This window comes from Amedibacillus sp. YH-ame10, assembly GCF_053848885.1.
On record NZ_JBSPFA010000001.1, the window covers coordinates 57,672 to 115,342 of the forward strand.

Genomic DNA, 57,671 nt, shown 5'->3' on the forward strand with positions numbered 1-57,671 from the left:
CTAAGATTAGCATCTAGCTGTTCTCGTTGTTTTACCTTTAAACTATTCCTAGACCCTATTTCTATTTACATAACTACCATCGTTTCGTTATGCACATTGTGCTTTCTTCTAGTAACTAGATAATAAGTGATAGCCTGTAACATAAGCTATTATGAAATCGCTACACTATTAGACGCAACTTGTGCTTCAATCATAAATTATTCTATATCTTTTCCCAACCACTAAACTATATTAGCAATATCTTTTACAGAATCTACCATATTCACAAAATTTACTTCTATAGTTTTCAATTCATTCATAGTTTTTCATCGTATTACCGATAAAGATAACCAGCCATTTCATCTCTTTCTTCTTTGATTTTGCTTGTAGATTCACCTGCACTTATACTAGACTCAATTAATTCAGCACTCATTATAACATTTGATGTTATATGTCTATCCTCTTCTTCAAATTCATCTACCAAACTACTGATTGCCCTAGAAGTTTCTGAACCAGATTTTTTTCCTTCTAAATAATCATCCACAATATTTAAAATCTCTTCACCAGTCGCATAATCGTGAGCATTCATTCCAGGATTTCCTTCACATCCAATTAGAAAAAGACTTATAATACAAACAAAGAAAATCATAGTAACTTTTTTCATATCTTCCTCCTCATTATTATATGTTCACCATATCTATAATTATAACACATCTTTAACATTCACTAAGCTAAAAAAGAGACAAAACTATCTCCCTTCATCTTGTCATATTCTAAATATTAATCCTAAGAAATATATTTATCAAAATCAAAAACTACATCTCTTAAATATGAATTGATTTCTTCAAAACGCCTGTTATCTTCATACATTACAAAAAAATCAAATAGTAAATCAGCATCGCTTATTGGAATACAATTCAAGATAACTCCTCCTCTTTCTTGAATGCACTGCAAAGCTTCATTGATTTTATCATTTCTCAAGTCCCTACCTGTTTTTCTTATATTTGGCTTTTTTAAGTAAGCTACTGCCCTATAAACTCGAACCATATAATACCCTCCTATTTAACTCTATGATAACACACACAAATACTCTATTTAATTAGATATATTTATAGATATGGCTTCAAATGGATAATCTTAAATCTACATGATCCTTTTTTCCTCCTCATAATCTTTATCTCATCAGCAGTCAATATAAAATAAACTTATAAGGATTTCAATAGATAAGATAATCTTGTTTCCAGACTTTGTTTATCTTGCAATGGAACAAACTGATTTCAAAGTTATCGCAAGTGGTTCTAGTGATAATTATGATTTAGACTTCACTGATTTTGAATTCAATGTTACAGTAAAATAACATAGAGGCATTACTTCTTCATGGAGTAATGCTTTTATATTCCTCCGCCACGCTTGTAGAGCATCCTTGGATTCTCATCCTTTCCCCACATTACGCAAAGGACAGAAAAAAACCTGTCATTTGACAGGTTGTTTTGTAAATGGTGGTTCCACCAGGAATTGAACCAGGGACACAAGGATTTTCAGTCCTTTGCTCTACCAACTGAGCTATGGAACCATTTGGTTGCGGGGGAAGGATTTGAACCAACGACCTCCGGGTTATGAGCCCGACGAGCTACCAGACTGCTCTACCCCGCGATGTTTGAGAAATTCGATTTTTTAAAGAATGGCGGAGGAACTGGGATTCGAACCCAGGCGCCAGTTTCCCGACCTACCGGTTTTCAAGACCGGACCCTTCAACCACTTGGGTATTCCTCCATATTGATTCATAAATGGTGGACCCTGTAGGACTCGAACCTACGACCCACCGGTTATGAGCCGGATGCTCTAACCAACTGAGCTAAGGGTCCAACTTGCGCAAAATTGGTGGCGGGGGCGAGACTCGAACTCGCGACCTTCCGGGTATGAACCGGATGCTCTAGCCAACTAAGCTACCCAGCCGAATGTAAATTTTTTAAATAATAATGGTCGGGATGACAGGATTTGAACCTGCGACCCCTTGATCCCAAATCAAGTGCACTACCAAGCTGTGCTACATCCCGATTTATTATTTCCATGAAACTATAATATGGCGCGCCCAGTAGGAATCGAACCCGCAACCTTTTGATCCGTAGTCAAACGCTCTATCCAGTTGAGCTATGGGCGCATTTACATGCGTTGCACGTTTCATCAGTGCCTTAATATAATACCAAATAATTGTATCTTATGCAAGCCTTTTTTTCTATTTTTTTTAAATAACTTTAATCTTCTTGTTTTTGCTTTATTTCTGCCCTAAAAAGAGTCAAAGAGACAGGAACGCTACCTGCGTTCCTGTGCTGTCTGTCGGTCTTTATTTGTCTTAATAACCTTCTGACGTGAGAATTCTTCTCTCTCTTTTTCTTCTAATGCATCAGTAATAAATTTAATGTTGTGTTCAAAATCAGGAATTACGATATTCTTTAAGGCATTTGCACGTTTCTGTGCTTTTCGTATAGCATTTGCCAAACGATACACACTATTCTCTACTTCAGCCAAAATAATTGTCATTTCCTTTACCTTGTAAAAACAACGATACGCATAGTCAAGCTTTGAATTTGCATGTTCTAAACCATACGTTAGTTTTAGTTCTGGTTTATCATAATGAAGTTTTGGTATTTCTACTCCCATAACACTACGATAGCTAATATGAACCCCTGTATCAATAGGAACAGCCTCTACCAAGTCACTTACTACTCCTAAGGACATATTTGCCTGTTGTAAGGCATAATACGCTCTTTCATAAGTATGTGTTATTTCATCACGAAGTAATTTGACATCATCTAATAAGCTCATCATTTCGCGTGTTAAGATGTTGCGCTTACGATCCATCAACTCATATCCCATACGGGCTAAATCATTGGACTTCTTTGTCGCAATCAAATTCCCCTTTGTAGGAAACACTTGTTTGTTAGCCATACTTATTTACCTTCTAGGGATAATTCTTTGATAATTGGTCCTGTTTTTAATTGAAAGCGTTCGACTGCTTTTTCATGATCATAGTAAATATTCAACACTTCATCATCCACACGGTCCAACTCACCCTTTGGTAGTACTGATAATAAGTTCCATCCTAAATCCAATGTCTCTTCAATACTTCTATTCACATCCATACCTTGATTTAGGTAATGTTGTTCAAATAAAGAACCAAAAGACATGTATTTCTTATCAATATCACTTAATTCATCTTCCCCAATAACAGAAGCTAAACTTCTTGCGTCTTGTACTTTCGCATAAGCCGCAAACAACTGGTTGGATACATCGTTGTGATCTTTTCTTGTATACCCTTCCCCAATTCCATCTTTCATCAAACGTGATAAGGAAGGAAGAATACCAACTGGAGGATACACCCCCATTTGATTTAAATTACGATCCAATACAATCTGTCCTTCTGTAATATATCCAGTTAAGTCAGGAATTGGATGTGTAATATCATCATTGGGCATCGTTAAGATAGGAATCTGTGTAACAGAACCCTGTGCACTCTTAATAATTCCTGCTCTTTCGTACAAAGAAGCCAAGTCAGAGTACAAATATCCTGGATATCCTTTACGTCCTGGAATCTCTCCCTTACTACTAGAGAACTCACGAAGAGCCTCACAATAGGAAGTAATATCGGTTAAAATAACCAATACGTGCATATCATGTTCATATGCTAGATATTCTGCTGCAGTAAGTGCACAACGTGGTGTTAATGTACGTTCGATAATTGGGTCATTGGAAAGATTTACAAACATCACAACCTTTTCCATAACACCTGCTTCTTCAAAAGAACGCTTGAAGTAATCCGCAACGTCATTTTTAACACCCATAGCCGCAAATACAATACAGAAGTTCTTACCATCTCCATCAGAGATTTTCGCTTGTTTTACAAGTTGTACAGCCAATTCGTTATGAGGCATCCCACTACCAGAGAAAATTGGAAGTTTCTGTCCACGAATCAACGTAGTTAAGGCATCAATACTAGATACCCCAGTATTGATATAGTTTCTTGGATATACACGAGAAACAGGATTCAATGGTTGCCCATTGATATCCGCACTCTTTTCTGCATAAATTTGTCCCAATCCATCGATTGGTTTTCCGCTACCATTAAAGGTACGTCCTAACAATTCTTTGGATAAAGGAAGTTCCATTGGTTTCCCAGTGAATTTTGTTTTCGTATTTTTTAATGAAATACCATTGGTACCTTCAAACACCTGAATGGCAGCTTTATTTCCTTCAAGCTGTACAACTCTACCTAAGCGAGTTGTCCCATCACCGCATTTGATTTCCACCATTTCTTCATAGCTAGCGTTTTCGACGTTATCAAGAAATACTAGAGGTCCATTGATTTCACTCAATCCTAAATATTGAAGACTCATATGTCTACCTCCTTATTCTATCCTGTTAACGGCTTCATCAATCATTGCATAATACGTATCTAGTATTTCTACATGATCGTTTGGCACATCATATTTCATCTTAGTAATTTTATCGAACAATCCCAATTGACTTACTTGGCTCAAAGGTTTCCCCTGTGCCACTAATTCTTTACAACGTTTGTATAGATATAAGATAACATCCATCATCTTCAGTTGCTTATCAAGTGGAACATACGTATCTTCCGCATGGAAAGCATTTTGTTGAAGATATCCAACACGAATGACTTTACTCACTTCAATGACCAATTTTTGATCTTCAGGAAGTACATCACTACCAATCAGTTTTACAATCTCCATTAATTTTGCTTCTTCTGCTAAAAGACTCATAATTTCTTGACGATTGCGAAGGAATCGCATATCGACATTCTTGTTGTACCATTTTGTTAAATCCGTAACATATTCTGAATAACTCTCTGTCCAGTTAATCGCGAAGTAATGTCTTGCATACGCAAGAGATTTATCCAACGCCCAAAAACAACGTACGAAACGTTTTGTGTTTTGTGTAACTGGTTCGGAGAAGTCAGATCCCTGTGGCGATACCGCCCCAATGATCGTTACAGATCCAATTTGATCATTTAATGTCTTCATATATCCCGCACGTTCATAGAACTGTGAAATACGAGAAGGCAAATATGCTGGGAACCCTTCTTCCGCTGGCATTTCTTCTAGTCGTCCACTAATTTCACGAAGTGCTTCTGCCCAACGTGAAGTAGAGTCCGCCATAATAGCTACGTTATATCCCATATCACGATAATACTCCGCAAGTGTAAGCCCAGTATAGATACTAGCTTCACGTGCCGCAACTGGCATATTTGAGGTATTGGCAATCAATACCGTACGATCTGTCAAAGGACGATTAGACTTCGGGTCAATCAGTTCTGAAAATTCTTCAAGAACTTGTGTCATCTCATTCCCACGTTCTCCACATCCTACGTATACAATAATATCCGCATCACACCATTTTGCTAACTGGTGCTGTGTCATTGTTTTTCCAGTACCAAATCCTCCTGGAATTGCGGCAGTACCACCCTTTGCGATTGGAAATAGTGTATCGAAGATACGCTGTCCAGTAATCAAAGGTACGCTAATTGGTAAACGTTGTGCAACTGGACGTGCCTGCTTAATTGGCCACTTTTGTGTTAGCGTCAATTCATGCACTTCCTCATTGGCATCTTTTACTTTTATAATGCATTGGTTGATATTGTATGTCCCATCTTCTACAACTTCCACTACAACACCTGTTAGCGTTGGTGGAATCATACAACGATGTTCAATCAAATCTGTTTCTGGAAGTGTCGCAAATATCTGTCCTGGAACCACTTCATCTCCAAGGGATACTTTAACACTCACATTCCATAATACTTCTTCATCTAAAGGCGCAACATCACTTCCGGTCGCAATAAATGCTCCAGAGTGTTTTGCGATTTCTTTTAATGGACGTTCAATTCCATCAAATATATTTCTTAATATTCCTGGCCCTAATGTTACAGAAATCGGTTTTCCTGTAGGTTCTACAGGTTCACCTGGTTTCAATCCTGTCGTAGATTCATATACCTGAATGGTAGTTGCCTCTTTACTAATGGAAATTACTTCCCCCATCAGTCTTTGTTTTCCAACGAACACTTTCTCTAACATCGAAAAGTCTACTGCATGTTTGACTTTCACAACCGGACCGTTAATGGAATAGATTACATTTTCACTCACATTATCACCTCTTGTCATGTGTTCTTATAGAACCACATGCTTTGTTGTTATTTAATAAATAATCCGGAGTTCGTATAGAACCACTCGCTTTGTTCATCGATACCAGTATCAAATGTCTCATCCACAACGATGCCTTTTTCCATACATTCCATACGTAAGCCACCAATGGTGATGGTAGGATCTACTTCCCCACTACATTTTCCATAAGCCTTACAAATGTCACTTAGAAATTTTTCATCCGTTTTGGATACATAGAAGACAACTTCTCCATAGCCTTTATCAGCCAAATCTTTTGTCTTTTTGATCAGATAGTCTTTGTATTTTTCATTCTGCGTAAATGCTTTTACTTTCGCAACTGCCTCTTCAAATACTTGATCGGCTAACTCACGGCGTTTTGCCATGAGTAGTCGATTGGTCTCTTCATGAAGTTTGCTTAAAGCAATCGCATGATCACTTAGCATTTCTTTCAACAGTTGTTCACGTTCCATACCCGCTTCATGTTGTGCTTCACTTTCCATTCCTTGAATAGAACGTTCACGCACTTCTTCAATTTCATTTTCTATCTGTTTGATTTCGATGTTGCTAACCCGGTCAATTTCATCCTTAAAATAATCTTCAAGTTTTATTTTTTCATCTAGCATCGCAAACACCTCATAGTTTCACGCCAATTGCTTCAGATACATAACGGTCAATGGTTTCTCCTATTTTAGCAGAACCATGACGATCTGGTATCTCTACAATCAGTGGCTTTTTCTGTTTTAGTTTTAATTCTGAGATAACATCTGGACAAGTTTCAATCAACTTTGTAGTAATCAAAACAATGCCAACATCTTCCATATGCATAGCCTTTTCGAGTGATTCTAGTACTTCGTGGCGTTCATGAACGACCACCCCTTCAATACCCGCAAGACGCATCCCCATTTTTGTATCAATGTTATCACTCAGCAGGAAAAATTTCATAAGAAATCTCCTTTCTTTCTTTTTATAATTTCATCAATACGATAATAATAGAAATCAATAGACCATAGATAGCAACACCTTCACCCATGGCAACGAAAATCATAGACTTACCAAAGTTTTTCTCATTTTCAGAGAATGCACCAATTGCTGCAGGAGCAGCAGCCGCAACGGCAATACCTGCACCCAAAGCTGATAAGCCAGTAGCTAAAGCCGCAGCGATATAACCAAGACCAGCACCTAATGAAATTTCAGTACCAGCATCACTTGCCGCATATGCTTTTTGAGCAGTAAACAATACAGTTCCTAATACAATCGCAAAGAAGAAACAAACATGTGTAATCATACGACGTTTCGCAACACTTACGCTCTTCTTTCCTCTAAAGACATTCACTAATGGTAATGAAATTAATACAATAAGCACCATTGGCAATAATATTTCAAATACGTTTAACATAAATTTCCTCCTCAATCTTTCATTGCACTAAAGGCAATTCCTCTTCCCTCGAAATAGCGAGAGAACATTTCATAGAATTCAAGACGCAATACCTGAATTCCTACAATCAAACCTTCCAAACACATAACAAATATATTTCCAAAGATGGCTACAATAATACCGGCATTGCCTGCCATACTCATCAACAGAGTAACTGCCATCATCATTCCTGCATGGGACAATACAAAGCCTCCAACACGCAAATAAGAAATAGAATTGGTAATGTAAGAAAGACAAATTTCAAATAATTCAAAGAAACTTTCGGTAAAGTATGCTCCAAATCCATTTGGGAACATCTCTCCATGTGCCATTTTATGAATCAATCCTTCTTTTAAGAAGATCAATAAAAGTGGCAACAGAATAAGCACAATTAGATAGATTGGATTGGACAATGTCGCAATTCCAAAGGCAACCTGTACGCCTCCACCAATCACTAGAGATGCATAGAATACAAATCCTGCAACTCCATTGTGTGAAAACCACATTTCTCCAATATGCCCATTCTTTTTCTGTAAATAAATATTCATACACATACTGATTAACATAAGACAAGCACCAAGACAAATGGATAATATCAATAAGATTGGAATAAACTCACTTGTCATAATTTCAATCGGTTTCTCATGCATACCAAATACAGTTTGATATAATGGATTTAATAATGTTTCATTTCCAAATACAGAACCAAATATTGTCCCAAAGATACAAGACATAATACCGATTCGCATTCCAATTTCTCCAAGTTTCATATGTTTCCACTTATAGAATAAATACCCTATAAGAATGAGCACCGCTCCTTGACCCAAATCTCCAAACATAATTCCAAATAATAAGGAATACGTAAATGCTACAAAGGGAGTAGGATCAAACGCTTCGTACTCAGGTACACCATACATTTCTACAAACATCGAGAAGGGCCTGGCAAACCACCCATTCTTGATTTTTGTTGGAGGCGAAAGACGCTTGTCACTATGGGCAGGTCGTACTTCGATATCCACCTCCTTCAAATCAAAGAATGTTTCCTTCAATTTCATCACATCTTCTTCAGCCACAAAACCAGTAATAGAGAATCGTTCTCCAAGTCCTACTACATATTTTCTAGCTTCAAAGGTGTGGTTTATAAATTCCAGTTCCGCTTTGATATCTGTAAAATTGTCAAAGCATTCTTGTTTTAATTGTTCAATTACTTCATTTACATGTTGAAGCTGTTTGTAGTCGTTATCAATTTCTTCTTGTAGATTATCTTTGGCAGAGCCTGGTGTTCCATGAACGAATTCTGGAATACGGATTCTTTCAAAGTATAGTGAAGAGAAGATATTATCCACATCGCCCTCATATTTTGAAGTCGTGATATATAAGCACCAGCTGTACGTATCATCACTGTTAAAAGATTTAAATACAAATGGACGATTGCGATAGTATTGTAGTTTTTCTACACTATCTAAAGGTAAACGTCCAAAACGAATTTTAATATATTTGCATTCAAACAAATCATCTAAATTCAAATCAATACTTTCTATATTTTGCACTTGTGTAAGTGCATCCTTGTTTTCCTGAATGACTGTTTCTAATTCTTTACGAACTTCAGCCCCCTGTAAATATCGATCATGTATCTTATCGATATAGGCTTTTATAGCATTCAAGTCATAATCACGGTTTCTAACATCTTTGGCTGGTATATCCAAATCCATATCATTTGCGACTTCACTAAAATGGCTTAAAACTTCTGTAATCGGATTTTCATCATTCATTGTTGTTAAACCATGCACGCTGTCTACAAACTTACTGGCAGGTTCTGGATGAAAACAATCCAAAGCAACGAAACGCAATAATACATCATCAAGATATTCGTTGTCCCCAGTGATGTTAATCAATTTCATTTTTGAAATTGCCATGAACATTCTCCTTTCTAAACTAGTAAATCAGTTCTTTTTGAATATCTTCTGCCGCAACCTGATAACGTACACCTTCTATAATATTGATGATGTTTTCAAGTTCTTGTTCCAGCAGTGTCACATAGCTATTGAAAACCAATGGCGCTGACTGTGAATAACAGAAGTTATTTTTTGCTATTGAGAACATGATTTTATTTGTATAATGTTCGATATATTCATCTTCTTTAAGGGAAGTTTCGAAATGGTACTTTCCATGTTGTAAACGTTTCAGTACCTCTTCCGCACTCTTTTGTGCTATCAATTCTTCCATATTAGAATATGCATTATATCCTTCTACAAATAATAATGATTCTCGAATCACATCTTCTCTTGCATTGAAATACTTCTTCAAACGATAAATTTTCGTAAGATTAGAAAGATCTAGCTCAATTGCAAAGAATTCTTTCATATTCTTTTTATGTTTCCCCTTCATCTTATGTTCGATTGTATCAAACACATAGGTGTAATAGAGTTTGTGAAGTTGTGTTTCAATAGCCGTATAATCGATGTTATCTTCTTTCCCTTTCGCTACACGATATGGTAACAATGCTTCATAATATTCCGTCTTCTTAACGACATCCAATAGTTCATCATAGCTACGAACATTTCCCAGTCCTAACAATGAAAATCTAGTGTACTCCTTAAGGAAGAGTGGAAGTTCTGCAATTGCGTCTTCATAATTTTGCGAAATAAGAACGCGTATGCGTGATAGAAGCAGTTCAATCTCAATCTGTTCTAAATGAAAACGATAAATTGCCTGCTGCGAAGAATCCGCATAACGATATAGCTTTAGAGTTTTCCAGAACATATCTCTACGTAAGATATCTTCCAACTGACCGCGGTGTATATTGTTTTCACGCACATCTTTTAGTGCACTCGCAAAATAGGTTTCATTCTTTAAATACCCTGCGATTTCAGAAACACTACGTTTACGAAGCAGTTCATCATACTGGTCCTTACGCAAAGCTCCTCCATGCATGGCTTTTGCTTTCGCAACAATGACACCCGATGCTTTACTCATGTATGCATCACCTCCTCAAACACTTGACGTGATCAAAGGCCTAAGCAACGATCAAAGATTTCCTTGACCCATACTTCTTTGTGGTCTTCATAATGCTTTGTCAAGTTTGCGATAGCTTCTTCATAATTCTTTTTCTCTTCTTGTTGTTGAGAACTCAATTCCTGATCCAGATCCGCTCGCTTCTTTTCATACAGTGCTTTGCTTTCTTCCTGATACTTTGCTTTGATATCCTCTTTTTGTTTTTGTATCAGATTCTGGATGTCGCGACTCTCTTGTTGTTTCTTGTCAACACGATGTCTTGCCTCTTTATCAGCATCAACGATTTCTCTAATGATTTCTTCCAAAAACGATACCTCCTTTTTATCATTATACCACTTCATAGTTTGATTGTTTATCAAAACTATTCTACAAGTATAAACCTTTTCATTTCCACTTGCAAGTTGCTTTTTCACAAAATTTTTTCTTTTTTTACAATGCATTATAATTGTCTAATTCGCATCATCTCTATCTACGTATACGCCTTTATATATCGCTTCATTCTATATTTTAGTAAAATATTTCCAACGTAAACAAAACGTCAAAAAGAGACATTATAATGACACATTTTGCAAACTTGTTTACAAATTTCAAACAACGAAAAATGACAGTGTGAACCCCACTGTCATCTCGTTTCATATTGTGCTACAAATCGTTTTTGCATGTCCTCATCTTGAAGCGTAAAAATACGATCGTTTAAATATCCTAATGTACTTTCTTCTCCACAATGAAATTCTACTTTATATGCACATAACTCCTGATATGTTTTCTTTCCATCCTGATTTGCACCATACTTTACATCACCCACCAAAGGATGATGAAGATGTGCCATCATCGCTCGTATTTGATGACTTTTACCACTCAAGAGTTCCACCTCTAACAAAGAATAGTGTTTCCCTCTCTTCAACACACGATAGATACTTTCCATTTCTTTATACCCCTCACATGGAGACGTACGGATATCTGCCTTATTTCCTTCCATCTTTTTATGATACAACAACACACGTTCTTCCCTATTTTCTACAACACCTTCTACAATGCATATATACTTCTTAGTAATACGACGTTCCTTAATTAACATATTTACTTCACGCAACGCCATCGCACTCTTAGCCGCAATCACAACACCTCTTGTATTACGATCAATACGGTGACATAATGCCGGCGTAAAACTTAATTCCATCTTAGGATCATATTCTTTTTTATCATATAGATAATGCAAGATACGATCTGCAAGATTATCTTGTACGCCTACTTCATCACGATGTGCCAACAAACCCTTTTCTTTATCCACAATTAACACATGCTCATCTTCATAAATAACATTTATTTTCGCAGGCACTTGTAAAAACTCCAAAGTGTTTGTATCTTCAAAGAACTCTTCCGCAATGTAACACTGCATCGTATCCCCCACAAGAAGTCGCTGTGAGATAACACATCGTTTATTATTCACTTTGATTTTCTTATTTCTTATATATTTATACATCAGACTTTTTGGCATCGTCTTCATGCTCTTTTGTATGAACTTATCTACTCTTTGATCACTATCATTTTCCTTAATCACAAACTCTCGCAAGACACATCCCTCTTTTCATTTCTTAATTATACCTTACTATTTCTTATTTTGCGTTGTATATTTGCAAAAAAACAAATAAAATAGACATACAGAGAAAAAGGAGGGGTATTATGTATTCATGTAAAATGTCCGTACGTTCCCTTGTGGAATACTTGTACCAATCTGGCGATTTAATATCCTCCTCATCTTCTATTGAACGTGCAAACTTAGGTAGTCGCATTCATCGAGAATTACAATCTAGTGCTCAAGGCAATTACGAAAGTGAAGTATATCTGAAACATAGCACAGAATATGAAGGGATTACCTTTGAAATTGAAGGAAGAGCCGATGGTATCCTTACACAAGAAGATGGCGTTATCATTGAAGAGATTAAAACCACAGCCATCCCTTATGATGATATCCAAGACACCCATTTTGTACATTTTGCCCAAGCCTATTGTTATGGTTATTTTTATATGTTCGATCATCAACTTCCAACCATTACCATTCGCTTAACCTATTACCAAATCGAAACGCATCAAATTAAAAATTTCGATCAATCAAAAACCTTTGAGGAATTAAAAACATTCTATTATGATACCTTAAAAGCCTACCTAAAATGGGCGAACTTATCCAAAGATATCCAAAAGAAGAGTGAGACCTCTTTAAAAGCAATGCAATTCCCTTTCCCACAATATCGAAAAGGACAAAGAGACTTTGCAATCGCCGTATATAAAACAATCTTAGATAAAGACATCTTGTTTGCTCAAGCACCTACCGGTATTGGGAAAACCATATCTACCCTGTTTCCATCCCTCAAAGCGATTGGAGAAGGAAAAGCCGAGAAAATTTTTTATGTATGTGCAAAAAACATCACTGCAAATGTCGCCTATGATACGATACAAATGCTCTATCAAAATCAAATCCGTTTCAAAACGGTTGGTATTTGTGCAAAAGACAAAATTTGTCTTTTGGAAGAGCGCAACTGTGACCCTACTGTATGTCCCTATGCAAAAGGATATTATGATCGATGCAACGATGCTTTATATGAAGTATTAACAAGTCTTGACTTCATTGTCAAAGATACCATCGTTCCCATTGCCATCCGCCATCGTGTATGCCCTTTTGAATTAAGTTTAGATGCTTCCTTACAGGCAGATGTCATCGTTGGAGATTACAATTATATCTTCGATCCTCGCGTATATTTAAAACGCTTCTTCATGGAAAAAGGAAACTACATTTTCTTAGTAGATGAAGCCCACAATTTAGTTGATCGTGCTAGAGAAATGTACAGTGCTGAACTTTTAAAATCAGAATTTCTACACATAAAAGCTCTCATCTCAAAAGATCGCAAAGTATTACAAAGTGCTATCTCCAAAGTAAACAAGGAACTTCTTCGTTTACGTCAACTTTGCGAGTCTCAACAACAAGACTTTCTAACACAGAAAGAACCCATTTTGATCATACGTCAATACCTTGTAAGTTTTATCGAACATATGGACGCATACTTACAAAGCGAACATAATGAAGAACACGATGAAGCTTTAAAAGATGTTTATTTTAAGGCAATCAACTTCAATAAAATCGCAGATTTTTATGATGAACATTTTGTATCGTGTCTACTGAAAAATGGAAATGATCTTTTATTACGTCAATATTGTATGAATCCTCGCAATCCTCTTGTTGAAATCTTGCGCAAAGGAAGATCTACAATCTTCTTTTCAGCCACCCTATCTCCCATCGACTACTATCTAGATTTACTAGGTGGAAATGAGGAAACCAAGCGCCTTTCTTTGCCTTCCCCTTTCCCCAAAGAACATGTACAAGTGATGATTGCCAATCAAATCTCTACACGTTATCGAAACCGTGCCAGTTCATTATCGGATATCAGTGCTATGATCTTTGCATGCACGTCCTCAAAAAAAGGAAATTATATCGTCTTTTCTCCTAGTTATGCATATATGAAACAAATCGTAGAACAATTTCAAAACGATTACCCAGAGATAGACACCATCCTACAAAGTGGAGATATGAACGAAGAAGAACGAAACTCATTTCTAAAACAATTTGATCAACACGATCATTTGAAAGTCTACTTCTGCGTGGTGGGAGGTATGTTTTCAGAAGGCATCGATTTAAAGGGAGATAAACTCATAGGTGCCATTATTGTGGGTGTTGGACTTCCACAATTGAATCCATGGCAAGATTTAATAAAAGAACATTTTGATGAAACGAAACAAATGGGCTATGCCTATGCTTACCAATTCCCTGGTATGAACAAAGTTCTACAATCCGCTGGAAGAGTCATTCGCTCCTCTCAAGACAAAGGAATTATATTTCTTATCGATGAAAGATATACTTCCTATGCATATAAACATTTATTACCACAGCATTTAAGACAGTATACCTTGGTACATACACCCCAAGATGTAAAAGAAACTTGCGATCAGTTTTGGGAAGGAGAACTATGAGAAAGAAAATCCATCACATTCTAGATATCATAAGCATTGTTATTGGTATCCTTTGTATCTTATATTTCTTATATTTAAGCTTTGTTTATGGGTTCTTTGTAATCTCATTCTCTTGGATATTTCTTCTTGTAGGAAGTATTCTAACTGCTTATTCAGCTTATGAATTATATAAAAAACAATATATCCTTCATTTCTTTCCAATATGGATACAACGTTGTATCCTCACTTTACTCACCTTTTCCATTTTATTTTTTGTAAGTGTAGAAGGTTACATCCTTTATCAAGGACAACAACAAGATACAGCTTCTCAAAGCACTGCCATTGTATTAGGTGCACAACTTAATGGAAAAAGTATTTCTCGCTTATTGCGCTATCGATTGGATGCTGCTGTAGAGTTTGCAAATATAAACCCAAAGTCCTATATTATTGTGAGTGGAGGTAAAGGAGCAGGAGAAGAGATAAGTGAAGCAAGTGCAATGCGTACCTATCTTATAGAACATGGGGTAGCACAAGAACGCATCTTAGCAGAAGATAAGTCTACCAATACCCTTGAAAACATTCAGTATTCTACTCGCATTATTGAACAACATGAAGAACTAAAAAACAATCAGGAAATAACGATTATATCGAATAGTTTCCATTTAGCAAGAGCAAAACTCATTGCACAACGTTCCAACGTTGCAAAAAAATGCTACACCTATCGCGCAAAAACAGATTTAGATTTAGCTCCTGTATTTTATGTTCGAGAATTCTTTGGCTTTTGTAAAGACTTCTTACTCCAATAAAATTGATATAAAAAAGAACCGACAATCATAAGGACACCCTCACTGATTATTGGTTCTTTTTCTTCTTATTCGCTTGCATTCACAGGTTAACACGTTTTTTCATCCTGCTAATACATCCAAATCCAAGCATTCGATTTATCATGCTGTTATGTTGGTCGTATTCTTTGAAACCTAAATACTCATATAGTCGCTTAGCCACCGTATTATTGACATCCACATCTATAAAGCACTCTTTATCGCACAAATTTACACAAGCATATTCTATTAGCTTTGACGCAATTCCCTTTCCTCGATAAGCTTCACTTGTTGCCAAATAATCAATTCCAATATCCGTTTCATTCTCCAAGTTAGGTCTTCCTAAAATAAATTTCATCTCATGGTAGGTAATAACACCCATTACCTTACCTAGCACATTGATACACTTTGACTTATCGAATTTTAAGCTACGTTCTTTCCCATTTGAAATCGCTAAGAAACCGATGATTTTCTTATCTATAACAGCGGCATAGGTCAAATCGAAATCAAATGCGTCCATAAAGAAATCACTTAACGTTTTCTTGTTTTTACTAATTCGATTATATACTGGGAAACAGTCTGTGTATACTTGGATAGCTTCAGCTTTTGCCAGATCATCCAAGTCAGAAAGTTTTATGATTGATAAATTTAGACCATCCATGTTTTTTTCTCCTTTCCGTATTCCTACACTATTTCGTTCATATTCTTAATAAAATCTTGAAACCAATCTATTTCAAACTTTATTTTAGCAATTGATAAATCAAGCATTGCACATTGAAAAAAAGCAATCTCTTGTACATTAGTAAGTGTGAAATCTTCCATTGCCCCGTTCTCTTTTAACGTTGATAGATAAGCATCGTCAAAACTAGAAATAGCATTTGTTGCGGCCTTTATTTGTTCAAGTTTATGTACTTCATTTTCCAATTCCCTAATATAAGTTTCAAGCAATGACAAGCGTTTTCTTTTATCGACAAACCCCATAAACAGAAACTTCCCTAGCTCCATACTCTTCTCTTTATACGTCATAGGCTGTAAAATACTCTCTTGAAAATAAGACTTTCCTTCTTCCGTGATGCTATACACCTTTTTGTTCACACTGTTTTCTACATACTCGTTAAATTGAATCAGATTCTTATTCAATAGTTTTTTAATCGCTGCTTGTATGCTTCCAACACTACTACTGCTAATATTGGTAAGGTTAGTTTCGATTGCTTTTCTCATCTCATAAATAGTTGAAGGTTTCATCATGAGAAGTCCTAATATGATAATATCCATTTGAATCCCCTCTTTCTATAATACTATTAGTAATATATCTAATAGTATATATGAGCTAGCTGTAATTGTCAATGATATATATAAAACATTCCGTACTCCTATATTATCAGTACGATAAATCATAGTATGAATCACTACAAAAAAAGACGATACCTTCCTTTCTTGGAGAGTATCGACCTTTTATATTTTACTTTAAGAACTCTAAATAGCTTGTACCAATGGTACCCTCTGGCATAGCAACACCAAAGTTTTCCGCAATTGTTGCGCCGATCATCGCAAAACTATCACTCATTGGTAATAAACCATGTCCCTTCATAGATGGGGCATAAGCAATAAATGGTACCATTTCTTTGGTATGATCACTTCCCTTATAGGTTGGATCATTCCCATGATCTGCCGTAATGATTAACAAATCATCTTCTTTTAATTTATCAAGCACATCACCAAGCAATGCATCAAAGCGTTCTAATTCTTCACCATATCCAATTGGATTACGACGATGACCCCACAATGCATCAAAGTCTACTAAATTCACAAAGCAAAGTCCTTTGAAATCTTTATCCATCAATTCAATGGTTTGTTCCATACCATGTACACTGCTCTTTGATTTATGAGATTCGCTAATGCCCTCTCCTACAAAGATATCATTGATTTTCCCAACACTAATAACCTCATATCCAGCATCCTTTAAAGCATTTAACGTTGTTTGTCCATAAGGTTTTAAGGCATAATCATGACGATTGCTTGTACGTTTAAACTCGCCTTTTTTCATACCTGTATAAGGACGAGCAATCACACGACCTACAATCCACTCTGGACGCATTGTCAATTCACGTGCTATTTCACAATAACGATATAAATTATCAAGACCCATGACATCTTCATTTCCACAAATCTGTAATACAGAATCTGCAGAAGTATACACAATCATGTCTCCATTTTCAATTTCTTGTTGCGCCAGTTCATCTAAAATATCAGTTCCACTTGCGGATTTATTTCCAATGACACGACGTCCACAACGTGCTTCTAATTCATCGATCAATTCCTTAGGGAATCCTGTTTCTGTAAAGGTTTGAAATGGGGTTTCAATATGAAGTCCCATCATTTCCCAATGACCTGTCATAGTATCTTTACCAACACTAGCTTCTAACATCTTTGTATAATAGCCAAGTGGTTCAGGTTGTGCACTAACATGTTTTAATGGATGTAAATTGGCAAGACCTAACTTTTGTAAATTTGGTATTTTAAAGTTTGGCATATGTTCATCAATATGTCCTAATGTATCTGTTCCTTCATCATCATACTCTTTCGCATTTGGCATAGCGCCAACACCAAGGGAGTCTACAACAATGGTAAACACTCTTTTATATTTCATGGTTTTCTCCTATAGACGAGTTGCGCTTTCTAACGCAACTTCCATCATGTTGTTAAATGAAGTTTGGCGTTCTTCTGCTGTTGTTGCGGCATGTGTCACCAAAGAATCCGAAATTGTTAATAAGCAAGCTGCTTTTTTTCCTAATACAGCTGCATTGTGGAACAATGCATAACTTTCCATCTCTACACAAACACAATTATGTTTTGCGTAGAATTCATTATGTCCATCGACATTGCTTTCATGATAGAAGACATCACTAGAGTGAATGCGTGCAGTGGTTACATGTTTGTTAATAGCATTTGCACTTTCTTCAATTACTTTATTTAAATCAGCACTTGGATATTGAATATCTCCATCTACATCTGATTGTGCTTTAGCAAATGTGGATTCACTCCATGCACTATCTGCCAATACTAAATCAAACAGTTCCAATGTATCCGTATATGCTCCAGCACTTCCAATACGAATAATATTTTCTACTCCATAAAATGCATATAATTCATATGAGTAAATTCCAATACTTGGCATTCCCATACCAGATCCCATAACGGATATCTGATGTCCCTTATACGTTCCTGTGTATCCAAACATATTACGTACAGTATTAAATTGTACAGGATTTTCTAAATACGTTTCAGCAATAAATTTTGCACGTAGTGGATCCCCTGGCATTAAAACTGTTTTTGCGATATCTCCTTTATTTGCGGCATTGTGTGGTGTTGACATAGTAATTCCTCCTTTATAGTAGTATGTACAAGGAAGCATTCGTAAACAAACGAAATACTTGCACTTTTTACATCTTTATCATACACTATGTATAAGAAGTAAAAAAAGGACATTTGTCCTCTTTTTGATAAGAAGGTGCAGAAAATGACAATTCCAAAACATATCCAAGAAGTGTTTCCAAAACAACACCAAGCATTCCTTACAACTTTTTTCCAACATTGCCCCACGCCTATCCTAGAACGTATCCTAATACAGCACTTTCCAAAGCACTATTCGCTCATTGACGCAAGTGATGATAATACGTATGTGTTTATCTTGTTAAGCGGAAAATTACAAGCCATTGAAGAACGTGTTGTCAATATTCCCTATCAGTTTTTAGAAGTGACTCCCCTTGATATCGTTGGAGATTATGAAGTGTTTTCTCAAACACAAGGACATTATGTTACATTAAAAACCACCATGCCTTCCACATGTCTACAAATCCGTTCTAATGATTATTTAGCTTGGATGCGACAAGATGTTCATGCTCTTTTTCTTCGTACGCAAATGCTTGTACAAGTACTCTCTACGCAAACCCAACAACAACGTCAGTTTCTATTTATGGATACTACTCAAAGACTTGCCATTTTTCTCGTGGATAAAGCCAAACAACAAAGCCTTCCTTTTCGTTTGGTCGAAACCAGAGAACAGATTGCCTCTCACATTGGATGTAGTGTTCGTCAACTCAATCGTATTATAAAAGAACTACAAGAACAAACTATATGTTCTCTACATCATGGAAAACTTATCGTTTCCAAACATGGTTTACAATTACTAGAAGAAAAAGCAGATCATGAGATTTAATACCTCAACATCTGCTTTATTTCATTTATAGAATCAACAACTGGAAATCCTGTGGTAAGCAATTTATCTTTATGCTCATGACCATTCGCAATCAAAACACAATGACATCCAGCCCCTTTCGCAACTTCACTATCATGTACACTATCTCCAATAAAGACAACTTCTTCTTTATCAAATTTCATAACCTCTACAAATTCTTTTGCCAGTTCTGCCTTAGAGTGAGCATGAATATTATCTAACCCACATATTCGATCAAAATAAGGTGCGATATCATATACCGCAATTTGTTCTCTTAAGAATTCTAAATTGGATGCGGATAGCACATATTGATGAATACCAAGTTCTTTCCCATAAGCAAGTACTTCTCTTACGCCTTCATGAAGGTGACAGTGTAAACTATGTGGTTGATAATAGTTCATATATTCTTGTGCTAATTCACTAAAAGGGGTGTTTTCAAAATCAAATCCTACTTTTTTATAATATTCAATCACAGGGAATTGAAAATAACGACGATATTCTTCTTTATCAAGAACAAGTGGAAGTTTTTCTTTTTTCAACAAAACATTCAACGCATCCATACTTACATCGATATCATCTAATAATGTTCCATTCCAATCCCAAATCACATGTTTTATTTGCATGATATACCTCCATCTATTACGAGATATTATAACGGATATCTCTACGATTGCAAGTATATGCACTTTTTTATGATATATGAATTATTTTATTCGTTTGTTTAATGGCACCCTTTGCAGCTACCACAAGCACAACTACAAGCATGACCTTTACGCTTTTTCAGCATGTATCTAGCTATTACACCGATACCAATCAGTAGTAATACTCCTATTATAATCGTAGACATCGTATGTCCTCCTTTATTTTGTTTGCACCGCTAATGTACTCGATTCTTTTTCTTGATATGGTTTACGTATTAGTAAATATAGAAGTCCTATCGCTAAGATAAGCGCAACTAGTGTCCATAAACCAAATCCTTGACCTGTAAAGAACAATCCAAATTGATAAACAATCAATGCGATTACATACGCAAATACACATAGATACCCAACAGCAAATACCGTCCATAACCCATTGTTCATTTCTCTTTTGATAGCACCCATTGCCGCAAAACATGGAGCACACAATAGATTAAAAATTAAGAAACTAAATGCGGATAGAGTTGTAAAGTGAACAGCAATTGCGGATAAACCACCATATGTGCCGCTCTCTACTAATTCTAATGCATCTCCACTCACTCCAAATAAAACACCAAATACACCCACAACTTCTTCTTTTGCGACTAGACCCATAATGGTCGCAACACTGGATTGCCAATTTCCAAATCCAAGTGGCGCAAACAATGGAGCAATCCAATTTCCTAATACTGCTAGAATACTGTGATCCATATCTTCTACCATGAGCAAGCTTCCATTCACAAACCCAAAGCCTGATAAAAACCAAATCATAACACTCGCTAGTAAAATAACAGTTCCAGCACGTCGAATAAAGGACCATCCTCTCTCCCACGTACTACGTAAGATGTTGCTTGCTACTGGTCTATGATAGCTTGGTAGTTCCATTACAAAGGGTGCAGGGTCTCCTTGAAACATTCTTGTTTTCTTTAATAAAATTCCAGAAATGATAATAGCAAATACACCTATGAAATACGCTGAAGGCGCAACCCACCAAGCACCCGCAAATAACGCTCCTGCAATCAATCCAACAATTGGCATCTTCGCACCACATGGTACAAACGATGTCGTCATAATGGTCATCCTACGATCTCTTTCTTGTTCAATCGTACGAGATGCCATAATCCCAGGAACGCTACATCCAGAACCAATGAGCATCGGAATAAAGCTTTTTCCAGATAACCCAAAACGACGAAAGATACGATCCATTATAAAGGCAACACGAGACATATAACCACAATCTTCTAATAAGGATAGCATCAAGAATAGAAGAAGCATCTGTGGCACAAAGCCTAACACTGCACCCACTCCATTTACGATTCCATCACTTATCAAAGACAATAGCCATGGCTCTACATTCATGGAAGAAAGAAAGTCATGAACAGCAGGAACAATCCACTCTCCAAATAAGACATCATTGGTAAAGTCCGTTAATGTAGCACCCAGGGTTGTGATTGAAATATAGTATATAACAATCATAACACATGCAAAGATTGGAAGAGCTAGTATACGATTGGTAACGATGCGGTCAATCTTATCCGACATTCTTAAGTTATCTTTTGTGAGTGCTCTCTTCATAACTTTATCTATCATACTTCCGATATATGCATAACGTTGATTGGTCACAATGCTTTCAGCATCATCTTCCATTTCTTCAACACATTGCACTATATGTGTCTCGATGTGTTCTAAAACTTCTGGTTTCAGTTGTAAGGACTCTCTTACTTTTTCATCACGTTCTAATAACTTAACCGCATACCAACGCAACATTCTTTGCGGAACATTCCCTTCCAATGATTCTTCAATGTGCGCGATGGCATGTTCCAAGGCTCCATTAAAGAAGCATGGAACTGGTGCACTGTATGCACTGGTTGCTTCATCAATCGCACATTTTGCCGCATCCATGATGCCTTCTCCTTTTAATGCGGACATTTCTACAACTTTACAATGTAGTTCATGTTGTAATTTTTCAAGATGTATACGATCTCCTCGTTTTTTAACAACATCCATCATATTGATTGCGACAACAACAGGAATACCAAGTTCAATCAGTTGTGTTGTTAAATATAAATTACGTTCAATGTTACTACCATCCAAAATATTTAAGATTACATCTGGCTGTTCATTTACTAAATATTCTCTTGTCACAACCTCTTCCAAAGTATAAGGGGATAAAGAGTATATCCCTGGTAAATCTTGAATAAATACATGCTTATGTCCTTTTAGTTTTCCCTCTTTTTTTTCAACGGTAACTCCAGGCCAGTTCCCTACGTATTGTGAGCTTCCTGTCAATGCATTAAAAACCGTTGTTTTTCCACAGTTAGGATTCCCTGCTAATGCTATCTTTATATCTTTCATAGTGTTCTCCTTCTCATAATGTTTGCTCCGTCTAACTTGTTGCTTAAAAAAATTTATTGACTTTGTACTTCAATCATTTTTGCGTCATCTTTACGTATCGTTAATTCATATCCACGTACAAATAATTCCATTGGGTCACCAAGAGGTGCAATCTTGCGAATCATCAAAGAAGTTCCTTTCGTAAGACCCATATCCATAATACGTCTTTTTACTGCCCCTTCTCCTTGTAATTTCACAACGGTTGCCTCTGTCCCTATTGCTAGTTCATCTAATGTCATTTTACTGTTCCTTCCTTATCTTACGAAAATTTTGTTTGCCATGGTTTTATCCAATGCAATGCGTCCATCACGAATACCTACAATCACATTGTCTTGTAGTTTTGAAACAATGCAAATTTGGGTTCCTACCACAAATCCAAGTTCTGCAAGATGTTGTCTTAGCGAATCCTGTCCTGAAATACGTTGTATCTCAAATCGTTCATTTACACTACACATCGTTATTGGTATCATATGCGTTGCCTCCACTCCATTGTTAGCCACAGCTAATTCTACAAAATGTTACCATAGTTTAACTTTTATGTCAATGGTCTAAAAAAAAGATATGCTTTTATGTACATATCTTTCTAAATATTCATTAACAACAGAAATAGCGACCACCAAAACACCCATTAAAACACATACTACAGACAATCAAACGACAACATAAGTCGCTTCCACCCATAGAGAATGGTTGTTGCATATTTTGGTATCGATTACGTCCTCCCTGCATTTGTGCATATAGTTGACGGTATTGTTGATTGCTAGGATCCATTTGGCATGCTTTCTCCGCAAAATCCATAGCCGCAATTTGATTGCCCATTCCATATTGTGCAATCGCAGATAAATAGTACCAATCTGCACCACGATCTTGAATTTGTTGCAAAATGTTATATGCTTCCATATAACGTTGCGCATTCAAATAATTCACAACATTTTGATAATCGTTATTTCCTGATGCACCACCATAGCTACTTTGTCCATACCCTTGAAACCCTCCATAACTATTTTGTTGCCAGAAATTACCGCTATCTCCACGTTTTTTCGCATCCATAATTTCTTGGTACGCATTTTGAATCTCGATAAATCGATCTTCTGCACCTGGATCTTTGTTGACGTCAGGATGATATTTTTTAGCGAGAACACGATACGCTTTTTTCACTTCATCTTCACTTGCGTTTGGAGAAATACCTAATATACTATACGGATTTTGCATCTTCTTCACCCGACCTTTTCTTTCGAACTGTTTCATATTTTGCCCAAATACCAGAATACATAATATTGCGTAGAATATCTACATGTTCTAATATTGGTAACATTTCAAATGCATCTGCACTACTTGCAATCATAAGCTCTAATATCATCTTTACTCGTTCATCAAAATTTTCATTTTGCAAATCTTGTTGAAACGGATTGAAGCTTCCTTTTTTTATATCTTCTTCTACATCATCGTAAGCATCCATAATATAAATAAATCGTCCTAAATAATCACCTATCGTATACAGCGAGGACTTCCATACATCCTCTTGATAGGCAAGTATTTCTCCCATCACGATTCCAAAGGTTGCACTAATCTTATCCAGATCGCTTGAACCTTGTTCTTCTAGGTCATGGATTTGATGCAACGCTGTTTCAATACGAGATATCTTTTCTGGATATTTTTCCTTAATGGAAAGATAGCGGTTCTTTAACATGGACATAAATGCCTTACTACGATATCGATGTTCATCTTTCCAATCATCTTCACATTTCAAATAGGTAAGAACAACTGTCATTTCTGCAGCATACTCAATATATGTATTTTGTAATTTCGTATGTTTTCCTAAAGGATGAATCACACATCTCTCTTGTATAATCTGTGTATCTGGTTCATATAATCCTGTTAATAAAATTGCTAAAAATGTCAAATCATAATTCAACGCCACTTGGGCACTTCTACCAAACATTCGATGAAGACTTCTACATAATCCGCAATAAAAAGATTTGTACATATCAAAATCTTTTATCTTTAGTTCTGGTTTATTAACGACAACATATCCAAACATGTAAATCTCCTTAGAAAGCTTATAAAAAGGCATTCATGTCATATAGTTTATAATGAACGCAAGAAAAATTCAAGTAAACTATGACATATAACATAATAACACAAAATTCAAACTATCAAAACAATATAAAGAAAGGACCAATTACTTGATCCTTATAGGTGTTCTTTCATGAATTTTATAAAAGCTTCTTTAGCAATTGGCTTTGCATAATAATACCCTTGAATCAAACTACAACCGCACTCCTCTACAAAGTCACTTTGTTCTAGAGTCTCAACACCCTCTGCTAAAACTACAAATCCTAAATCTTTAAATGTTCTAGATAGATTTCTAACAACCATCGCAGAACGATCATTTTTCATTGCGGACCAAATCAAACTCTTATCCAATTTAATGGTATCGATTGGAAATGTAAGTACACTTGTGGTATTGGAATACCCTGTACCAAAATCATCTAAACTTAAGCGTATTCCATGCGTATTCATCATTCGTGCATATGCCATCATCGCATCTGCATTTTCTGACAATGTACTTTCTGTAATTTCTATCTTGATCATAGAACCATCGATATTATGTTCATTTAAAATAGAAATCACACGTTCCATTAAATCTGGTTGTAAAAACTGTGAGGTAGAAAAATTTACACTAATAGATTCCATTGGTATTTGTAAATCTTTTGTCTCTTGTAAAATATGACAAACTTCATCAAGTACATAATATGTAATATCTATAAGCAAACCACTTTCTTCCGCTACTGGGATAAATTCATCTGGATAAATCGCTCCTATCATAGAATCCGGTATTCGCAACAATGCTTCTGCACTTGAAAACTTTTTCGTATCCAATGAATAGATTGGTTGATAATGCACAGCAAAGCTTCTCTTTTTCAAGCATTCATGTAACGCTTCACTTACTTGTTGGCGACGTTTTACTTTATTCAAAACATCTTGTGTACAATAACATATATGATGCGCTGCTGTATCTTTCTTCGCTACATTAATAGAGAACTCAATACCATTGATAATCTCTTCTTTGGTATCAGCACAGGAAGGATATTGTACAACACCCAAAGCAACATACAATACACAATTATAGGAATCCAAGTTCCATGGTGACATCATACGTTTTGAAATACGTTGTAAGATATCTTCGATGTGTGCAGGATTTGCATCTTCGATTAAAATGGCAAACTCATCTCCACTATAACGAAATAACTGTCTACGATTTAAGGAAAACTCTTTTTTTAAATACTCTCCAATTGCTTGTAGGAAAGCATCCCCTGCATATTGTCCATAAACATCATTAATCCTTTTAAATTCACGTAAGGACACAATCACAATCGAAAAAGAATCTACTTTCGTTTGTATACTCCAATCAATCAAATTCAAAAATTCTTGTCGATTGGGTAGCTTCGTAAGATAATCGATTGCTATCTGTTTGTTTTGCATATATAAATAAATCATCAACAACGCAATGGTTGCGGCAGAACCAGATAAAACGATTTCTGGAAATGCCTGTTGAAATATAATCACAATTGCCGCAATCAATGGAAATGAAAATAAAATGGTACGTACGGTTTTTTCTACATACTTCCCTTTCCAAATCACCGCTATCACTGCTATCATACAGTACAAATAAAATATAATATAGGTAGATGCTATCCAAGTACCTGTTTGATACCCATTTTCTAATGTAAGGCTATAAATTGCGTGTGTCCAAGGATTTACAATTACCATCCCAATATAAATAAAAGCTGGAATCAACATGATAAAGAGTGTTCCTTTTGGTACTCCTCGATGATCATATAAATTAGCCATAACATATAAATAGTAAATCATTCCCATAAGAGGAGTTGTAATAAAGTATATGGTATTCGTAATCCATGCTAGCACAAGTGTATATGAACTCAAGTTGTATATCAACAAAGTAGACACTATATTGGTCGTCATTGCTAAAAAGGTAACTAAAAAACACAGTTGAAATAACTTGTTTTTTAAACTAGGCGCAATGCTACCTTTTCTTGAATAAATCCAGATAATGCTAAGGACAACAGTTGAGATACATTCTGGTGCAATATTCCAAACCATATGACACCCCCAATCTTTACCTCTATTATAATAAATTGTACAACATAAGTCCATGAACAAAGCCACTTTTCATACCGTTAAGCTTACCTAAAAAGGGAATGACTTATTTGTCATTCCCATCTTGATGAATAATCTCTACTTTAAACCCTTGATTTTCTATTCGTAAATGAATGGTATCTTCCTTGGAAGCATTTCCTTCTAACATCGCTCTCGCGATACAAGTTTCGATATTACGTTGAATATAACGCTTCATTGGACGTGCCCCATAGATTGGATCTACACCAAAAGCCGCAATATTTTTAAATACTTCATCATCCACTTGCAAATAAATATCTTTATGCGCAAGACGTACACTTAATTCTTTCATAAATTTATGCGCAATCTTTTCTAACATATCATCATTTAATGCGTTAAACACAATAATTTCATCAATTCGATTGATAAATTCAGGTTTGAAGTACTTTTTAACCTCACTCATATATAAGGCTTCTTTATCTCTAGTTTCAAAGGCAAATTGACTTCCTAAATTACTTGTCATAATTAACAATGTATTTTTAAAATCTACTGTAACCCCTTTGGAATCTGTTATACGCCCATCATCTAGTATTTGAAGTAACACATTGAATACATCTGGATGTGCTTTTTCGACTTCGTCAAATAAGATAATAGAGTATGGATTACGACGAACTGCCTCTGATAATTGTCCACCTTCATCATATCCTACATATCCTGGAGGAGCACCAATCAAACGTGATACACTATGTTTCTCCATATATTCACTCATATCAATACGTACAATATGACTTTCACTATCAAACAATTGTTGTGCTAGGGCTTTTGCGACTTCCGTCTTCCCTACTCCTGTTGGTCCCAAAAACAAGAAACTTCCGATTGGACGATGTTCATCTTGAATTTGTGCCTTACTACGCATGATCGCGTCACTTACAAGTTCCAATGCTTGATCTTGCCCTATCACACGTTTTTGTAGAGAGGCTTTTAACTGTAATAGCTTGCTACGTTCACTTTCCACTAAACGTGTTACTTCAACACCTGTCCAACGAGATACAATTTTTGCGATAAGTTCCTCGTTTACTATTTCTTGAATCAAGGCGTCCTCTTTTTCTTTTGTACTTTGTTCTTGAATTAGTTTCTCTAAATGTGGAATGGTCGCATATTGTAGTTTTGCAGCGTCTTCATATCGTGCTTCATTTTGGGCCTGTTCCAAATCTAAACGTGCTCTTTCTAGACGTACTTTTGCATCCTTACTTTCTTCAAGGATTGCTTTTTCATCTTCCCACTTCGTATACAATTCATCTTTTTTTAACTGTAAACCTTTGAGTTCTTCACTAATTTCATGACATCGTTCTTTAGATTTTTTATCTTCTTCTTTTTTCAACGCAGTTTCCTCGATTTGTAACTGCATGATTCTTCGTTGTAATTCATCTAATTCTTGTGGCATGGATTCCATCTCAACACGCAAAGTAGCACACGCTTCATCAATTAAATCAATCGCTTTATCTGGTAAAAATCGATCAGTGATATAACGATTGGACATCATTGCAGCTGCCAAGATTGCTTCATCTAGTATTTTTACTCCATGATAGGATTCAAAGCGATCTTTCAAACCACGTAGGATACTAATCGTATCTTCTACCGTAGGTTCTTGTACAAGAACCTTTTGAAAACGACGTTCCAATGCCGCATCTTTTTCAATATATTGGCGATATTCACGGAAGGTGGTCGCTCCTATACAGCGAAGTTCTCCTCTCGCTAACATCGGTTTCAACATATTTCCAGCATCCATACTACCTTCTGTTTTTCCAGCGCCTACAAGATTATGAATTTCATCGATAAATAAAACAATATTCCCTTGTGCCTGTTTTACTTCTTCTAGAATTGCTTTTAATCGTTCCTCAAATTCTCCACGGTATTTCGCACCCGCTATTAAAGAACCCATATCTAGTTCAATCAACTTTTTATCTTTTAAAGAGGAAGGTACATCCCCCTTCATAATACGCCAAGCAATACCCTCTACAACAGCTGTCTTACCAACCCCAGGTTCTCCAATCAAGACTGGGTTATTCTTTGTCTTACGTGATAGAATCTGTATCACACGGCGTATTTCATCATCTCTTCCAATAATAGGATCGATCTTTCCATTCTTCACATCTTCAACTAAATCACGTCCATATTTACTTAATGCTTCTAAATTACTTTCCGCGTTAGGTGTATCCATCGTTTTTCCACCTCTACGTAAAAGTTCTTCTTCCTTGCAGTTCTTTTCATCTAAATGAAATTCCTTAACGATTTGTTTAGAAATATAGGATTTATTGAAAAGAAGGGCAATAAAAACACTCGCAACACTTAAATATGATTCATGGACGGATTCACTCCACTGTGTAGCTTTTTGAAACGACTGCATCACTTCACTTGAAAATTGTGGATTCACATTCGTAGCACTTGCGACCCTTTCCATTTCTTGGTCAATAAGCTCTAATGCTTTTCCTTTATCTATTTGTAGTCGTTTACACAAACCATCCAATACATCATTTTCTAAAATTGCCTTTAACATCTGTATCGTATCTATCGTTGCATGTTGATAGTTTTTACAGATTTCAACGGCATGCATAATGACTTCCTGTAACTTCTCTGACATTTTTTCAAAGTTCATAATATCACTCCTTTAGCACTCTTGTCACTCGATTGCTAAATATATTATAGCACGTCTTTTAGCACTGTCAACACTAGAGTGCTAATTTCTTTTCCTTTCTTTCAACCCTAGTTTTTACCACCCTCTTCGTTTTATTCATACCATACCTAACAAAAAGATGATACATTTTGTACCATCCCTTATTTCTATGAATTATGCAGTATATGCACGATCAAAGGTAATTACTAAATAAAACTGTTTACCTTTTCTTCCTACCTTTGCCTCTAATGCTCTTTGTATATCTAAATTCTTAAGTTTTACGTGATAAGGAACAACAACATCAAAGATCATATTGGTATGAGTCTCTCCCGGCACGATGCGGAAATCATGAATCGATAAATCCTGATCCAGTTCCTTAACAGCCCCTCGCATAAAATCTCTTAGCTCATTTGTTTCAGGGTCATCAATTACAATTGGATCCATATGAATCACCATCTCTAATCCCATATTCTCTTTAAAATCTCGTTCCATATTGTCAATCATATCATGAGATTTCAAAATATCAACACGATAATCTACTTCTACATGAACACTAGCAAACAAACGTCTTGGTCCATAATCATGCACAATCAAATCATGCATCCCAAGTACACCAGGAGTTCCCTCAATGTGTTTCGCAATCTCACTTACCAATTCTTCCTTAGGAGCTTGCCCTAGAATCTCATTCAGGGCATCACGAATAATCCCATACCCCGCATAAATAATAAAACATGCGACAACTACTCCCATATATCCATCCAAATTGAAATGGATCAAAGGAGAAAGTATAGAAGATACTAAAACAGCACTCGTTGCCATAACATCGGATATAGAATCAGCAGCTGTTGCTTGCATAATACTAGAATCAATCAATTTCCCATATTTCTTATTATAGAAATACATCCAAAGTTTGATACCGATGGAAAAACCTAAAATCCCAACACTCAACCAATGAAACGTAACAATTTGAGGATGAAGAATCTTATCAAAACTTGTTTTGATAAGCTCTGCCCCTAATATCAAAATCAAACAAGCAACAATCATGGATGCAATACATTCATAACGTGCATGACCAAACGGATGTTCTTCATCTGCAGGTTTACTTGAAAGTCGAAAACTTACCAAAGAGATTACAGAGCTCCCTGCATCTGATAAATTGTTAATCGCATCTGCGGTTATCGAGACACTTTGTGCCAATGTTCCCGCTATAAATTTAATAAGACACAACACGATATTGTTTACAATTCCAACGATACTTGCCAAATTCCCGTAGGCTTGTCGTACGGAATCTTTTTCAATTCGATCCTTATGTTGTATGAATTTATTTATGAGCCATGCAAACATGTTTCCACCATCTTTCATTAAGGAAAAGTTTAACATAATTTTATCGTTTCGTGAAGAACTTCATAATCTTTTCATCACAACATACAATATAGTGGTGAAGATTATGAAATATATAAAGGATATATTTTTATGTATGATTTTAATTCTTGTTTTATGGTTCGCAAAAGATACCTTACAATATACGAAGGATGCCTTAACTTTATGGTTTGAAAAACTCGTTCCTTCCATGTTTGTAACCCTCGTTTGTATTCGCATTATCTATCATCGTCATATCTTAGAGCACATTCACATCCCTTTTATATCACGTATATTCCATATTGATCAAGGGGCATTTTCACTTATTTTATGTACTATGTTTTTAGGCTTTCCTAATGGAGCATTGTTTGTGGATGAAGCGTTTCATAATGGAAAGCTCGATGAAGAAGGCGCAAAAAGAGCTTTGTATACATGTAGTTTTGCGGCTCCAGGTTTTGTTGTTATGACTTGTGGAGCTTTATTGTTTCAAAGTGTTACCATTGGCATCTTCCTTTTTGCAGCACAAATTTTAAGCGGATTTGTGTTGTTACTAGTGACACGTAAACACCCCATATATACAGCTACTTCAAAAACTCCTTCGTTTGCCCTGTCAAAATCTATTACAACTTCTATTTTAGAAAGTGGAAAAGCACTCTATATGATTGGTGGATATATGATGTTGTTTATGAGTGTAAGTGGCGTACTATTGCACTTCTTACCTAGCTTTCTTGCCTATCCATTACGCATTATCAGTGAATTTTCTAGTGGAGTCGTACTTTTACAAGAACTCCCCTTATCCAATTTTATTCTACAATTACTGACTTGTATGTTGTTGAGTTTTGGAGGACTTTGTGTGCATATGCAAGTAAAGGCAATTGCAGAACACATTCCATTTTCTTATTTTAAATATGTTGGTTATCGTATCGCACAAAGCATACTTTCAATGCTTATTTTTTCCTTATTTCTGTTATAATTAAGAAAAAAGAAAGAGGGATTCTAATGAAAATTGCTTGGATTGGTACTGGGGTTATGGGGAAAGCTATGTTATTACATCTAGCAAATGCAGGACATCATGTGTGTGCATATAATCGTACATATGAAAAAGCATCGGATTTAAAAGAACATGGAATACAAGTATATGAAACAATAAAGGAGTGTGTGCAACATGTGGATGTTGTATTCACTATGGTAGGTTATCCAAAAGATGTACAAGAAGTTTATATGGGGGATGATGGCATATTTGTCAATGTAAAAGAAGGGTGTATTCTAATTGATATGACAACATCTTCTCCCCAACTAGCATCCACTTTATATGAAGAAGCTAAAAAACGTAACTTAGCAATGTTGGATGCTCCAGTTTCTGGTGGAGATAGCGGGGCACGTAATGCTACTTTATCCATCATGTGTGGGGGAGATAAAGATATATTTGAACAATGTGTTCCCTTGTTTTCTTGTATGGGCAAGAGCTTGAATTATATGGGACCTGCAGGAAATGGACAGCATACAAAGGCATGTAATCAGATTGCTGTAGCTGGTGCTGTTGCGGCAATGAGTGAAGCCATTGTTTATGCTAGAAATGCAGGACTTTGCGAAGAAGAAATGCTACAAGCAATCAAAGGTGGAGCTGCAGGTAGTTGGCAAATTGAACATACAGCGCCTCGTGTATTAAAGAAAGATTTTGAACCCGGCTTTTATATTAAGCATTTCATAAAGGACATGCATATCATACAAGATGAAATGAAACAAAGAAACATAGACTTTCATATGTTAAACGCTGTATGTGAAATGTATGAAAGTCTTGCTGAAGACGGTGAAGAAGATAACGGCACACAAGCATTACTACATTACTACAAGAATGGGATTTATGACTAAGTCTTTGAAAAGATTTGCATCTTCCACGTGAATCCTGTAGTTTGCTTAAAATAAATATGAAATCTAATAAATATAGTCCCTACTAGATTCTCTAGTAGGGACTTTGTTATATCAACTGTAAAATTGTAGTAAGCTGTAAACTATCTGTTTCTAATATCTTCATTGCAATTTGAAAAATATGAGTACTATCATTTTCCATAAGCGCGTGTATCAAATCTTCACGTAATTGTTCTTGTTCAGAATTTTTCACAAACATATTCACAAATACACTCCAATCTAATGTCTTGTACAATTCATTAGAAATAATATTTAAACAAGCGTTCGTCTTTGAGAATACATATGCAGATAGAAGTCCCAATGTTTTTGAAACAGAACCCTCCATTCGCTTAGCAATCTCCATCATTTCTTCTTTCTTCGCTTCCTTCAATATTGGAGGCATCACTGCTTTACATATAGACGCAAAAACCTGCAAAGCATGACTACAAGCAATTAAATTACCTTTTACTTTTTCATCCTTTAAAATTTCGTCATCCGTTAAAAAATTCACTTTTATAATTCTAGAGCCTATTCCATTTACCGTTTCGATTACCTGATAATAACGAAGAATTTCCAATGCTTTACGGGTTGTACGATCAGATACATCATATTGTTTTGATAATGCAGAAATAGAAGGTAATACATCCTGTAAGTTATACGTCTTATCAGCGATACTAACTAAAATGTTCAAAGCAACCTTAGCATATAGATATTCTTGATCACGATTACAAACCCAAACAAATGGAACACTATGCTGTGGTGTTAAGTCATTACACAATTCGTCAATATAATGCAAAGAGTTCTCTCCATGCATATTTACCATTTTACGAATCATATATTTCACAACGCTATCTTGTTTTGCATTTGCAAATTTTAACGCAATGCTTGTTGCCTTACGTATACCATTAACACTACGTTTTAAATTCACATAAGATTGTTTCTCTGGTATCAATGGTTGATACGCATAAAAAAGTAATGTTGAGAATAGATCCACAAGTATTGGATTGTTACTAGCATTGAAAATATACAAATAAATATCATACATTCTTTTAATCAACTGTGCTTCATTTTTTATATTATCTAGGTTGAATTCTTTGACCAGTTGTTTCATCTCATCTATGTTCATGTCTTTACTATGAAAACAGTCCATAAATAAATCTGGTATTACTAAATCCATAGTTTCATATACATCTTTGGTCATTTCTCTTCCATCTATCAAAGCTTGTCGATATTGAATATTTCCTTGTAAATCCTCTACATCAAACAAAACACTTGCTTGTACCCCTTTTTGTAGGGATACATAACCATCTTTTTGTAATTCGCTTAATGCACTACGAACGGTATTTCTCCCTACGTTATACTGTTTGCATAATTCTGGGAGTACTGGTAATTTCTCGTGACACGCATATGTACCATTATAGATACACGTTAAAATCATACGGTATACATACATATACAAATTTTTTTCACGTTCCATATCTGCACTCCCTTTCTACATGTAAAGTATATCTTTTTTTTAAATAAATCGCAAAACAAATATCACATTTTTATGTGAGAAAAAGAGCCATACATTTTGCAGGCTCTAAATTTCTTAGATTTCGATGTCAGTTTTCCACAAACCGTGTAAATTACAATATTCATATACATGAATTTTGCCTTTATAGTCTCCGATACAGATGGTTGCTTCTGGTTTATCTCCTGGATTTAACATCACGCGTCCAATGCGATTGTCAAATTCTACAAAAATATTTGTAATATAATGTTCTGGAAGCATAGGGTGTTCCATAGAACCAACCTTAACATGCAAGTTTCCATCTACCACTTCCGCAACTGGAACATGTTTTTCAAGCGCTCCATCCGTTGTATTCGCTTTTACTTCTTCCATTGCTTTTCCACAACACATAATAGGGGTGTTTTTATCCTCTACCATTTCGACGACATTTCCACAAACTGAACATTTTAATAATTTCATATTTCATTCCTCCTTGTTTTATGGTATTCTTCATAGTAGCTATTATGCTACTTACTACACACATAGTATAGCATTACCTGAACCCTAAATGATATGCAAATGCTCAAAAATTTATGAGGAATTTATATGAAAATGAAATGGAACTATGATATCCTAGAAATCATGTGTGAACAAAACACTTGTAGTGATGATATTTTCACGTCTTTACACATTAGTAAAAAGACGCGATATCAATATTATCAAGGTGCGTGTGTACACATAAATCATCAATGTATCAAACAAAATACACAGATACAAAAAGGAGATACACTCTTATTACGTTGTCTTTTCGAAGAGGATAAAGAAGTTGTCACCCCTTGTTTTGATGATCTTTGCCTTCTATATGAAGATGAATTGTTCTTGATTGTTGATAAACCTGCTAATATGCTTGTCCACAGTGATGGAGTAAGTAAAGAAACCACACTATATGATGTAGTGAAGGGATATTATGTGCTTCATAATATCTTATGTCCAGTACGCGCGATACATCGCTTAGATAAAGAAACAAGTGGAACAGTTATCTTTTGTAAGATACCACTTTTACAGCCCCTACTTGATCACATGTTACAAGAGAAACAAATTGAACGTCGGTATTGTGCTATCTGTAGTGGTATCCTTTTAGGAAACCATAGGCAAGTTTGTAGTCCGATTGGAAGAGATCGTCACCAATCCAATAAAATGCGTATTTCAAATACTGGTAAAGAAGCAAAAACTGATATCACAATTATTAAGCGTTATCCACACTTTACCCATGTAGAATGTAAACTACATCAAGGTAGAACACATCAAATACGCGTCCATCTTTCTTCCATTGAACATCCCATTCTACATGATACATTATATGGTTCACCAGACACTTATATTTCACGCCTTGCCCTTCATGCACAAGAGGTTGTTTTATACCACCCCCTTTTGCAAAAACAAGTAAGTATTCGCTGTCCTTTACCCAATGATATGAAAAGCCTTCTCAGCAATTGAGAAGGCTTTAATTTAATATACAGACTTTATTTCTTCCAGCAAGCTTCGCTTTATAGAGACTACGATCTGCGCGTTTCATCGCATAGCTATGATCTACATCCGATTTATAGAATACTGCTGCACCAATGGAAATCGTAACTTGTAATTTTGTACCATTAAATTCAAATAGAGATTGTTCGATTGTTTTCCGTAGACGATCAATATATCCATAAATGTTTTCTTTTGCAATACCTCTACAAATCAACAAGAATTCATCTCCACCCCAACGAAACATCATATCATTACTTCGAATTTCTTTACTAATATGTCCACAAACACTTTTTAATATATAGTCTCCCATATCATGACCATGTCGATCATTTACTGTTTTAAACTTATCTACATCGAAGAAAATAATCGTATACGTTTCATCATTTTCAATATAATTTTTAAAACTTAAATCCAATGTTACATCTGCCATATTTCGATTGAAACACCCCGTTAAGGTATCTTTTGATGCCATTGTTTTTAACATTTCATGTTCGGTGATATCAATCATAATCCCTAACAATGATGCATAATCTCCAAAGCCATCATTCACTTCTTTGAAGTTCGTTTCAAAGATAAACTCAAAATCTGTCTCGAGCTGCTGAATGTGTACAACTGCTTTGTCTTGTACTTTTTTTCCATCGATCCATTCCAGAAAAGCATTCATCTCTGGAATATGAATCACTTTATCTAGCTCATCTATTGTATAAGGCTTTTCTTCCAGCCCTAGCTTTTCACTCAAACTATGATTTGCACTAAAGATTTTACGTTTTACATCGAATTCCCAAATATACATATTGGATAAGCTTAACAATTGTTCATATTTACGTTGTGCTTGTTGTATTTCATTCATAGAACGTTGCACCTTGCCAATGACTTTTGTAGTTCCTACCACACGGTATTGGTTGTTTACTCCCCAAGCATGCGCATGAATTTCATAAAGGATTGTTTCCTCACCCTGAACATCCATATATTCAAAAGATTCTTCTGTACTTTCTTTATGAACGATACGACGAAAAGCAGTTATCGCTTTACAACGGTGCTCATCATCCATTCCGCTCTGTAATGCACTCAATGATCGTGTCGTTTTTACTTCTTCTTTTGTAATTTCATCGTATTGAAAAATTTCTACAGTATGAATTACCGGATCATAAATCCAATATCGATTACAACTCATTTGTAACAGCTTCTTAAGGAGATGTATTTCATCATCTGCAGTGCTTATTATCTGTGTATTCTCTGAGTTCGCATCCAATTGATCAAGTAAAACTCTTACTTGTTGTAGTATTGCTTTATTTTGAGCATCTTTCATCAATTTACACCACCCTTTAAATTATCTACATAACAAAAACGTCATACAAACGTCTCATTAAGTATAGCACATTTTTAGACACTTCCAACATGAAAGTGGTTACTTTATAAAAATAAAATGACTTATTTCGACACGATTATACATGATTTGCATTTTTGAACAGATTATTTATACAAACTAGTAACTACGTGGCTATTCATTTACCAAAGCAATTGAATCGTGTTATAATTTCAACAGATATAAGGAGGATGTTTATATGCCACAAGCAAATCCATTGAAACAAATTGTTATGAAACAGAAAAAGGGTCAACCAGTTGGAATTTATTCATGTTGTAGTGCAAATGATTACGTAATTGAAGCTGCATTAGCACGTGCAAAACGCGATCATTCATGCGTACTAATCGAAGCAACTGCGAACCAAGTAGACCAAAACGGTGGATACACAGGAATGACACCTATGGATTTCCGTAACTTCGTTATGGAAAAAGCCAAAGCAATCGACTTTGATGAAAGTAGAGTATTCCTTGGTGGAGATCATTTAGGACCACTTACGTTTGCCTCTAACGATGAAGAAGAAGCTATGAAGCTTTCTGAAGAATTGGTGCGTTGTTATGTTGCGGCTGGTTTTACAAAAATACATATTGATACAAGCATGAAGGTAAACAGCGATGATCCAGAAGTTCGTTTAAGTGATGAAATCATCGCAGCACGTGGTGCTCGTTTGGTTCGTATATGTGAAGAAACTTTCCAAGATTTATGTAAAACACAACCTGATGCAATACGCCCTGTATACATCGTTGGTAGTGAAGTACCAATTCCTGGCGGTGCACAAGAAGAAAATGCTGGTATGCAAGTAACACGTGTAGAAGATTTTAAGGCAACTGTTACAGCTTTCGAAAAAGCATTCGCAAATGAAAATCTTCAAGATGTTTGGAACGATGTTATTGCTGTTGTAGTACAGCCTGGTGTAGAAGAAAAAGATGCTGGTTGTACAGAATATGATCGTGAAAAAGCAAAAGATTTAATGGCAAGTATCAAAGACTTCCCTAATCTTGTATTTGAAGGACATTCTACAGATTATCAAACAAAATACAAACTGCGTGAATTAGTAGAAGATGGCGTAGGAATCTTAAAAGTTGGTCCTGGATTAACCTATGGAATGCGTGAAGCATTATTCTCCTTATCTTACATAGAAGAAATGATGATGCACGGAAGTGATAAACCAACATCAAACTTTGTAAACGTGTTAGAAGAAGCAATGTTAGCAGAACCTAAAAACTGGGCAAAACACTATCATGGAAATGATCAGGAACAATGGTTCAAACGTAAATTCTCATTCTCCGATCGTTCTCGCTACTATATGCCAAATCCAAATGTTGTTGCAGCGAAAGAATTATTAATCAAAAACCTTCGTGAGACAGGTATTTCACTTGCGGCCCTTTCTCAGTTTATGCCTATTCAGTACACTAGAGTACGTGAAGGCATCATTGAAAATGATCCTGAAGCATTGATTCGTGATCGTATCGAAAATACAATTGATGAATATTGCTTCGCTTCTCATCAAGACGAATTATTTAACTAATATATAAAAAGAAGATCGCCATGATCTTCTTTTTATATAGGGTTTATTTCCACGTTTTATAAGTTTCTTCCATGCGGCGTAAAGCTTCTTGTAAGATTGCTTTTTGAGTACCTACATTCAAACGTACCCATCCATATCCATCTTTTACAAAGTAGCTACCAACGACCATTGATACATTTGCTTTGATGAAGAAGTTCCTCATCTCATCTTCATCTTTAAATACTTCACGCATATCAATCCACGCTAAGAAAGAAGAGTCAGCTTTCATAACCTTTGCGTTTGGCATATGTTGCGCAAACCATGCATATAAAATTTCAAAGTTTTCATGAATGTACTGAGATAATTCATCTAACCAATCTTCTGATTCATTGTAAGCTGCAACGATTGCAGGTATTGCAAATACGTGTGGACTAGTTACATAAACACGTTGTAAATACTTCCATAAACGTTCCCGTATATCATTGTTTTCTATCATAACATAGGAAGATTTTAAACCACCTAAGTTGAATCCTTTGTTAGGCGATACACACATAATGGAATGATGGATGCTTTCTGGATCTGCCTTCCATAACGTAGTGAATGCCTCTTTATTGAATAATACATCACGATGAATTTCATCACATACCAACAATACGTTATGTTTGATACAAAGTTGTGATACTTTATGCAATTCTTCTTTTGTCCAAATTCGTCCACTTGGATTTTGAGGAGAACAAAAGATAAACAATTTTACTTGTTCTTCAATCATTTGTTTTTCCATCGTTTCAAAGTCTAAATAATAACGCATATTTTCTAGTTTTAAGGAATTGCATACAAGACGACAATCCCCACGTTCTACTGCTTCCGCAAATGGATCGTAGGCAGGTGTATTGATCATGACAGCATCCCCTGGTTGACAAAAACATTGCACAATATAATGTAATGTTCCACACGTTCCAAAGGTCAATTTCACCCATTCTTTTTCAATATCCACATGATAGCGACGTTTGTTCCAATGAATCAATGCATCATAGTATTCATCATATGTATACGTATATCCATAGTCACCCAATTCTGCACGTTCTACCATCGCTTTTTTGATAGCCGGAGCACATTCAAAATCTAAATCAGCTAAGTCCATTGGAATTGCGTCTTCATTCAATCCAAATTTATTCTTTAGGATGCCATTATCCCATTTTCTACACTTTGATAATTTGCGATTGATTTGATGATCGAAATCATACTTCATATGATTTCACCTCCAAACAAATTAATTCTTTTGGGGTATGATTTAAAGCTACCCCTTTTCCATTTACAATAAGCACATCATCTTCGATACGTACTCCACCAACACCTGGTACATAAATACCTGGTTCACAAGACATAATCATCCCATTTTCTAGCACAGTATCACTAACTTGATTTAGTATAGGAAGTTCTCCATCTCCCATACCCATACCATGTCCAAGTCCGTGTGTGAAGTATTCACCATACCCTGCCTCACTAATAATTCCACGTACATGTGCATCTACTTCTTTTCCAGTAACACCTGCTTTGATAAAGTCTACTCCAGCACATTGTGCTTTTAAGACGATATCATATATCTCTTTTACTTTTGGTTCTGGTGTACCAATACAAATGGTACGTGTCATATCGGATTGATAGCCTTGGTATGTAATCCCAAAATCAATGGTGATAAATTCATGTTCTTGGAAGGTTTTATCCGTTGGACGACCATGTGGCATAGAACCTCTTGTACCACTAGCGACAATGGTATCAAATGCCATTGCACTTGCGCCATTTTTGATGGCCAGATATTGTAATAATGCGGATAATTCATATTCTTTCATCCCCACTTTTACCGTTGATATAGCTTCCATAAAGATACGATCTGTAATCTCACATGCCTTTTTAACAAGAGCGATTTCTTCTTCATCTTTTATTTTTCTAGCAACTTCTAATTCGTTTTCTAATAATACAAGTTGAAAACCAATTTCGTTTAGTTTTACATATTCTTTTACTAAGGTTTGTGATGCCTCGATCGCCAGCTTTCCGTTAGCACCAATGATGTTCTTGATTTCTGCTAGATTGCTGCTTCCTTGTTGAAAAACAATATTTTTAAATCCAGTTGTTGAAGCTTGTGCTTCATTCATATAGCGACCATCCATGATTTGATATACCTGTTCTTTCGTAACCAAAACACTAACTCCACTACCCACTAATGCGCCTAAATAACGTTTGTTGGATTTGCTTTTCACAAGGATGGCATCCACTTCTTTATCGATGAGAATCTGACGTACTGCCTGTATTCTATTTTCTTTCATAATCTTACCTCACATATAGAAGCACTCTGAACCTATCAGAGTGCTTTATTTTCTTTATTTAGAAATCCAGATCCATATCATTCAAGAGAGCATCATCATCACTTGAGAAGATATTCTTAACTGGTCCATTAGCGTTTGGTGCAGCACCTTCACCTTCGGCCGCGATACGTGCTTCTTCTTCACGTAATTCCTGACGTTCCATAATCTTAAAGAACGGCCAGTATAACAGAATTGCTAGTACTAATTGTAATCCATTCCAAATTAGAATTTTCCAATCACCATTCGTTAAGAATGCCTCTAGGAATACCCCTACATATGGAGGATCGAATACTGGTTTTGCTAACCAACCATAATGCATCGCAAACATTGGAAGTGTACCGATGATGGCTCCACCAAATACGAATGGAATGAACATGATTGGGTTTAGAATAATTGGTGCGCCAAATAGAATTGGTTCATTGATACCGAATAAAGATGGGAATAATGACACTTTACCAATCTTTTTATAACGCTGAGATTTTGACATCATACAAGCAACAACACAACCAATCGTAATACCAGCTCCTGTAAATCCAAAGAATGCACTGGATGTACCTGCTGTATAGAAGTGTGGAATTGGCTGATGAGCTGCACTAGCAGCGATGTTTTCAGCGATGAATGTTAACATAATTGGACGAGTGATTGGTCCAAATACAGAAGAGTGAATACCAAAGAAGAAAATCAAACAAATACAGAAGTTTAAGAATAACACACTCCAAGGATTGTCCATAGAACCAACAAGTGGAGATAAGAACTGTGTTAAAATCTGTGGAGGAAGTACTCCAAATACCTCAATTGATGCCCAACGAATAAGAATAAATACAGCTGCGACAAGAATGGTTGTTGGAATTAATTCGAATGATTTTGAAACGAAATCAGGAACACCCTCAGGCATACGAATCGTTAAGTTTTTTACTTTACAGAAGCGATATACTTCAACAGCAAGCATACCTACTAACATTGCACAGAACAAACCTTTTGCTCCAAAGTTTGAAATAGAAATACCACCTTCTACATTTTCTGCCGCAACGAATAAGAATGCGAATGTAGATAATGTAATACAACCTGGAATGTATAGCTTATAGTGATTCCCCAAATTATAAGCGATACACATAACCACGTATACACTCATCATTCCAATCGATAACGTAACAGGTAATCCTAGCAATTCTTCATTGGCAATGATGAAATCACACATTGGTCCAAAGAAGTTACGTACTCCCTCTGCTGGAATCTTTTCAATCATGTTTGGTAAAGCTGGAATGATTGCGAAGAAACTACCTAGAATTGTAAATGGTGTCATCGCAACCATAGATGCCTTTACGGCACTTAAATGTCTTTGTTTATCTACTTTATGCGCTAATGGCATTAAGTACTTGTTCATAAAACCTTCAAATATAGCGAACATAATGCTCTCCTTTCATATACTATTCTTTTATTTTGCGTTTTGTAATTGATGTTTCTTGTATGTTACTAAAGCAAGTTTTAATACAGTAGCTCCATCCATTGAACCATATACATCTTTATCGATTACCGTATATGGAATGTTTTTTGGTTCACAGATAGCCGCAATGAAATCTGTTTTGTGAGATACTTGTGGTCCAACCAATACGATATCCCAGTTATCGATTTCTGATTCTAATGAATCTGCAGGAATAGCAGTGAAATCGAAATCTTCTTCCTTCAATTTTTCACTATCCTTAATTACCTTTTTCATGTTTTGCATCAACATATTTGTGGAGAATCCTCCAGCACAGCATAATAAGATTTTCATTTTATTTTCCTCCTTCTTTTGCTTCAAATACTTCTACTAATGCTTCTATCACATCACGAGCTAGCTGCGCAGTCATGTAATGATCTTGTGCATGTACCATCAACAGACTAATTGGTGTCTTATCTGCATCAGGATCCATTTCAGATTGAATCAATTTTGTTTGAATCTTGTGTGCTTCTAAATCGATCTTACGAGATTCTTCTAAAAGCTCTTTTGCCCCAGCATAATCGCCTTCTTTTACTTTCTTTAATGCAGCAAAAGCTTTTCCCTTACTGTCCCCAGCGGTTGATATAATACCAACGATTTGCATTTCTAACTCTGTCATTTTCCTTTTCCTCCTAGAAATTGAATGCTATCTTCATATGTTTTATCATCGAAATTTTTGATAATTTCTACAAAAATTTCAATGGCATCCTCGATGTCTTGTTTATGTGCAATGGAAAATGCACAATGTCCATAACGTACTGGCAAACAACTTACAACGGTTGGTTTTCCATCACGACTCTTATGAACTTCTCCTCCATCCGTTCCTCCAGCATTGAACATATCCAACTGTAATGGTTTATGTAATTTCTTTGCTGTATCACGAACTAAGGATACTAGTTTTCGATTTGGTGCAAGTGTACGATCGAAATTTGTTTGCATCATACCCTTTCCAATCTGACGTTGATTGGTATGATTTCGTACAAACTCATCATTGAAACAAGCAACATCAATTGGGAATACGACATCTGGATTTACTTTGTATACTGCTGTTTTTGCACCACGTATTCCAACTTCTTCACTTGATGTACCTACCATATAAACTGTATTTGGATGATCGATGTCTTTTAAACGTTTTAAGACTTCTCCAAAGATGTAACACCCTAAGCGATCATCGAATGCTTTTCCAGTTACAATGCCTTGTATATCCATCTCTTCAAAGGACGTTGTATAGGTTACCATATCTCCTACCTGAATTCCTAAATCGTATACGTCCTGTGCGCTTTGAGCACCTAAATCTACATACATTTTTTCTGCACGTCCATCCACATAAGACGATTGGATAATTCCATGAATTTTTTTACCATCTTCTGTTGTGATACGTACTCGTTGCATGAACTGTGCGAGTGGTTTTACTCCCCCGACACTCATCAACATAACTTGCCCTTGTTCACTAATGCTACGAACAATAAAGCCAACTTCATCAATATGTGCACAAATCATAATCTTAGGACCTTTGTTTCCTTTTTTGAAAATGATACTACCCATATTGTCACTATCTACTTCATCTGCATAATCACGCAATTCATTAAGTAATACATCACGTACTTCTTGTTCATTGGACGCAATTCCATCCGCATTGGATAATGCTTCTAAAAATTTTATATTCATAAGTTCCTCCTTTAAAAGTCTAACTTACTTATATTCTTCATAAAGTCTTCATAAGATGAAGAATTACGAATCTTATCAACGAGTCGTTCATCCTGCATTACTTCAAAGAGAACTCTCGATATATTTTGATGTATTTCCAAGTTCCCCTTTTGCAAGTTTACTAAGAAGATAACTTTCACTACCTTATTTTCTTCTTTTAAATCGTGTTTCACGATTCCTACAGCCAACATATTATGATCAGAACACATTTCAATTGGATGTGGAATCGCAATTCCATTGCTATACACCGTAGACAATACGTCTTCTCTTTGCAATACATATTCGCTATACCCTGCTTGTGCATAACCATTCAACACTAGCGAAGATGACATTGTTTTGATAATCTCTTTATAACTTCCTTCATCTAACATCCAGAAAGCATCTTTGCGAAATAAAGAATGAAAGGTGTCTAACTTCAGTTCTTTCTTCCTTTCAATGCCACAGAATTCAAACATATGTTTTATTTTTTGAATATCTTCATCGTTTAGCAATTCTTTAATGAGTACCACTGGGACATTGAAGCTATCTTGAAGTTCTTTTATGGTGAAGATGATATCTGGTGAATATCGATGTAAATCTTCCATTTCCATGAAAGAGAACGTAGCGACATCGGCATCACTAAACAAGGATTCAATTTTTAATTTAATGAGGAAGGCACTTCCTCCTCCAGAGGAACAAACAATAGCAATTTTATTAAAAGAGCGAAGTTTATTGCGATATTCTTTTTCCATATGCGCTGCGAAATGCGTAGCGATAAATCCAATTTCATCTTGTGTAGCCTTTACTTTGTAACGACTCTCTAGCATATTTGCGAACTTAATGGAGATATTAAATATCTCTGGATATTTCGCGCTAATCTCTTGTACCAAAGGATTATCGAAAGAAATACTTTGATGCAAACGATCCACCAATAAGGATACATGGGCAAACAAACTTTGTATAAAATCACGATCTTTTAGAAATGCAGTTTCATATTGTGCATCCGCTTCTTCTAAGAATTTCAAGATATCTTCTTTTAATTCATCATCATAATTTAAGGTCACTGTTTTAGGTTTGGTTTTCATACGCAAGTATTCTGCGATATCCGCAACTTCCCCACGATTGATATCAAGACTACTAATACGTTCTATTTCCTCTTTTAAGCTCATGGCAATATCAATATATTGCGAATTATTAAGCGATACTTGTTCATCATTTACAAATCCATTTTTACATAACGCAATTGTAATTTTTAAATAACGATCCAGTTTCATCATCTCTGCGTAATTGGTACTAAGATCATAAGTACGTAATAGTTCAATCAATTTCTTATCGATCAACTTCATTTTTTCTTTATCAATAAGTTCATCGATTTTTTCTTCCACATAGTCATCTTGATCCATCAAATCCATCAATAAGGCTTTGCGGTTATGATAATCGCCTTCCACACAGATTCCAAAATGTGCTTTGCGATTCAAACATAATTCATATTGTGCTAATCGCTCTTCTACTTTGTTCATATCGAGTTTGATCATGGATCTGCTAATTTGTAAGTCATCTGCTAAATCATCTTGTTTTTGATAAGATGGTTGTGATAACAATCGAGTCAAAATCACAAGGATTCGATCTTTGATAGGACTTGTTTGAATATCTTCATCTTGTAGAAAATCAAGCAACTTTTCTTTATCTACAATTTTTAAATAATATCCTTCTTTACGCTTCAATAATATTTCAAATCCATTTTTCTTTGAGATTCGGGTTAAATACTTTATATCATTACTAATGGTTCTCGCACTTACTTGATAACGTTGCGCAAAGTAATCCAAGCTACAATATGCTTTGCTATCCATTAAATCTCTTACAATATTCTTTTCTCTCATAGTTCCTCCTTTCTGTCTATGTGTAAGCGTTAACAGCTTTACATTGACAGTATACATTGATATTGAAAAATCGAAAAGATTAACAATTTCCATTAAAACATGAAATCATTATCTATATATTTGACATGATTGTATGTACTGCATTCGCAACAATAGATTAGAAAAAGGATACAAAGAGTATCCTTCCTCTAATCTATTCAAATTGAAATCCTTGTTTTATTGCATATAATGCATATGCTTTTAAGAAAGCGTCGGGAAACATTGCACATAACAATTCTGTTTCGCGACTTTGATCACTGGTTGCTTTTGTTACATAATGGTAAATGTAACTTAACAATCCTTGAGAAGATTCTCCTTTTAAGCTTTCCAATGATTCTTTAATACCAAGTTTACTATGTTCATCTCGATGAAAAGTAGTAACGTTATGATCTGCGATTTGTAAGACTTCTTCAACGAGTTCATTGAAGTTTCTTATTTCTAAATCATCAATTTCAAAATCAAACGCGATACGCTCTATTAGTGCTAAAAACGGATGTTCATAGGTTTGATAATCTTCCAACGCATGTTTGATTTCATGATCTACCACTTTCTTCGTTAGTAGTTTCATTTTATCTCTAACCAAAATAACATCTATGTTAAAGAATGCATCTTCCATCTTATCTTCAAAATCTGAAATACATTCTGTTTCCGTAAGAGGAAATGTATAAATGTATCCCCAATATTTACCAAACGCTTTCATCGCATCTTGATAACCTAATTTCATATTACGCTCAATGCGATCTTTTTCAAACAATAGAAAGCTTCCTAATGGTACATAAGGTTCAATATAAATCGTATCTGGTTGTGGTTTGTGTACTTGATATTTCCCAATACTCTTTAAATCCACCGCAACAATTTCTTCAGCACCCATAGCACGTGCCAATTCAATTGGTACATTATCATGATATCCACCATCGATGAATTTTTCATCGTTAATGATTTTCATAGGAAATGCTGGGAAACAAGAAGCACTTGCGATAATATAATCTACTACATCTATTTCACTCATATCTTTTTTTAACATAGGTTGTGCACAGTGTTTTGAAAAATTAACAGTCATACAACCATAATCCAATTTGCTTTCAAAAAACTTCTTAGGATCGTACATATTTTTTACAATTTCTACAAACGGAGATATATCTGCCCCTTTATGATGCAGATAACTTGATAAAAAATCGATATACTTTCCTTTTTGTGACATGATAAGTTCGATATCCATATCCATATTAACACCATTGACCATGACATCTTCTACACTTAAATGTTCCCATAACTGTAGTGCTTTTTCATAATCATTTTGTACAACAAGCACTCCAATAAGTGCACCAATACTTGTACCAGTGACAATATCAAACTTCATGTCCAATTCATTTAAAGCTTTCCAAACACCTATTTCATAGGCCCCCTTGCTACCGCCGCCCCCTAGTACCAATGCCTTTTTCATACGTCTTCCTCCATATCACATAAGGTTAATGAACTTGTTGTAATCGCAGACATACCACTTTGAAGGCAAGTAGCCACATCTTCTTTGGTTTTGATAAGACCACCTGCAATCAGTGGTACATCACAATACTTTTGCATCATAGCTTTCGCATTAGGAATAATTCCAGGGAGTATTTCTACATAATCTGGTTTTAATGTTTCTGCCAACTGTGCACTCTTTAGTAAAGAGCGAGAATCGATAAGAAACACCCTTAAAATAGAAACCGCATGATTCGCTTTTGCGGCTTCGATTGCTTTAGGTTTTGTAGATATAATTCCATCTGCTCGTAACTTTTGACACATATATTGTGTTCCAAAGGTATCATTTTGGACTCCTTTAATCAAGTCCATGTGTACAATCCCCTTTTTATCATGTGCATGTAATTTCATAAAGAGTTCTTCCATAAAGTTGATATGAAAATCCATAAGAATACACCAACAATGTTTTCCAACTAAGAACTTTTCAAATGTTTTCCAATCCGATATCACAGGGATTATCTTTTGATCAATCAAGTTATTTCCTCATTTCCATTGATCTAGAAGCTAGTAAATCCGCACCACTATCCGCGATATTTTTCACAAGAATATCACCTACTTGAATAGGAGCTTTCACCTCTAGTGTTTTGCATACATTCATTATATCAAAAATTTTACTTTTTGGGATATTTTGTGAACTAATAACTGGCAATAATGGATGTAAACCATCATGAATTCTTACGGTAGTGGTAATCATTCGCATAGGACAGCTTAATTCGCTAATCGCAAATGCTTTTCCTCTTGGACAAGTATTCCCCGTAACAGAAACAACTTCTTCATTATCAAGCTCAATTTCTAAATGACAACTCATCGGACATACGATGCAATCAAGTTCTTTTCTCATAATTCATTCACCTCCACGCTTACTTCTTGGGTTAACGTTCCTAAATCTTCTTTCTTCACTTTGATACGTTCCATTTCTGCTGGCAATAAGTATCTTTTCTTAATCGTTTTAATAATGCGTTCTCCATCTTTTATAACTACCTCTACATGCTTACAAGGAAGTGTTGGTCGAAAACAAATTGTGATATCTTTTTGAGGCGTGGATGATACATATTGAGGCATTACATAAGATACACCTTGTTTTGCGATACAACGAATATCACGACTTCCTCGTACTTGATGAAGAATATCATTGGCGGCACTCTCTCCTGCTTCACTTGCCTCCATACTTACATAATCCACGATGTCATGCACATGCAAAGCATTTCCACATGCATAAACATGAGGAATATTGGTTTCAAAGTATTCATTTACAACAGCACCTTTGGTTCTTGCGTCTAATGTAATTCCTGCACTTACTCCAAGTTCATTCTCTGGAATCAATCCAACGGATAACAATAAGGTATCTACTTCAAAGGTTTTCTCTGTTCCTTTCATAGGACGTTTTTGTTCATCTACTTCTGCAATTACAATACGTTCCACATGATCTTTCCCTTGAATATCCACCACTGTATGAGATAGATATAAAGGTATATCGTAATCCTTTAAACACTGTACGATATTTCTTGTTAAACCATTGCTATAAGGCATGATTTCCGCAACACCAACTACATTTGCTCCCTCTAGTGTCATTCTTCTTGCCATGATCAAACCAATATCACCACTTCCAAGTATAAACACTTTCTTTCCTACACGAATATTTTCAAGGTTTAAATAACGTTGCGCACTTCCTGCTGTATATACTCCTGGAAGTCGCTTTCCTGGAATTTGTATTGCTCCACGATTTCTTTCATAACATCCACTCGCAAATACAATACTCTTTGCTTGTACCCACACATATCCTTCTTCATCATTTACATATAATACTTCTCGATCTTCGTGTACTTCTAAAACAGTCGTATTAATTTTATAGGCAATACCTTCTTTTTCTACTTGTTCCATATAACGTTGCGCATACATCGGTCCACTTAATTCTTCTTTAAATACTTGCAAACCAAATCCATTATGAATACATTGTTGTAAGATACCACCCAATTCTTCACTGCGTTCTAAAATTAAAATATCTTGAATCCCCATTTCTCTTGCCTTTAATGCAGCGCTCATACCTGCACTACCCCCACCAATGACTACCATATCGTATCGTTTCATTATCTTACCCCCTTGCTTACTTCAAAGTAAGTTTCACCATCATATGGGACTTCCTCTAATGGAATATTTAATTCTCTAGCTAATATTCTTGCGACTTCTATTTCACAAAATCCACCCTGACATTTCCCCATGCCTGGACGCACACGTTTCTTAACTCCTTTGATGCTACGTGCGCCACAAGGACGATGTATACAATCCACAACTTCTTGTTCACTAATTTCTTCACAACGACAAATGATATGTCCAAATGCTTTATTATGTTTAATAAGTTCTTGTTTCTCAGTAAGAGATTTATCCTGCATGCGTTCTTGTACCATACGATGCTGATACTTTGCTTTACGTTTTAATTCCATGGCAGGAAAAACGAATTCATTCACCACATATTCTCCAATGGCTGGTGCACTCGCAAGGCCTGGTGAATCAATGCATGCACAATGAACAATCTGTTTGCTAGTTTTTGAATACTCACAAAAGAAATCATTATCATTTCCTGTTGGACGAAGTCCACTATACGTATGAATTACTTCTTGATAAGGAACATTCGTTAATGTCTTTGCTAGTTTTTCTTTTACACTTGCTAGTCCTTCACTTGTTGTAGAAGTATCTTCATCCATCTCTAATTCACTATTAGGACCTAATAAAGTATTCCCATGAACAGTAGGAATTGCCAAAACCCCTTTTCCTACTTTTGTAGGTACTGGATATATAATTTCATTTACAAATCCCTTTGCACGTTTGGATAATATGAAGTATTGCCCTCTCTTTGGTGTAATGTGAAACAATGGATTTTCTTCGATCATTTCCATCACTCTTTGTGCACCAATACCCGCAGCATTGATCAACATATCCACTTGATATGTTCCTTTTGTAGTCGTAACACATATCACATTGTCTTCTTTCTTTACATCAATGACTTCTTCACCTAGTTTGATATCACAAGCATTCGACAAGCATTCATCCAACAAAGCATTGCACACTTCCCATGGTGTAATCACTGCTGTACTTGGAACATCCATTGCTTTTGTGACCGCTTCTGAAATATTAGGTTCTCGTTGTAAAATCTCCTGACGAGTCAAATAGGTTACATCGATATTTCTTCGTACTGCTCTTTGATACAACGTTTCCAATTCTTTTTCTTCCTCTTCTCCACAAGCCGCAACAATCGCACCACATTTTACATAATCTACATGAAGCTGTTTACAAATGGATGGATACATATCCGCTCCTCTTTTGTTCAATCTTCCCTTCAGTGTTCCTTCTTCTGGGTCATACCCCGCATGTACAATAGCACTATTTGCGGCACTCACTTCTTCACAGATATCGTGATGTTTTTCAACAATCGTAACATGCACATCATACTGTGACAACTCATGGGCTATAAAACTTCCTATAATGCCCGATCCAATAACCATAATCTCTTTCATATTTATCCTCCTAACAACACAAAAAAAACGAGATACCAAAAAATGATTTCCTCATCTGATACTCGTTTTCTCTATCAACTATTAACTTTTATGAATTTATTATAGCATCTACTTCATGAATTGAAAAGTCAAAGTTTCGCATTTTACAAAATTCAACATAAAAAAGATCCAAACCAAAGTCAGGATCTAATATTTTGATTTAAAGAATTCCATTATATTACGAAGAGATTGTATAAGTTCTTGTTCTTTATCAAGTTCAAGTTCATTTAACAACTTCTCAATCATCTCATCATGAAAACGACTATGTTCTTCAAGTACATGATTTGCTTTATCCGTAAGTTGTAAACGTACGATACGTTTATCTTTTTCATCCTTTAAGCGTTCTACATATCCTTTTTTTACTAGCTTTGAAGTAGAAACTGTCAACGTTCCTTGTGTTACCATCAAACGTTTCGCAATTGCTGACATCATTTTTGATTCGCTTTTTTCTATATTTTCTAGAATATGTACTTCTGTCATAGATAATGTTACACCATGATCACGTAGATTTTTTTCTTCTATCAATAAGATATGGTTAAATAAATCTACTAAAAGCTCATTTAATGTATGACGTGTATTCAACATGTTTTCTCCTCCTTTACTAAGGATATTTCTATATTGTCTTATCTTCAAGAAAAAGCACCTGTAAGGTGCTTTTCATATGTTTGAATTATTTGCTTAATGCTTCAATTAATTCAGCTTTTTTCATTGTAGAAAAACCTTCTACATTTTTTTCTTTTGCAAGATCGCGTAATTCAGCAACTTTTAAAGAAGCTAAATCTGTTGTTTCAGTTTTTGCTACTGCTTTTTCAGCTTTTACTTCTTCCTTAGCAACTGGAGCTTCTACTGCAGCTACAGCTTTAGGATTAGCGATTGCTTTTTTTGCAGTTTCAACGATTGCAGTGAATCCTGCAGCATCATGAATTGCAATTTCAGCTAACATCTTACGGTTGATTGTAACGTTCGCTAATTTTAAACCATGCATTAATTTAGAATATGAAATATCGTTCATTCTAGCTGCAGCGTTGATACGTGCAATCCACAATTTACGCATATTACGTTTTAAATCTTTACGGTCATTGTATGCATATTTGAATGAATGCATAACTTGCTCATGAGCAGTTTTATATAAAATATGTTTAGCTCCAAAATAACCTTTTGCTAATTTTAATACTTTTTTTCTTCTCTGACGTGTTGTATATCCACCTTTAACTCTTGGCATTGTTTATTCCTCCTCTATTTCACTAACATCTGTTTGATACGTTTGAAATCTGTATCATGTACAGTGCTAGACTTTCTTAAGTGACGTTTCTGTTTTGTTGTTTTCCCATGGAAACGGTGAGAAGTATAAGCATGACTTCTTTTTAATTTTCCTGAACCAGTCTTTTTAACACGTTTTGCTAGTCCACTATGTGATTTCATTTTTGGCATTAGTAGTACCTCCTCTTATTAATGTTAACTATTTTTTCTTTGGTGCCAATACGCAAGACATTGTATTACCTTCAAGAAGAGGTCTCTTCTCAACGTTCGCAATATCTGCTATTTCTTCAGTGAAGCTATTCATAATTTTTTTACCAACTTCAAGTCTTGTAATTAAACGTCCTCTAAAACGCATATCTACTTTAACCTTCATTCCGTCTTCGATCCATTTACGTGCATGACGCATTTTTGTATCAAAGTCGTGTTTATCAATAACTGGTGATAAACGAATTGGCTTCACCTCCGTAACCTGCTGATTACGTTTCGCTTCTTTTGCCTTTTTCTGTTGCTCAAAACGATACTTTCCATAATCAAGCACCTTACATACAGGTGGAATCGCTTTAGGCGCAACACATAACAAATCAAGTTCTTGATTGTATGCAATTTCTAAAGCTTCACGACGCATCTTAACACCAAGCTTATCTCCGTTTGCGTCAATAACCATAACTTCTTTAAACTTGATTTTTTCATTGACTAAGTCGTCGTTTACATTGTTAGGAATAACTTTCTTATTTATAATAGACACCTCCATTTGCTGCCATAAGAAAAGCGGGTACACATTATGCACCCGCTCAATAACCATACTCATAATTTCTTTACGATATGATGTAGCTTTTACCTATGCCTTAAGACATCAGGTGAGAAGGGGTGCTTCTAACTTTCCACTAACTTTTCTGCTTATTAATGATAACACACCTTTATATACTCGTCAATCTTTTTTTATTTAAGTTTATAATTGGAAGGAATACGTATCCCAATTCCTGGCAACAACAATTCTTCCATTTGATTTCCTTGTGCTAATGCTTGCTGAATTGCCTTTGCATTTGCACTATACTGAAGCACGTTTTCAATCACATCTCGTGATAACATCTCATTGTTTAAATGTTCAAACACACAATCTTTTACCAATTCATAACTAGAGACCTGATCTTTATGAACTTCTTTTGTTTCTTCCCCTTTTCGCACCAAATAAACTGCATCTTTAAACTCCACCTTTGCATAAGCATACATACAATAGAATTCAGGAATCATAGAAAATATTTCATACGCTAGGGATTCATCATTACATTGTTTCAACAATTGCTTCCGAATAGCTTTATATTCTTCCACTGATTTGCACTTATCAAAACTATGGATTGCTTGTAGTATCACTTGTTTTATATCCACAACTTCTTCTATAAATGGCTGTGCTTGTTCATCTACTTTCATTAATAAAATCCCTTGTTTTTCCGTATGGTATGCATCCAAACAATTCCACTCTTCTGCATACGCAATCATTTTCTCACTCAGTGCACTAATCTCTTTCCCATTGATTTTCACTTCGCAAATAACATTATCTTTATTCTTTGAGGCAAAAGTGCGAATCCAATACACTTTATCATCGCGAACATACCCCAACAAATCTTCTCTTAACATATCCCAGAAGTCACCTTCTAAGACGCCTTCACGTCGTCCCACACCATTGATTTCGCTTCGATAAAGCGCATATTCATCTTGAACAACACGTTCCTTATGCATAATAGTACCTGGTGTTAACGCTTCTATATAAAGGGCTAATATATGTTCATAGAAACTTTGTGCAGCATTATGTATAGCATTTACCAACGTATCTCCACTTGCCGCAACAGATTCTACAATAGGTTCTTGTAACCATTCATGATGAAGTTGATATACAATCTGCGCAACATTGTCTTGTAAAGAAGCGACATCTGCATATACATAGATATCATAGTCTTCTATGATAAAAGCATCCTTACGAACCTGTCCATTGCAAAGGGGTACAAGTGAAGTCAATGCCAAAATATCATTATTCTCTAACGATTCCTCATCGTTACGTTGTTTATTTTTTCGAAATAACACAAGCATCTTCCTCTCCATACGATATGTTTTATTATACAACATTTCTCCCTATCTTTCTAGGTTTCCACTCGCAAACCACAACATCACATATTCCAAATGATTGCCTTTTTTTATAAAATTGTCTTGTTTTTTTTTATATATTTGATATAATAACCTAGCAAGTAAAAAGATATGACTTCTTAGCTCAGCTGGCAGAGCAACTGACTCTTAATCAGTGGGTCCAGGGTTCGATTCCCTGAGAGGTCACCATGAAAAAAATAACCTTTGAATAGAAATTCTTATTCGAAGGTTTTTTCATATAAAAAAGCATCCTCTAGGATAAGAGTGATACTAGTATTGCTTATCTATTTAAAATCATCTGTTTCATGATGTCTCTCCAATGTTTACAATAAGCTTTATCGCAGTATTTATGTTCTATACTGCACATACATTTCTGTTTTTGTGTATCTTTCTTCATATTTCACTCTCCTTTCCACACATGAAATACACCTATCGGTGTTCATAATACATATAATTATATGAGTTAATACGTTTACGAATTCAATATTTCAGTTTTTATAGTATAACATAAAACCACAAAAAAAGCGAACATAGTAAAACGTTCCCATTTCAACGAGTAGAAACAGGAACGCTTTTTTATCTTGGAATCCTTATTTTCTGCCCGCTATAGATTAGGCTTGGATTTGCGATTCCATTGTATTGTGCTAATGCTTGATACGTGGTTCCATAATTTGCCGCAATACCACTCAATGTATCTCCTGATTTTACAATATAAACTATATCGCCACTTCCTCCTGGTACACTCTTCTCATCATCAATGACTTGATCATTTGCCCATCCAGTTCCATGATTGATAAGATATGGATGCTCTGCCCCAACGATTACTTTGGTAATGACACCTTCTTTGATTGCTAGAGCGGATTTGGGATACCAATTCCCTCCATTGCTCTGTGTCCATAATCCAGTGTAAGTAACTGGTGTTCCTACAGCATATTTAGGGGTTGGGGATGGAGTTGGTGGTGTAGGATCTACGGTTGGAGTTCCATACCCATTTAATCCTTGTTCCTTGATAATCACTGGATAATCATAATAGGCGTAATCCATATCCAATCGTCCATTATGGCCTGGTATAGAACCATCACTTGTATACTGCCACATTCCATAAGGTAATGAATAGCTATTAGTACTTGCCCACTGTGCAACCCATTTATCAAAGCGATCCAATCTACTTGAATTTATACGATTGGTTAACCAATCAAGATTCGCATAAATCCCTGCATAAAATCCTGCTTGTTCCAAAGCATCACAGGTGTAGTAACAAGTCTCTACATTCATTTCATTACTAACATTCAAACTCGCTTTCCATCCATCCGCATCCTCCATATCAATATAACATGGATACAATGGTTTACATGACTTGCACAGCCCAATAAATCCATCTGCTTCTACTTTCATTTCCTCTTTATTGCTTACATAAGAATAGTGATACAATCCATAAGGAATCCCTAAACGATCACATTCCTTCACATTGCGTCGAAATTGTTTATCTTCTACAAAGTGTCCCCAACTAGAACGAATGATCACAAATGATAAACCCTGTGCTTTCATATTCTCCCAATTGATAACGCCATTGTGTTCAGATACATCAATCCCTCGTATTGGCATACATATTCCTCCTTCCCTCACATACTACGTGGTGATTGCAATATGGTATATGTCTTTGTGTACGTGAAAGAAAAAAGCACTTGCGTGCTCTATAAATCTAATTGAAGAATATAATCATCCATAATAAAGCCATTGCCAATGTCGCTTTCTACAGAATCAACGACATAGAAGTTCTTTGCTTTATAAACATCTAAACTGTGAGTATTGTATTTATTACAAGTTAAATAGATTGCTTTTTTGTGATGTTCTTTCGCAAAAGCAATGGCTTGTTTTAACATTGCAGAAGATAATCCTTTTCCACGACTTTCTTTTTGTAAATATAGTTTACTCAAGAATAAACGCTCTTCCTCTAACTTTACACCACAATATCCAATTAAGGTTTGCTCTTCATACGCTAGAAAATAGGTATAGTTTTCCTCTTCTATCGCATGCTTAATTGCTTTATAGCTTTGAAACTTCTCCACCATATATTCAATTTGTTCTAGTGTAATTATATTGATAAAATATTCATGCCAAATTTCATTCGCCTTTTGCGCAAGTTCTTTTAATTGTTCATCCGTTTTACACATGATAATTTCCATAAAGTACCTCCATATTTTCTTTTTATTATAGGACGAGACTTCGAAAATGTCTACGAAAATATAGAATCAATTAAAAATAAATATGCAAAAGGAAGTCCTTTCTCAAGAACTTCCCTTATCGTTTTATAGGTTATGTAGGGCGTCTACCCATTTTTGAATCAATGCTTCTTCTTTTAAACTTCGATTGGCATTGCTTGTACTTGGTACATATATATAAGAAACTTGTAAGTGAGAAAAATATTTCTGATACAAATCATAACTCTTCTTCCCATTACATAGAACCGTTGTGATTTGTGGATATTGTTTTAACAGTGCTTCGATATCATTTACAACAACATTTCGAATGGCGCTATCTAAACTCCCCTCTCGCTCACAACTACCAATCACATCCCACAATATCAAATGTTGTGTTTGGATGATGTTCTTCTTTTCTTCATAGGTGTCTATCGGCATACCATAACATACATGCATGATGTTCCAAAAGCGATTATGTTTAAATCCATAGTATTCTTGTTTATCAAGTGAGGTTACACTTGGCATAGAGCCTAGAATTAACGCTTTTGGCTCCTTTGACAAAATTGGATCTAACCCTTTTAACAAACTTCTTCTCCTATGAGATCATGTGGAAGAGCGCTAGTTATGTTTACATTTACAAAGCTACCAAATGGTATGTAGCGTTCACTTTTAAACATAACAATCCCATCGACTTCATCTGGTGCACTACTAGCACCTCTTCCGCGATACATTCCAGTCAATCCCTCTTGATCTTCCACCAATACTTCGATTGTTTTTCCAATCATCGCTTTTTGATTTTCATAAGATATTTCTTCTTGACGTTTCATCAAATGCGCAAGACGTGTTTCTTTTTCTTCTTCACTCAC

The 57,671-nt window shown here is 35.5% G+C and carries 57 protein-coding genes, 8 tRNA genes and 1 pseudogene (1 of these 66 only partly in view); 8 read left to right on the plus strand and 58 right to left on the minus strand.

Annotation, left to right across the window (positions count from 1 at the left end; all coding sequences use genetic code 11):
• Positions 1–313 precede the first annotated feature (313 nt).
• The 19 genes from ACWG42_RS00275 to ACWG42_RS00365 all read right to left on the minus strand — a co-directional run bounded on the left by ACWG42_RS00275 (position 314) and on the right by ACWG42_RS00365 (position 12,157).
• Positions 314–643 (minus strand): hypothetical protein, encoded by a 330-nt coding sequence (locus ACWG42_RS00275; protein ID WP_455789431.1) that lies wholly within the window; start codon positions 641–643, stop codon positions 314–316.
• Between the two features lie 122 nt (positions 644–765).
• Positions 766–1,026 carry a hypothetical protein gene (locus tag ACWG42_RS00280; protein ID WP_455789432.1) on the minus strand — a complete coding sequence of 87 codons (261 nt, stop codon included), beginning with the start codon at positions 1,024–1,026 and terminating at the stop codon, positions 766–768.
• 450 nt (positions 1,027–1,476) lie between these two features.
• Positions 1,477–1,552 (minus strand) — tRNA-Phe (locus tag ACWG42_RS00285).
• Positions 1,553–1,555: 3 nt separating this feature from the next.
• A tRNA-Met gene (locus ACWG42_RS00290) sits at positions 1,556–1,632 on the minus strand.
• 29 nt (positions 1,633–1,661) lie between these two features.
• Positions 1,662–1,752, minus strand: a tRNA-Ser gene (locus ACWG42_RS00295).
• Between the two features lie 15 nt (positions 1,753–1,767).
• A tRNA-Ile gene (locus ACWG42_RS00300) sits at positions 1,768–1,844 on the minus strand.
• A gap of 14 nt (positions 1,845–1,858) precedes the next feature.
• Positions 1,859–1,935, minus strand: a tRNA-Met gene (locus ACWG42_RS00305).
• A gap of 24 nt (positions 1,936–1,959) precedes the next feature.
• Positions 1,960–2,036 (minus strand) — tRNA-Pro (locus tag ACWG42_RS00310).
• 27 nt (positions 2,037–2,063) lie between these two features.
• Positions 2,064–2,140, minus strand: a tRNA-Arg gene (locus tag ACWG42_RS00315).
• 152 nt (positions 2,141–2,292) lie between these two features.
• Complete coding sequence (locus ACWG42_RS00320) at positions 2,293–2,928, minus strand: V-type ATP synthase subunit D (RefSeq protein WP_455789433.1); 636 nt, start codon at positions 2,926–2,928, stop codon at positions 2,293–2,295.
• A 2-nt stretch (positions 2,929–2,930) separates the two neighbouring features.
• Positions 2,931–4,373: a V-type ATP synthase subunit B gene (locus ACWG42_RS00325; protein ID WP_455789434.1), complete on the minus strand. Its 1,443-nt coding sequence runs from the start codon at positions 4,371–4,373 to the stop codon at positions 2,931–2,933.
• A 12-nt stretch (positions 4,374–4,385) separates the two neighbouring features.
• Positions 4,386–6,137 carry a V-type ATP synthase subunit A gene (locus ACWG42_RS00330; RefSeq protein ID WP_455789436.1) on the minus strand — a complete coding sequence of 584 codons (1,752 nt, stop codon included), beginning with the start codon at positions 6,135–6,137 and terminating at the stop codon, positions 4,386–4,388.
• Positions 6,138–6,184: 47 nt separating this feature from the next.
• On the minus strand, positions 6,185–6,778 hold the full coding sequence (locus ACWG42_RS00335) for a V-type ATP synthase subunit E (protein WP_455789437.1): 594 nt from the start codon (positions 6,776–6,778) through the stop codon (positions 6,185–6,187).
• Between the two features lie 10 nt (positions 6,779–6,788).
• Complete coding sequence (locus ACWG42_RS00340; protein WP_455789438.1) at positions 6,789–7,097, minus strand: V-type ATP synthase subunit F; 309 nt, start codon at positions 7,095–7,097, stop codon at positions 6,789–6,791.
• Between the two features lie 22 nt (positions 7,098–7,119).
• Positions 7,120–7,551 carry an ATP synthase subunit C gene (locus ACWG42_RS00345; protein WP_455789440.1) on the minus strand — a complete coding sequence of 144 codons (432 nt, stop codon included), beginning with the start codon at positions 7,549–7,551 and terminating at the stop codon, positions 7,120–7,122.
• An 11-nt stretch (positions 7,552–7,562) separates the two neighbouring features.
• The gene (locus ACWG42_RS00350) at positions 7,563–9,485 is read right to left on the minus strand and encodes a V-type ATP synthase subunit I (RefSeq protein ID WP_455789441.1); all 1,923 of its coding nucleotides are present in this window, start codon (positions 9,483–9,485) and stop codon (positions 7,563–7,565) included.
• Positions 9,486–9,504: 19 nt separating this feature from the next.
• Entirely contained in the window at positions 9,505–10,545 is a 1,041-nt protein-coding gene (locus ACWG42_RS00355) for a V0D/AC39 family V-type ATPase subunit (RefSeq protein ID WP_455789443.1), read from the minus strand.
• Positions 10,546–10,577: 32 nt separating this feature from the next.
• Positions 10,578–10,889 (minus strand): stress protein, encoded by a 312-nt coding sequence (locus ACWG42_RS00360; RefSeq protein ID WP_455789444.1) that lies wholly within the window; start codon positions 10,887–10,889, stop codon positions 10,578–10,580.
• A gap of 317 nt (positions 10,890–11,206) precedes the next feature.
• On the minus strand, positions 11,207–12,157 hold the full coding sequence (locus tag ACWG42_RS00365; RefSeq protein WP_455789445.1) for an RluA family pseudouridine synthase: 951 nt from the start codon (positions 12,155–12,157) through the stop codon (positions 11,207–11,209).
• A gap of 110 nt (positions 12,158–12,267) precedes the next feature.
• On the opposite strand from ACWG42_RS00365, the gene ACWG42_RS00370 reads away from it, so the two are divergent.
• Positions 12,268–14,607, plus strand: coding sequence for an ATP-dependent DNA helicase (locus ACWG42_RS00370; RefSeq protein WP_455789446.1), 2,340 nt, complete (start codon positions 12,268–12,270; stop codon positions 14,605–14,607).
• Entirely contained in the window at positions 14,604–15,392 is a 789-nt protein-coding gene (locus tag ACWG42_RS00375) for a YdcF family protein (RefSeq protein ID WP_455789447.1), read from the plus strand. Before ACWG42_RS00370 ends, ACWG42_RS00375 begins: the two co-directional genes overlap by 4 nt.
• A gap of 79 nt (positions 15,393–15,471) precedes the next feature.
• Here the strand turns inward: ACWG42_RS00375 and ACWG42_RS00380 are convergent, their stop codons facing one another.
• The 4 genes from ACWG42_RS00380 to deoD form a co-directional block, all read right to left on the minus strand.
• Complete coding sequence (locus tag ACWG42_RS00380; RefSeq protein WP_455789448.1) at positions 15,472–16,068, minus strand: GNAT family N-acetyltransferase; 597 nt, start codon at positions 16,066–16,068, stop codon at positions 15,472–15,474.
• Positions 16,069–16,091: 23 nt separating this feature from the next.
• Positions 16,092–16,682, minus strand: coding sequence for a PadR family transcriptional regulator (locus ACWG42_RS00385; protein ID WP_455789449.1), 591 nt, complete (start codon positions 16,680–16,682; stop codon positions 16,092–16,094).
• A 187-nt stretch (positions 16,683–16,869) separates the two neighbouring features.
• A complete protein-coding gene (locus ACWG42_RS00390; protein ID WP_455789450.1) occupies positions 16,870–18,057 on the minus strand; it encodes a phosphopentomutase in 1,188 nt (395 codons plus the stop codon).
• A 9-nt stretch (positions 18,058–18,066) separates the two neighbouring features.
• On the minus strand, positions 18,067–18,783 hold the full coding sequence (deoD, locus tag ACWG42_RS00395; RefSeq protein WP_455789451.1) for a purine-nucleoside phosphorylase: 717 nt from the start codon (positions 18,781–18,783) through the stop codon (positions 18,067–18,069).
• Between the two features lie 144 nt (positions 18,784–18,927).
• Between deoD and ACWG42_RS00400 the strand changes: the two genes are divergently transcribed.
• Positions 18,928–19,626 carry a Crp/Fnr family transcriptional regulator gene (locus ACWG42_RS00400; protein WP_455789453.1) on the plus strand — a complete coding sequence of 233 codons (699 nt, stop codon included), beginning with the start codon at positions 18,928–18,930 and terminating at the stop codon, positions 19,624–19,626.
• Here ACWG42_RS00400 and ACWG42_RS00405 read toward each other — a convergent pair.
• The 10 genes from ACWG42_RS00405 to ACWG42_RS00450 all read right to left on the minus strand — a co-directional run bounded on the left by ACWG42_RS00405 (position 19,623) and on the right by ACWG42_RS00450 (position 30,909).
• Positions 19,623–20,267 (minus strand): HAD family hydrolase, encoded by a 645-nt coding sequence (locus ACWG42_RS00405; protein WP_455789455.1) that lies wholly within the window; start codon positions 20,265–20,267, stop codon positions 19,623–19,625. The two genes, ACWG42_RS00400 and ACWG42_RS00405, sit on opposite strands and share 4 nt — an antisense overlap.
• Positions 20,268–20,365: 98 nt before the next feature.
• The gene (locus ACWG42_RS00410; RefSeq protein ID WP_455789456.1) at positions 20,366–20,491 is read right to left on the minus strand and encodes a FeoB-associated Cys-rich membrane protein; all 126 of its coding nucleotides are present in this window, start codon (positions 20,489–20,491) and stop codon (positions 20,366–20,368) included.
• A gap of 13 nt (positions 20,492–20,504) precedes the next feature.
• Entirely contained in the window at positions 20,505–22,676 is a 2,172-nt protein-coding gene (gene feoB, locus ACWG42_RS00415; protein WP_455789457.1) for a ferrous iron transport protein B, read from the minus strand.
• A gap of 53 nt (positions 22,677–22,729) precedes the next feature.
• Entirely contained in the window at positions 22,730–22,954 is a 225-nt protein-coding gene (locus ACWG42_RS00420) for a FeoA family protein (protein WP_455789458.1), read from the minus strand.
• A gap of 15 nt (positions 22,955–22,969) precedes the next feature.
• Positions 22,970–23,185 carry a FeoA family protein gene (locus ACWG42_RS00425; RefSeq protein WP_455789459.1) on the minus strand — a complete coding sequence of 72 codons (216 nt, stop codon included), beginning with the start codon at positions 23,183–23,185 and terminating at the stop codon, positions 22,970–22,972.
• A 124-nt stretch (positions 23,186–23,309) separates the two neighbouring features.
• Complete coding sequence (locus tag ACWG42_RS00430) at positions 23,310–23,927, minus strand: DnaJ domain-containing protein (protein ID WP_455789460.1); 618 nt, start codon at positions 23,925–23,927, stop codon at positions 23,310–23,312.
• A complete protein-coding gene (locus tag ACWG42_RS00435) occupies positions 23,911–24,756 on the minus strand; it encodes a DUF5685 family protein (protein WP_455789461.1) in 846 nt (281 codons plus the stop codon). Before ACWG42_RS00435 ends, ACWG42_RS00430 begins: the two co-directional genes overlap by 17 nt.
• A gap of 152 nt (positions 24,757–24,908) precedes the next feature.
• Positions 24,909–26,840: a putative bifunctional diguanylate cyclase/phosphodiesterase gene (locus tag ACWG42_RS00440; RefSeq protein ID WP_455789462.1), complete on the minus strand. Its 1,932-nt coding sequence runs from the start codon at positions 26,838–26,840 to the stop codon at positions 24,909–24,911.
• A gap of 103 nt (positions 26,841–26,943) precedes the next feature.
• Positions 26,944–29,511 (minus strand): ATP-dependent Clp protease ATP-binding subunit, encoded by a 2,568-nt coding sequence (locus ACWG42_RS00445; RefSeq protein WP_455789464.1) that lies wholly within the window; start codon positions 29,509–29,511, stop codon positions 26,944–26,946.
• Positions 29,512–29,703: 192 nt separating this feature from the next.
• Positions 29,704–30,909 carry a cation diffusion facilitator family transporter gene (locus tag ACWG42_RS00450; RefSeq protein WP_455789465.1) on the minus strand — a complete coding sequence of 402 codons (1,206 nt, stop codon included), beginning with the start codon at positions 30,907–30,909 and terminating at the stop codon, positions 29,704–29,706.
• A 67-nt stretch (positions 30,910–30,976) separates the two neighbouring features.
• On the opposite strand from ACWG42_RS00450, the gene ACWG42_RS00455 reads away from it, so the two are divergent.
• On the plus strand, positions 30,977–31,861 hold the full coding sequence (locus tag ACWG42_RS00455) for a hypothetical protein (RefSeq protein WP_455789467.1): 885 nt from the start codon (positions 30,977–30,979) through the stop codon (positions 31,859–31,861).
• Positions 31,862–31,887: 26 nt separating this feature from the next.
• Positions 31,888–32,760, plus strand: coding sequence for an NAD(P)-dependent oxidoreductase (locus tag ACWG42_RS00460; protein WP_455789468.1), 873 nt, complete (start codon positions 31,888–31,890; stop codon positions 32,758–32,760).
• 106 nt (positions 32,761–32,866) lie between these two features.
• Here the strand turns inward: ACWG42_RS00460 and ACWG42_RS00465 are convergent, their stop codons facing one another.
• Positions 32,867–34,273, minus strand: coding sequence for a GntR family transcriptional regulator (locus ACWG42_RS00465; protein WP_455789469.1), 1,407 nt, complete (start codon positions 34,271–34,273; stop codon positions 32,867–32,869).
• A gap of 114 nt (positions 34,274–34,387) precedes the next feature.
• Positions 34,388–34,768 carry a desulfoferrodoxin family protein gene (locus ACWG42_RS00470; protein WP_455789471.1) on the minus strand — a complete coding sequence of 127 codons (381 nt, stop codon included), beginning with the start codon at positions 34,766–34,768 and terminating at the stop codon, positions 34,388–34,390.
• Positions 34,769–34,894: 126 nt separating this feature from the next.
• Here ACWG42_RS00470 and ACWG42_RS00475 point away from each other — a divergent pair, with 126 nt between their 5' ends.
• Positions 34,895–35,785 (plus strand): RluA family pseudouridine synthase, encoded by an 891-nt coding sequence (locus tag ACWG42_RS00475; RefSeq protein ID WP_455789472.1) that lies wholly within the window; start codon positions 34,895–34,897, stop codon positions 35,783–35,785.
• A 7-nt stretch (positions 35,786–35,792) separates the two neighbouring features.
• On the opposite strand, the gene ACWG42_RS00480 is transcribed toward ACWG42_RS00475, so the two are convergent.
• Entirely contained in the window at positions 35,793–37,124 is a 1,332-nt protein-coding gene (locus tag ACWG42_RS00480; RefSeq protein ID WP_455789473.1) for a diguanylate cyclase, read from the minus strand.
• A 256-nt stretch (positions 37,125–37,380) separates the two neighbouring features.
• Between ACWG42_RS00480 and ACWG42_RS00485 the strand changes: the two genes are divergently transcribed.
• Complete coding sequence (locus ACWG42_RS00485; RefSeq protein WP_455789474.1) at positions 37,381–38,706, plus strand: class II D-tagatose-bisphosphate aldolase, non-catalytic subunit; 1,326 nt, start codon at positions 37,381–37,383, stop codon at positions 38,704–38,706.
• A 43-nt stretch (positions 38,707–38,749) separates the two neighbouring features.
• On the opposite strand, the gene ACWG42_RS00490 is transcribed toward ACWG42_RS00485, so the two are convergent.
• From ACWG42_RS00490 to ACWG42_RS00575, 18 genes and pseudogenes are all read right to left on the minus strand, one after another.
• Positions 38,750–39,934, minus strand: coding sequence for a MalY/PatB family protein (locus tag ACWG42_RS00490; protein WP_455789475.1), 1,185 nt, complete (start codon positions 39,932–39,934; stop codon positions 38,750–38,752).
• Entirely contained in the window at positions 39,924–41,009 is a 1,086-nt protein-coding gene (locus ACWG42_RS00495; RefSeq protein ID WP_455789476.1) for an aminopeptidase P family protein, read from the minus strand. The genes ACWG42_RS00490 and ACWG42_RS00495 overlap by 11 nt, the downstream gene beginning before the upstream one ends.
• 58 nt (positions 41,010–41,067) lie before the next feature.
• Positions 41,068–42,456 carry a PTS sugar transporter subunit IIC gene (locus ACWG42_RS00500; RefSeq protein WP_455789477.1) on the minus strand — a complete coding sequence of 463 codons (1,389 nt, stop codon included), beginning with the start codon at positions 42,454–42,456 and terminating at the stop codon, positions 41,068–41,070.
• Between the two features lie 27 nt (positions 42,457–42,483).
• Positions 42,484–42,822 carry a PTS sugar transporter subunit IIB gene (locus tag ACWG42_RS00505; RefSeq protein ID WP_455789478.1) on the minus strand — a complete coding sequence of 113 codons (339 nt, stop codon included), beginning with the start codon at positions 42,820–42,822 and terminating at the stop codon, positions 42,484–42,486.
• Between the two features lies 1 nt (position 42,823).
• Positions 42,824–43,147, minus strand: a complete 324-nt coding sequence (locus ACWG42_RS00510) for a PTS lactose/cellobiose transporter subunit IIA (protein ID WP_455789479.1) — start codon at positions 43,145–43,147, stop codon at positions 42,824–42,826.
• A complete protein-coding gene (gene ypdE, locus ACWG42_RS00515; protein WP_455789480.1) occupies positions 43,144–44,196 on the minus strand; it encodes an aminopeptidase in 1,053 nt (350 codons plus the stop codon). The genes ACWG42_RS00510 and ypdE overlap by 4 nt, the downstream gene beginning before the upstream one ends.
• A gap of 11 nt (positions 44,197–44,207) precedes the next feature.
• Entirely contained in the window at positions 44,208–46,094 is a 1,887-nt protein-coding gene (locus tag ACWG42_RS00520; RefSeq protein ID WP_455789482.1) for a BglG family transcription antiterminator, read from the minus strand.
• Positions 46,095–46,287: 193 nt separating this feature from the next.
• Positions 46,288–47,577 (minus strand): patatin-like phospholipase family protein, encoded by a 1,290-nt coding sequence (locus tag ACWG42_RS00525; RefSeq protein WP_455789483.1) that lies wholly within the window; start codon positions 47,575–47,577, stop codon positions 46,288–46,290.
• Positions 47,574–48,128, minus strand: a complete 555-nt coding sequence (locus tag ACWG42_RS00530) for a glycerol-3-phosphate responsive antiterminator (RefSeq protein WP_455789485.1) — start codon at positions 48,126–48,128, stop codon at positions 47,574–47,576. Before ACWG42_RS00530 ends, ACWG42_RS00525 begins: the two co-directional genes overlap by 4 nt.
• A 1-nt stretch (position 48,129) precedes the next feature.
• Positions 48,130–48,495: a DUF1667 domain-containing protein gene (locus ACWG42_RS00535; RefSeq protein WP_455789486.1), complete on the minus strand. Its 366-nt coding sequence runs from the start codon at positions 48,493–48,495 to the stop codon at positions 48,130–48,132.
• The gene (locus ACWG42_RS00540) at positions 48,492–49,742 is read right to left on the minus strand and encodes an NAD(P)/FAD-dependent oxidoreductase (RefSeq protein ID WP_455789487.1); all 1,251 of its coding nucleotides are present in this window, start codon (positions 49,740–49,742) and stop codon (positions 48,492–48,494) included. Before ACWG42_RS00540 ends, ACWG42_RS00535 begins: the two co-directional genes overlap by 4 nt.
• Positions 49,742–51,166, minus strand: coding sequence for an FAD-dependent oxidoreductase (locus tag ACWG42_RS00545; protein WP_455789488.1), 1,425 nt, complete (start codon positions 51,164–51,166; stop codon positions 49,742–49,744). Before ACWG42_RS00545 ends, ACWG42_RS00540 begins: the two co-directional genes overlap by 1 nt.
• A 186-nt stretch (positions 51,167–51,352) precedes the next feature.
• Positions 51,353–51,790: a MarR family winged helix-turn-helix transcriptional regulator gene (locus ACWG42_RS00550; RefSeq protein WP_455789489.1), complete on the minus strand. Its 438-nt coding sequence runs from the start codon at positions 51,788–51,790 to the stop codon at positions 51,353–51,355.
• Between the two features lie 85 nt (positions 51,791–51,875).
• A complete protein-coding gene (locus ACWG42_RS00555) occupies positions 51,876–52,079 on the minus strand; it encodes a Rho termination factor N-terminal domain-containing protein (RefSeq protein WP_455789624.1) in 204 nt (67 codons plus the stop codon).
• A pseudogene (gene rplT, locus ACWG42_RS00560) lies at positions 52,074–52,427 on the minus strand (50S ribosomal protein L20); the annotation flags it as partial. The pseudogene rplT and the gene ACWG42_RS00555, both read right to left, overlap by 6 nt.
• A gap of 14 nt (positions 52,428–52,441) precedes the next feature.
• Entirely contained in the window at positions 52,442–52,636 is a 195-nt protein-coding gene (gene rpmI / locus ACWG42_RS00565) for a 50S ribosomal protein L35 (protein WP_455789490.1), read from the minus strand.
• A gap of 28 nt (positions 52,637–52,664) precedes the next feature.
• Entirely contained in the window at positions 52,665–53,216 is a 552-nt protein-coding gene (gene infC, locus ACWG42_RS00570) for a translation initiation factor IF-3 (protein WP_455789625.1), read from the minus strand.
• A gap of 188 nt (positions 53,217–53,404) precedes the next feature.
• Complete coding sequence (locus ACWG42_RS00575; protein ID WP_455789491.1) at positions 53,405–54,586, minus strand: DUF6348 family protein; 1,182 nt, start codon at positions 54,584–54,586, stop codon at positions 53,405–53,407.
• Positions 54,587–54,717: 131 nt separating this feature from the next.
• On the opposite strand from ACWG42_RS00575, the gene ACWG42_RS00580 reads away from it, so the two are divergent.
• Positions 54,718–54,793 (plus strand) — tRNA-Lys (locus ACWG42_RS00580).
• Positions 54,794–55,180: 387 nt separating this feature from the next.
• Here the strand turns inward: ACWG42_RS00580 and ACWG42_RS00585 are convergent.
• The 4 genes from ACWG42_RS00585 to rimO form a co-directional block, all read right to left on the minus strand.
• A complete protein-coding gene (locus ACWG42_RS00585; protein WP_455789493.1) occupies positions 55,181–56,209 on the minus strand; it encodes a GH25 family lysozyme in 1,029 nt (342 codons plus the stop codon).
• 89 nt (positions 56,210–56,298) lie between these two features.
• On the minus strand, positions 56,299–56,790 hold the full coding sequence (locus ACWG42_RS00590; protein ID WP_455789494.1) for a GNAT family N-acetyltransferase: 492 nt from the start codon (positions 56,788–56,790) through the stop codon (positions 56,299–56,301).
• 123 nt (positions 56,791–56,913) lie between these two features.
• Positions 56,914–57,390 (minus strand): DNA-deoxyinosine glycosylase, encoded by a 477-nt coding sequence (locus ACWG42_RS00595; RefSeq protein ID WP_455789496.1) that lies wholly within the window; start codon positions 57,388–57,390, stop codon positions 56,914–56,916.
• Positions 57,384–57,671: the end of a 30S ribosomal protein S12 methylthiotransferase RimO gene (gene rimO, locus ACWG42_RS00600; protein WP_455789497.1), read on the minus strand. Its footprint extends 1,014 nt past the window's final position; only the last 288 of its 1,302 coding nucleotides appear in the window; its start codon lies beyond the right edge, outside the window — the gene reads right to left on this strand; the stop codon is at positions 57,384–57,386. The genes ACWG42_RS00595 and rimO overlap by 7 nt, the downstream gene beginning before the upstream one ends.

Bases quoted from the DNA above. Each gene is read 5' to 3' on its own strand.
- ACWG42_RS00275 (WP_455789431.1), bottom strand. From the start codon at position 643: ATGAAAAAAGTTACTATGATTTTCTTTGTTTGTATTATAAGTCTTTTT.
- ACWG42_RS00280 (WP_455789432.1), bottom strand. From the start codon at position 1,026: ATGGTTCGAGTTTATAGGGCAGTAGCTTACTTAAAAAAGCCAAATATA.
- ACWG42_RS00320 (WP_455789433.1), bottom strand. From the start codon at position 2,928: ATGGCTAACAAACAAGTGTTTCCTACAAAGGGGAATTTGATTGCGACA.
- ACWG42_RS00325 (WP_455789434.1), bottom strand. From the start codon at position 4,373: ATGAGTCTTCAATATTTAGGATTGAGTGAAATCAATGGACCTCTAGTA.
- ACWG42_RS00335 (WP_455789437.1), bottom strand. From the start codon at position 6,778: ATGCTAGATGAAAAAATAAAACTTGAAGATTATTTTAAGGATGAAATT.
- ACWG42_RS00340 (WP_455789438.1), bottom strand. From the start codon at position 7,097: ATGAAATTTTTCCTGCTGAGTGATAACATTGATACAAAAATGGGGATG.
- ACWG42_RS00345 (WP_455789440.1), bottom strand. From the start codon at position 7,551: ATGTTAAACGTATTTGAAATATTATTGCCAATGGTGCTTATTGTATTA.
- ACWG42_RS00350 (WP_455789441.1), bottom strand. From the start codon at position 9,485: ATGGCAATTTCAAAAATGAAATTGATTAACATCACTGGGGACAACGAA.
- ACWG42_RS00355 (WP_455789443.1), bottom strand. From the start codon at position 10,545: ATGAGTAAAGCATCGGGTGTCATTGTTGCGAAAGCAAAAGCCATGCAT.
- ACWG42_RS00370 (WP_455789446.1), top strand. From the start codon at position 12,268: ATGTATTCATGTAAAATGTCCGTACGTTCCCTTGTGGAATACTTGTAC.
- ACWG42_RS00375 (WP_455789447.1), top strand. From the start codon at position 14,604: ATGAGAAAGAAAATCCATCACATTCTAGATATCATAAGCATTGTTATT.
- ACWG42_RS00380 (WP_455789448.1), bottom strand. From the start codon at position 16,068: ATGGATGGTCTAAATTTATCAATCATAAAACTTTCTGACTTGGATGAT.
- ACWG42_RS00385 (WP_455789449.1), bottom strand. From the start codon at position 16,682: ATGGATATTATCATATTAGGACTTCTCATGATGAAACCTTCAACTATT.
- ACWG42_RS00390 (WP_455789450.1), bottom strand. From the start codon at position 18,057: ATGAAATATAAAAGAGTGTTTACCATTGTTGTAGACTCCCTTGGTGTT.
- deoD (WP_455789451.1), bottom strand. From the start codon at position 18,783: ATGTCAACACCACACAATGCCGCAAATAAAGGAGATATCGCAAAAACA.
- ACWG42_RS00400 (WP_455789453.1), top strand. From the start codon at position 18,928: ATGACAATTCCAAAACATATCCAAGAAGTGTTTCCAAAACAACACCAA.
- ACWG42_RS00405 (WP_455789455.1), bottom strand. From the start codon at position 20,267: ATGCAAATAAAACATGTGATTTGGGATTGGAATGGAACATTATTAGAT.
- ACWG42_RS00410 (WP_455789456.1), bottom strand. From the start codon at position 20,491: ATGTCTACGATTATAATAGGAGTATTACTACTGATTGGTATCGGTGTA.
- feoB (WP_455789457.1), bottom strand. From the start codon at position 22,676: ATGAAAGATATAAAGATAGCATTAGCAGGGAATCCTAACTGTGGAAAA.
- ACWG42_RS00420 (WP_455789458.1), bottom strand. From the start codon at position 22,954: ATGACATTAGATGAACTAGCAATAGGGACAGAGGCAACCGTTGTGAAA.
- ACWG42_RS00425 (WP_455789459.1), bottom strand. From the start codon at position 23,185: ATGATACCAATAACGATGTGTAGTGTAAATGAACGATTTGAGATACAA.
- ACWG42_RS00430 (WP_455789460.1), bottom strand. From the start codon at position 23,927: ATGCAAAATCCGTATAGTATATTAGGTATTTCTCCAAACGCAAGTGAA.
- ACWG42_RS00435 (WP_455789461.1), bottom strand. From the start codon at position 24,756: ATGTTTGGATATGTTGTCGTTAATAAACCAGAACTAAAGATAAAAGAT.
- ACWG42_RS00440 (WP_455789462.1), bottom strand. From the start codon at position 26,840: ATGGTTTGGAATATTGCACCAGAATGTATCTCAACTGTTGTCCTTAGC.
- ACWG42_RS00445 (WP_455789464.1), bottom strand. From the start codon at position 29,511: ATGAACTTTGAAAAAATGTCAGAGAAGTTACAGGAAGTCATTATGCAT.
- ACWG42_RS00450 (WP_455789465.1), bottom strand. From the start codon at position 30,909: ATGTTAAACTTTTCCTTAATGAAAGATGGTGGAAACATGTTTGCATGG.
- ACWG42_RS00455 (WP_455789467.1), top strand. From the start codon at position 30,977: ATGAAATATATAAAGGATATATTTTTATGTATGATTTTAATTCTTGTT.
- ACWG42_RS00460 (WP_455789468.1), top strand. From the start codon at position 31,888: ATGAAAATTGCTTGGATTGGTACTGGGGTTATGGGGAAAGCTATGTTA.
- ACWG42_RS00465 (WP_455789469.1), bottom strand. From the start codon at position 34,273: ATGGAACGTGAAAAAAATTTGTATATGTATGTATACCGTATGATTTTA.
- ACWG42_RS00470 (WP_455789471.1), bottom strand. From the start codon at position 34,768: ATGAAATTATTAAAATGTTCAGTTTGTGGAAATGTCGTCGAAATGGTA.
- ACWG42_RS00475 (WP_455789472.1), top strand. From the start codon at position 34,895: ATGAAAATGAAATGGAACTATGATATCCTAGAAATCATGTGTGAACAA.
- ACWG42_RS00480 (WP_455789473.1), bottom strand. From the start codon at position 37,124: ATGAAAGATGCTCAAAATAAAGCAATACTACAACAAGTAAGAGTTTTA.
- ACWG42_RS00485 (WP_455789474.1), top strand. From the start codon at position 37,381: ATGCCACAAGCAAATCCATTGAAACAAATTGTTATGAAACAGAAAAAG.
- ACWG42_RS00490 (WP_455789475.1), bottom strand. From the start codon at position 39,934: ATGAAGTATGATTTCGATCATCAAATCAATCGCAAATTATCAAAGTGT.
- ACWG42_RS00495 (WP_455789476.1), bottom strand. From the start codon at position 41,009: ATGAAAGAAAATAGAATACAGGCAGTACGTCAGATTCTCATCGATAAA.
- ACWG42_RS00500 (WP_455789477.1), bottom strand. From the start codon at position 42,456: ATGTTCGCTATATTTGAAGGTTTTATGAACAAGTACTTAATGCCATTA.
- ACWG42_RS00505 (WP_455789478.1), bottom strand. From the start codon at position 42,822: ATGAAAATCTTATTATGCTGTGCTGGAGGATTCTCCACAAATATGTTG.
- ACWG42_RS00510 (WP_455789479.1), bottom strand. From the start codon at position 43,147: ATGACAGAGTTAGAAATGCAAATCGTTGGTATTATATCAACCGCTGGG.
- ypdE (WP_455789480.1), bottom strand. From the start codon at position 44,196: ATGAATATAAAATTTTTAGAAGCATTATCCAATGCGGATGGAATTGCG.
- ACWG42_RS00520 (WP_455789482.1), bottom strand. From the start codon at position 46,094: ATGAGAGAAAAGAATATTGTAAGAGATTTAATGGATAGCAAAGCATAT.
- ACWG42_RS00525 (WP_455789483.1), bottom strand. From the start codon at position 47,577: ATGAAAAAGGCATTGGTACTAGGGGGCGGCGGTAGCAAGGGGGCCTAT.
- ACWG42_RS00535 (WP_455789486.1), bottom strand. From the start codon at position 48,495: ATGAGAAAAGAACTTGATTGCATCGTATGTCCGATGAGTTGTCATTTA.
- ACWG42_RS00540 (WP_455789487.1), bottom strand. From the start codon at position 49,742: ATGAAACGATACGATATGGTAGTCATTGGTGGGGGTAGTGCAGGTATG.
- ACWG42_RS00545 (WP_455789488.1), bottom strand. From the start codon at position 51,166: ATGAAAGAGATTATGGTTATTGGATCGGGCATTATAGGAAGTTTTATA.
- ACWG42_RS00550 (WP_455789489.1), bottom strand. From the start codon at position 51,790: ATGTTGAATACACGTCATACATTAAATGAGCTTTTAGTAGATTTATTT.
- rpmI (WP_455789490.1), bottom strand. From the start codon at position 52,636: ATGCCAAAAATGAAATCACATAGTGGACTAGCAAAACGTGTTAAAAAG.
- infC (WP_455789625.1), bottom strand. From the start codon at position 53,216: ATGGAGGTGTCTATTATAAATAAGAAAGTTATTCCTAACAATGTAAAC.
- ACWG42_RS00575 (WP_455789491.1), bottom strand. From the start codon at position 54,586: ATGTTGTATAATAAAACATATCGTATGGAGAGGAAGATGCTTGTGTTA.
- ACWG42_RS00585 (WP_455789493.1), bottom strand. From the start codon at position 56,209: ATGCCAATACGAGGGATTGATGTATCTGAACACAATGGCGTTATCAAT.
- ACWG42_RS00590 (WP_455789494.1), bottom strand. From the start codon at position 56,790: ATGGAAATTATCATGTGTAAAACGGATGAACAATTAAAAGAACTTGCG.